The sequence below is a fragment of the Streptomyces fumanus genome, from assembly GCF_014655295.1.
In the GTDB taxonomy this organism is placed as follows: domain Bacteria; phylum Actinomycetota; class Actinomycetes; order Streptomycetales; family Streptomycetaceae; genus Streptomyces; species Streptomyces fumanus.
The window spans coordinates 1-40,507 of the sequence record NZ_BNBI01000027.1 but is presented as its reverse complement, the minus strand read 5'-3'; the positions used below and the strand labels follow the sequence as shown (position 1 = coordinate 40,507).

The 40,507-nt window shown below is 72.4% G+C and carries 16 protein-coding genes; 4 read left to right on the top strand and 12 right to left on the bottom strand.

Annotated elements, in window-relative coordinates; translation table 11 throughout:
- Window positions 1-956: 956 nt before the first annotated feature.
- On the bottom strand, window positions 957-1,241 hold the full coding sequence (locus IE316_RS35835) for a hypothetical protein (protein WP_229910706.1): 285 nt from the start codon (window positions 1,239-1,241) through the stop codon (window positions 957-959).
- Between IE316_RS35835 and IE316_RS34995 the strand changes: the two genes are divergently transcribed.
- The 3 genes from IE316_RS34995 (at window position 1,228) to IE316_RS34985 (ending at window position 10,504) form a co-directional block, all read left to right on the top strand.
- The gene (locus IE316_RS34995) at window positions 1,228-7,095 is read left to right on the top strand and encodes a lonely Cys domain-containing protein (protein ID WP_229910705.1); all 5,868 of its coding nucleotides are present in this window, start codon (window positions 1,228-1,230) and stop codon (window positions 7,093-7,095) included. The two genes, IE316_RS35835 and IE316_RS34995, sit on opposite strands and share 14 nt — an antisense overlap.
- 134 nt (window positions 7,096-7,229) lie before the next feature.
- Window positions 7,230-7,901 (top strand): type VII secretion system-associated protein, encoded by a 672-nt coding sequence (locus tag IE316_RS34990; protein WP_190208608.1) that lies wholly within the window; start codon window positions 7,230-7,232, stop codon window positions 7,899-7,901.
- 494 nt (window positions 7,902-8,395) lie between these two features.
- Window positions 8,396-10,504: an ATP-binding protein gene (locus IE316_RS34985; RefSeq protein ID WP_190208607.1), complete on the top strand. Its 2,109-nt coding sequence runs from the start codon at window positions 8,396-8,398 to the stop codon at window positions 10,502-10,504.
- On the opposite strand, the gene IE316_RS34980 is transcribed toward IE316_RS34985, so the two are convergent.
- The 10 genes from IE316_RS34980 to eccD all read right to left on the bottom strand — a co-directional run bounded on the left by IE316_RS34980 (window position 10,435) and on the right by eccD (window position 20,937).
- A complete protein-coding gene (locus IE316_RS34980; RefSeq protein ID WP_190208606.1) occupies window positions 10,435-11,121 on the bottom strand; it encodes a TetR/AcrR family transcriptional regulator in 687 nt (228 codons plus the stop codon). The genes IE316_RS34985 and IE316_RS34980 overlap by 70 nt on opposite strands.
- A complete protein-coding gene (locus tag IE316_RS34975; RefSeq protein ID WP_190208605.1) occupies window positions 11,118-12,545 on the bottom strand; it encodes an NAD(P)/FAD-dependent oxidoreductase in 1,428 nt (475 codons plus the stop codon). The genes IE316_RS34980 and IE316_RS34975 overlap by 4 nt, the downstream gene beginning before the upstream one ends.
- 107 nt (window positions 12,546-12,652) lie before the next feature.
- Window positions 12,653-13,012 carry a hypothetical protein gene (locus tag IE316_RS34970; protein ID WP_190208604.1) on the bottom strand — a complete coding sequence of 120 codons (360 nt, stop codon included), beginning with the start codon at window positions 13,010-13,012 and terminating at the stop codon, window positions 12,653-12,655.
- Entirely contained in the window at window positions 13,005-13,469 is a 465-nt protein-coding gene (locus IE316_RS34965; RefSeq protein WP_229910704.1) for a YbaB/EbfC family nucleoid-associated protein, read from the bottom strand. Before IE316_RS34965 ends, IE316_RS34970 begins: the two co-directional genes overlap by 8 nt.
- Window positions 13,470-13,509: 40 nt before the next feature.
- Entirely contained in the window at window positions 13,510-16,551 is a 3,042-nt protein-coding gene (locus IE316_RS34960) for an AAWKG family protein (protein ID WP_190208603.1), read from the bottom strand.
- A 51-nt stretch (window positions 16,552-16,602) separates the two neighbouring features.
- Complete coding sequence (locus IE316_RS34955; protein WP_190208602.1) at window positions 16,603-17,079, bottom strand: type VII secretion system-associated protein; 477 nt, start codon at window positions 17,077-17,079, stop codon at window positions 16,603-16,605.
- A gap of 83 nt (window positions 17,080-17,162) precedes the next feature.
- On the bottom strand, window positions 17,163-17,486 hold the full coding sequence (locus tag IE316_RS34950) for a WXG100 family type VII secretion target (RefSeq protein ID WP_190208601.1): 324 nt from the start codon (window positions 17,484-17,486) through the stop codon (window positions 17,163-17,165).
- 34 nt (window positions 17,487-17,520) lie between these two features.
- The gene (locus tag IE316_RS34945; RefSeq protein WP_190208600.1) at window positions 17,521-17,847 is read right to left on the bottom strand and encodes a hypothetical protein; all 327 of its coding nucleotides are present in this window, start codon (window positions 17,845-17,847) and stop codon (window positions 17,521-17,523) included.
- A gap of 190 nt (window positions 17,848-18,037) precedes the next feature.
- Entirely contained in the window at window positions 18,038-19,504 is a 1,467-nt protein-coding gene (gene eccB / locus IE316_RS34940) for a type VII secretion protein EccB (protein ID WP_190208599.1), read from the bottom strand.
- Window positions 19,505-19,536: 32 nt separating this feature from the next.
- Window positions 19,537-20,937, bottom strand: coding sequence for a type VII secretion integral membrane protein EccD (eccD, locus tag IE316_RS34935; protein WP_190208598.1), 1,401 nt, complete (start codon window positions 20,935-20,937; stop codon window positions 19,537-19,539).
- A 516-nt stretch (window positions 20,938-21,453) separates the two neighbouring features.
- Between eccD and eccCa the strand changes: the two genes are divergently transcribed.
- On the top strand, window positions 21,454-25,395 hold the full coding sequence (gene eccCa / locus IE316_RS34930; protein WP_190208597.1) for a type VII secretion protein EccCa: 3,942 nt from the start codon (window positions 21,454-21,456) through the stop codon (window positions 25,393-25,395).
- Between the two features lie 76 nt (window positions 25,396-25,471).
- On the opposite strand, the gene IE316_RS34925 is transcribed toward eccCa, so the two are convergent.
- A partial coding sequence (locus IE316_RS34925) for a toxin glutamine deamidase domain-containing protein (RefSeq protein ID WP_268257663.1) occupies window positions 25,472-40,507 on the bottom strand: 15,036 nt, incomplete at its 5' end.

Below are 40,507 nucleotides of genomic sequence, written 5' to 3'. Positions count from 1 at the left end.
ACCACCAGCCTCACCAGCACCGACCGGAACACCACCACCCCCGCCTCGGCCAACCCACGCACCGCAACACCCCACACCACCGACCTCGCCACAACCAACACCATCACCGCCGGGATCGCGGTAACTCCCCTTGCTTCCAGCACCGAAACCATCTCTGCCGCTCCCTCCGTCGGCAGCGTTCTGCCTTTCTCCGAGTCCACCGGTTCACCCACCACGAAGGCGTGGTCCGGGCCCGATCACGTGCTGCGGGCCCTGGCGCCGGACGCGCGTCCTGCAGTGCCGTTGTGGACCGCGCCTGGAACGTCCCGGGAGGGCGTGCCCGAACTGGCCCAGCAGGCCGTCGACATGCCCCACCGCGATGTCGCTTACGGCACCGTCGACAGCCGCCCGAGTGATGTGAGTGGTGGGGCGCCGTTCGTCAGCGATGTCAGTGATGCGTCCTCGTTCACCAGCGTCGGGGACGGTGCGATCTCCGTCGCGGATTCCGGACCGGGCGTTGACGTGGGGTTCGTGAACGGTGCGGTGACGCCGGTGAGCGGGGTCACCTCGGATGCCGGCACCGTCGGCAGGCCGCACACGTCCGGCCTGCCGGACGCGGGGGACCCGCACCACATCCCGCCGGGAACTGGCGAAGAGGTGACCTCGAAGCGACCAGCCGGACCAGGGACCGAGGTGCGCGGTGCCGGGTCGAGCGCGTCGCGAGGAGAGGACGACCTCCCGAAGGGGTCCGACCCGGATCCGCTCGGCGGTCCGTTCCCGCCCAGCCGGGCGCCGGGCGCCGGGCGGCTCACCGGCCCGTACACGAGCGCGGACGAACTGCTGGCGGACCTGCGCGACTCCGCGGTCGCGGCAGCGGGGACCGGCCCGGAGCCGGTGCCCGGCACCGAACTGCTGGGGCCGGACCTGTTCGGCATCCGCCGACCGGCACCGCCGCCGTGGTTCCTGGCGGGGCACGACTACTCGTCGTTGTCCGGTGAGCAGATCGTGACCTTCTTCGACCGGCTCGACATGGTCCGGCCGGCCCCGTCGGCCGACGAGATGTCGCCCGCGGCGCTGCCGCCGGCCGAGGGCTGGTCGCTGGTCACGGTGCGGTCGGGGGAGGAACGGACGGCTTGGGCGCCAGGGGCGACGGTGCCGTTGCCGCCGCTGCCCGCCAGGGCGGACATGCCGAACGTCATCCACTCGATCTGGCTCGGCGGCCCGCTGCGGGACACCGGGAAGACGGCCGTGTTCCGCGACAACGTGGCGTGGATGTCCGAGCGGTACGACGGGATGGCACGGGCGGTCGTGTGGACCGACGTTCCGCGGGCTCTGTTCGAGCGGGCCACGGCGGAGCCTGCGGCTTCGGACGGTCCGGAACTGGCGGAGGCGCGGGACATGCTCGCCTGGGCACGGGACCACAAGGTGGTCCTGCTCAACGTCGACGAGGTGTTCAACTCCGAGTCGCCCATGAGCCTGCACGACTTCTACCGGGCCGAGACCGCGAAGCAGGTGGGGCCGGGGTACGCGGCGGCCAGTGACATCCTCCGGCTGGAGATCCTGAACCGCTTCGGCGGCATCTACGTCGACGGTGACAACCTGCTGCACGACCCGAGCCACGCGGCGGCGGCCGTCACCTCCCCGTACGGGTACGCCATCGACAGCGACGGGGACACGCTCGGGAACTCCGCACTGGTCATGCCCAAGGGACATCCCTTCGCCGGGCTCTACCTGGAGCAGATCAAGCAGCTCTATACCGTCCCCCAGGCCGAGCTGATGTCCGACCTCTCGGAGGTGCCCCCCGAGGCGTTCACCACGGGCCAGGGCCGTATCCGCCGGAACTCCGTGATGATGCGTACGGGGCCCGGTGTGATCAACGTACTGGCTTGGAATCTGGGCATTGCCTCGGAAGACCTGCCCCGTTTCGGCGGAATCCAGGTCGACAGCGCGCTGAGCTGGATCGACCCACCGGATCGCCCGGCGGAGGAGACCGCCGTGCCGGGACGCGCCGACACGCTGCGGGTGGCGCAGATGGTCGTGCAGACGCTGGTGCGCGACCTGCACAACCGCCAGGGCGATCTCCACCTCACCCAGGTCGCGCCAGTGGTGAGCAGGCATCCGCAACCGGACCTGCTCTGGGAGGCGGTGCTGCGGTTCCTCGCGGACCGCCCGGAGTTCGCGTCGAGGGTGGTGGCGGTGACGGACCGGCGCGAGGAGCCGGAGGGCGAAGTGCGGGTGGAACTTCCGCCCGCGGCCCGGGAGCTGTTGCACATCGACACCGAGACAGCCGACGACCAGCAGATGCACTGGCTGGGCGAGTACCTGACCCCCGCCGCGCTGCGCCCGGCGCCCGCGCCGGAACAAGGCGCCGGCGAACCTACCGCCGCCGCGCCCGCGCAGGAACCCCCGGCGGCCGGGCTCCGGGTGCCCGAGTCCGTGACACCCTCGGCGAACGCCGTTCCGAAGGCGCTGTGGGAACACCGTCGCGCCGGGGCGGTCCCCGCCCGGCTGCGGACGGAGATCTACGACCCGAGTTCCGCTCCGGACCGGGGCGGCGACCGTCCGCACCTGCTGGCGGGGGAGGCGACGTACGTCCGGGCCGAGATCCGGCGGGTGCAGGCGGAGGACGGCCGTTGGGTACGGGACCTGACCGTGGTCCTGCCGGTGAGGCTCGGTACGGGGATGGACACCGGCGCGCTGGTCGCTCTCCAGGAGCGGATGACCAGGCTGCTGGACGACCACCTCAACACGGGCTTCGTGCTGCCCGTCTCCGGCGATCAGATGCACGTGGGGGTCGAGCTGGTGGTGGCTCCGCAGGACCAAGAGGCCGTCGAGCTGACGGTGAGCCCCCGGCCGGCCGGGTCCGACCAGTTCCACTTCAACCTCCGGGCCGAGGACGGCGGGCCGGAGGATGCTGTGAACAACGGCGTGCTGCTGCACGAGCTGCTGCACTACATCGGGGTGACCGACCGGGCATTCGATCCGACGGCGCTGTTCCGCAACCACCCGCGGAAGGCATTCGGCTCCGGTGTGATGGCGGACGTATCGGCCCCACTCGGGACGTCGCTGCCGCAGGACTATCTGGCACAGATCGAGACCGCCACCAGTTCGGGACCGGTCGTGCGCGACCACCCGTTGGGAGCACCGCCCGCACCGCCGACACCGCTTACGCCACCTGCGCCGACCCGGACGGACGCGGCACCGTACCTCACGGACGGGACCCACCGCACGGACGGGACCCCCGAGTTCCCGCCGAGCCGGGCACCGGGCGTCGGCGCCGAGCCGGGGCCGTCCGCCGATCCCGGCCCGGGCCGACCCGCCGGCAGCAGCACTGTGCCGGTACCCGGGAACGCGGACCCGGCCGCGGGGGACACCGCGATCGTCGAGAACTGGCTGGCCGAGTCGGACAGCCCGAGGGCGAGGCGTTCACCGGCGTTGCGCTCGGTGGACGCGGCGGTGCGGACGTGGGTCGAAGGCGGCCGGAACCTGCCGGGGAATCACGATCTCAACCGGCGGCAGCTCGGTGCCATCCTGCGCGCCACCGCGGAGTGGAAGGCGGCGAAGGGCGGCCGGAGCAGCCGCATGAGTGCTGTCGACCGTCTGCGGGCCCATGTCCGTGCCGTGCTCCACGCCGTCGAGGCGGACAGCCGTGCGGTCGCGGATCGGCTGGAGGCCCTGCGGCTGGGTGATCCGGAGCTGCGGGACGGCACACCGGATGCGGACGCGGTCGTTCGTCGGGTGCTGCGTCTGGACGCGGGTGCGAGCGTGTCCGAGGCGCAGCGGCAGGAACTGTTCGAGCTGACGTGGCGCGCGATGCGGGTGGACGGAGGAGGACGGGCCAACAGCCTGGCGGAGCTGTCCGTGTTCCGTCTCGGTGACGCTCCGTTCGCCCCCGGCGCGCGTCTCTGGGGCCCGCGCGGGCGGTCCGGGGGACTCAACTGGTCGGTGACGCCGGTCCGCAGTGTGGCCACGGACCGTACGCGGGTCTTCGCGCCGGACGGCCGGGGTGGGTTGATGCAGACCAGTGATGACGCGGCGCCCTGGGAAGCGCCTGGTGGTCCGGCTCCGTTCGTGGTGGTGGCCGAGGGCGGGCATGACCATGTGTGGGTGCCGGGGCCCGGTGGTCCGTGGGCTCGGTTGTCGGTTGCGGAGTTCGTGGAGTTGCTGGCGCGGGATCCGGAGTTGGCGGGGCTGCCGGCGGATGTTCCGGTGGTGCTGGTGGTGCCGGACGCGGGTGGGCAGGGTCTTGATCTGCCGCGTGCGCTGGCGGACCGGTTGGGCCGTACGGTGTGGTCGGCCAGTGGCGAGGCCCGTCTGGGGCCCGGCGGTACGCGCGACGAGGGCACCATCGCCTTGCTCGACCGTGGCCGCGAGCGGCCGCTCGGCCGGTGGATTCCCAGCCTTCCGGGTCTGCGCCCGTCGGCTGGGGGTGTGGTGACGGCGTTGGACGGGACGGTGTTCCACGACAGCGACGTGTACACCCGCACCATCGTCACTGACGGCCTCACCACCGGTCGATCCCTGATCGGAAACGACGATCAGGTCTGGGAGACCGGCGAGAGCCGGCTTCCCCAGGCGACGAAGATCTTCCACGTCGTGCCCCTTGAGCCCAAGCCGGCAGTCGCGGAGCAGGACCTGCGGCCGGACATCCGGTCCGCCGTGAGGTACTACCTCTCCATGCACGGCTTCCCGGGCCGGTCGGTCATGCCGATGAGGAGTGGCCAGTCCAAGCACGTGTCCGGCCCGGAGTTCGGGCGTTTCCTGAAGCGGCGCCCCAGCGTGGCCGCACTCCCGGCGGACGCCGTCATCCACATGATGAGTTGCTGGAGCGCGGCAGCGACGGACGCCCCCGACGGCCTTGACGGCGCAGGCAATCATGCCCCCGATCCCTTCGTGAGCGATCCGCTGGCGACCGTGGCGGTCGGACAGCACGTGGCCAACGAGACCAGGAAGCGAGTTCTCGCGTTTTCCCGGGTCAACGGATTCAGGTTGTCGCCTGCGATGCGCACCATGTACACCACGCCTGATGGGCGGCCGGGTGCGGTGGTGCTGTTCGTGCCGGAGCCGACGGCGGCGGAGCTGGACGGGCTGGCGCGGGTGGCGGGCCTGCACGGTGGTGCGGGTCCGGTGCCGGAGGAGGTGCGTGGGCGGACCTTGCGGTTGGTGCGTGCGTTGCGTCTGACGTTCGGTACGGACGTGGAGGCCGACCGGGACGTGCCGGGCGGCGCGTACCAGGAGCTGTTGCGGGGGATCGGCGCGCTGGAGGTGATGCGGGCCAATGATCCGGTTCTCGGCCCGGTGACGCCGTTCACGCTGGGGCTGCTGCGGCACGCCGTAGCCCGGGGCCGGCAGGCCGGCGGTCCGGGTGCGGGGCCGGACGCCGCGGCATACCGGGCGCTGTTGGAACGCAGCCGGGACGCTGTCGCGGCGGACCCGGGCACGACCCTGAGCGCGTTCACGCCACTGCCCTGGTTGGACAGGGCGGCCCACGAGTTGAGCCGCAGTGCCGACGTCACGTCTCTGGCGCGCGACGTGCTCCGGCTCGACCCCTCCGCCCCGGTGGGACCGGGGGAGGTCGCCCGGCTGTACTGGGCCGTGGTCCGGGCCTTCGAGGTGCTGGGCACCGCCGACGTCGCGGCGCTGGCGATCAGGGTTCTCCACCTGGACGCGTCCGCCCAGGTGGACGAAGGGATGCGCCAACGGTTGCTCTGGCGGGTGGCTGGCGCGGCTGCCGCGGGCCGTGAGGTGTCCGACCCCGCCGCGCTGGCCGCCTTCGACCTCGAAGTGAGGGGAGCGCTGGAACCGCGGACACTCGTCGTCGATGCCAAGGGAGTGGCCCAGGGCCGTACGTGGACCGGCCAACAGGTCGCGAGGGTGAATACGTCGAGGGTGGAGGAGCGCGATCCGCTGGGTGGCAGCGGTATGAAGCCTCGGCGTGTCGTCCCACCGTGGGCGGGTCCCGGCTTGCCTGTTCCCTGGATTCTGCATGCCCATACGGTCGGTGGCGCGGTGAGCATCCGCTGGCCCGATGGTTCGGCCACGGTGGTTCCGGACGACGAGGTCGTGCAACTGCTGGCCCACGACCCGGCACTGACGGCGGTCCCGCTGGAGCACCCCATCGCTCTGATCGTGCCGAACGCCGCCGACGGGAGCCTCCCGGGAGCCATCTCCACCGGCCAGGGCAGGCATGTCTGGTCTCACGACGCAGCCGTCGACCTGACCGGAAACGGTTCGCCCACGCAGCACACCATCGTCGTGAGCAGTCGGCTCGACCAGTCACCCGCGGAATTCTGGACGCAGTCCGTCCCCCGTCGCGTCCAGATCGGGCCCTTGGCTTCCGCTCCGCAGCCCCCGATGGCCGAGAGGGCACTGACGCTCGCCCCGGAAGCCACGGATCCGAGCAGTGCGGCGTTGACACCTGTGCCCTTGGCCGACCGGTCCGCGCTGCCGGGGCCGGTATCCCCTTCACCGGCGCCTACGGTGGTGACGAGGTCCACCGCCTCGCCGGCCCCGTACGAGCACGTGCTCCCCGGGGCATACCCGGACAGTGAGCCGGGTCCTGATCCGGGCCTTGCGATGGCGAGTGAGTCCGAGTCGGACGCGATGAGCGTCGGCACGGCGACCTCGCCTCCCGCGGAGCCGTCCCCCGAGCCGGCCCCGGCCGTGCCGTCCCGCGGTGAGCTGGTCTTCGCCGCGCTCACCCTGGATGCCGCTGCCGGGCCGGGCGCAGGGGACAGCGGGGGAGCGGCCGGCCGGGAGCGTGCGGGCGACCCGCGGTGGTCCCTGCTCCAAGAGCTGCTGGGGCCGGAGTTGGCTGACGACCCGGACGCCGCCCGGTACGTGCGGGCGGTCGAGGCGCTGGAGAGGGTGCGTCCGGCGACCGGCCGTACCGGGCCAGGGCCGTTGTCGGTCCCGGAACTGGACGCCCTGATGGTGCGGGTGCTGCGTCTGGACCCGGACGTCGATGTCACGGCCGAGCAGTACCGGGCCCTGCTGCATCTGGTGCTCGACGCGATGACGGCCGGGTTCGCCGGGAGTCCGGCCGCGCTGGAGGCGTTCTGCCTGTGGTCGACGGGGAGCGGCCTCCCGGACGTGGACGTTCCGGGACGCCGCTGATCGGCCGGAGCCGACAGTGAACCGGATCGGCCCGCCACGCGTGGAGAGAGCACGGGGCGAGCCGGCCGGCTCGCCCTGGCATCCGGCCTCCGGCGCAGCGGGCGCGACAGATCACGACAAATGAGGACTTCGCCATGACCGTACCGAGCGAGGTGCCAGGAACCACGCAGTCCGTGGACGGCCTTGCGGTCGGGCAACTCACCGGGTTCCGCGGCAGCGACGAGATCCCGGTACCGCCCGAGGCCGTCCTCATCGCCGCCCGCACCGCCCCCGACCACTGGTTCTATCTGACCGATCCGAGCTGGCGGGGCGCGAACCCGGCGCCGTCGTGGGCCGTGCTCGGCCGGTGGCGCTCGGACGCCGCCGGCGAGATCGTGGAGTGGGAGGAGAACGAGGCGTACCGGCCCTCTCCCGAGGCGCTCGGCTGGCCGGAACCCGCCGACGCCCTGGACACCGCGATCCGGCGGGCCGCCACCGGCTCCGGACCGGTCGAGGAGGTTCCCCGTCTCCTGGCCCGCACCGAGCTCGTGGTGCTCCTCGGACCCGAAGGCGAGCCGGCGGTCACCACCGCGCCCGACGACAGCCCGGCGGTCGCGGTCTTCACCATGTCGCCCGACCTGGCCGGCGTGGAACTGCCCGACCACGAGACGATGTCCGCTTCCGACCTCCTGTCCCGGCTGCCGGCGGACGCGTACCAGTTGCTCTGTCTCAGCCCCACCGCGCCGGTCTCCATGATCGTGACGGTCTCGGACCTGCGGGAAGCGCTCGGCGACGAGGACGCCCGGGTCCCGACGCGGAGCCGGTGAGCGATGACGTGCCCCCACCGGTCCGGCGATCCGGCGGTCCCGGGACGGATCGCGCGGACCTCTCTGATGCCGCGGGCGAGGACCAGGTGTTCCGGGAAATCTGAGGGGACCGGCCGCCCCAGGGGGAATCGGACGACTCGGTGCACCTCGACTGCCGCGTCGTCCTCCTGGGCCGCGTTCCGGCCGCGGGCCGAGGCCCGCAGTCGGTACCAGCCGGCCTCCGGCGGAGTCAGCCGTATCCGCGGGTCCTGATCGCTCTCCAGCGTCGCGCCACTCAAGTGAACACTCACCTCCGCCACCATGTCCCACGCCTGGTCGTCGGCGCCGGGTGAGGCGGTCAGCAGCTCCAGTGCCAGCCGCACCTTCGAGTGCGCGCCGCCCGTCGACAGCCACGTACGGTGCGGATCCGGTACATCGGCCAGTGGGTGAGAATGAGCCGGTGACCAGCAGGAAGATCGCCGCGGGGGAAACGGCGATGGCGGAAGGGTTCCCACATGACCAGCAGCGTTCCCAGCGGCATGGCGAGCCGGCTGCAGCGCGGACGTGACCGGATGTTCCGGGGGCGTACGGCGGAACTCGCGGTGTTCCGCGCCGCCCTGGCCGGTGACGAGGGCGCCCCTGCCGTGATCTTCGTGCACGGGCCGGGAGGCATCGGCAAGTCGATGCTGCTGCGTCGTTTCGCGGCCGAGGCGCGGATGGCCGGCCGGCCGGTGCTGGAGATCGACGGCCGGACCGTCCAGCCGACGCCGGAGGCGTTCGAGAGGGAGGCCGAGGCGGCGTGCACCGGTGACGGCACGGTCCTGCTCATCGACACCTTCGAACGCTGCCAGGGGCTGGAGGGGTGGCTGCGCGAGAAGCTGCTGCCGAGGCTGCCGGGCGACGCGGTGGCGGTGATCGCGGGACGGCAGGCACCGGATGCCGAGTGGACGTCCGACCCGGGGTGGGCGGACCTGCTGTACCCCATGGCGCTGCGCAACCTGTCCCCGGACGAGGCCACCGCCCTCCTGCACGCCCGTGGAGTGCCCCGGCACAGCCAGGCGGAGCTGCTGGCGTTCACCGGCGGGCACCCGCTCGCCCTCGCTCTCGCGGCCGCCGTGGCGGTACGGGAACCCGCCGACGCCAGCCGCTGGAAGCCCAGCCAGGACGTCGTCGGCACCCTGCTGTCCCGGCTGGTCGGGGAGGTGCCCTCGCCGCTGCACCGGCGGGCCCTGGAGGTGTGCGCCCGCGCCCAGGTGACCACGGAGACACTGCTGCGGGTCGTCCTGGGCGACGACGCCGCGGCGATGTTCGCCTGGCTGCGCGACCTGCCCTTCATCGAGTCGACCCAGGACGGGCTCTTCCCGCACGACGTGGTCCGCCAGGCCCTGGAGGAGGACCTGCGCTGGCGCGACCCGGAGGGCTACGCCGAACTGCACGGCCGTCTGAGCCGCCATCTCTTCGAACAGATCCGCACCTCGCCGGTGACCGGATCGCTGGCCGCCGTGCGGTCCTTCCTCTACCTGTACCGCGACGACCGGTACATGTCCGACTTCAACAGGTGGCGGGGGGCCGGCGAGGTCCGGCTGACCCCGTACGAACCGGCCGACCGGCCTCGGATCCACGAACTGGTGACCGAGGTCGAGGGCCCGGAGTCGGCCGCTCTCGCGCGGGCGTGGCTGGAACGCCGGCCGGACGCGTTCCGGGTGTGCCGCACCGCGCGTGAGAACGAGGCGGTGGGCTTCTCCGCCTGGCTGCGGCTCACCGAGGCGCCGAACGAGTTCCCCGACCCAGTGGCCGAGGCGGCCTGGAACCACGCGCGGGCCACCCAGCCCGTCCGGGACGGCGAGCACGTGGCGGTGGCCCGGTTCTCGGTGACGTCACCGGAGTACCCGAAGATCTCCCCGGTGGAGAACCTCCACCAGTGGCGGACCCTGGCCGAGGTCGCGAAGACCGAGGGCCGGGTGGCGTGGATGTTCATCGTGGTACGGGCGGGGGCCTTCTGGACTCCGTACATGACCAGTCTCGGCCTCCAGCCCGTCGCGGAGCGGCCGCGGGTGGGCGGTCTGACCTACACGCTGTTCGCCATCGACTGGCGGGTGCAGCCGGTGTGGGCCTGGGCCGAGGAGAAGACCCGGCTGATGCTGTCCCACGTCCGGGACGAACCGCGCACCGCCGAGGAGGCGGGCGGCGAGGAACCGCGGCGGGGCGCGGACTTCACCGTCCTGTCCCGCCCCGAGTTCGACGCCGCCCTGCGCGAGGCGCTGCGCACCTTCTTCCGGCCGCGGGAATGGGCCGCGAACCCGCTCACGCGCAGCAGACTGACCGCGGGCACGGGCCGCGCGCTGCCGGACGTCCTGAAGAACGCGGTCGAGGGACTGCGGGCGGAACGGGGCGGCGAGAAGTACTACCGGGCGGTCTCCCAGACGTACCTCACCAAGGGCATTCCCACCCAGCAGGCGGTCGCCGAGCGGCTGGGGCTGCCGTTCAGCACCTACCGCAGACACCTCACCGGAGGCATCGCCCGGCTGAGCGACGCGCTGTGGCGGGAGGAGATCTACGGCGATCCGGCGGCGGCCGACCGGTCGCGCCCGGCGGCGCGGGACCCGCACCCGGGGAGCGACTGACCGGCGCGGCCGGGACCGGCCCGCCGGCCCGCGCCGTCTTCGCCCCGACCGGTGAGAGCGGACAGCAGGTACGCCAGTCGCTCACGAGCGCGTTCCGCGTCACCGTCCAGCAGCAACTGCGCGGTCACCGCGTCGTACGCCTCCAGGACCGCGCGGACCGCCTCCTCGTGGCCGGCCGGGGCAGATGCGCGGTGCGCGGTCAGTCCGCCGGCGATCGTCTCGGCCAGCCTGCGGCGCGCGTCCCGATGCGCACGTGCCGCTTCGGGACGACGGGCCGAGTACGCCCGGAAATCCGCCTCCAGCAGCAGCCACCTCGGCTCCGACAGCAGCACCTCGGACACCCGTTCGGTCATCGCAGGTGCGGCTCCGGTCCGGGCCTCGTGGAGGACCGCGGTCACACGGCGGCACAGCACGGCCGCCCGCTCCTCGTACAGGGCGTGGAACAGCGCGCCGAGACTGCCGAAGTTCGAGTAGAAGGCGCCCCGGGTGTAACCGGCCGCCGCGCAGACGTCCTCGATCGACACCCGTCCGTAGCCTTTCGCGGCGAACACGGTGAAGGCCGCCGACAGCAGCCGGGCCGTGGTGCGGGTGCGCCGGTTCCCCGGTCCGGGCCTCATCCGGCCCCCACCGCGGCCAGCAGGTCCGCCCGGGACGGCCCGGGCACCCATGGCGCGGGTGTGCGCCGGCCGAGGGCGAGGACCCGCTCGACCAAGGCCGGGTCCCCGAACGCCGCCTCCGGTGTGACCAGCAGGGCGGCGGTGGCGGCGACGGCGCGCAGGACCTCGGGGTCGCGCAGCTTCACGACGTCCAGGGTCCTTCTGAAGTCCCAGGCCGCGTCGCCCGGTTCATAGGGGCGGGGTGGCTGACGCAACAGATGGTCGATCCCGGCCAGGCGGTGGCGGTCCCACACCCCGAGGTGCCGGCGGACCGGACTCAGGGTCCTCTCGGTGGCCTCGGCGAAGCCGAGCGCGAGCTGTCGCGGCTCGTCGGCGTCCTCGGTGCGCAGCAGGGCGCGCAGCAGCGCGGCGTGCCGCAGACCCAGCGACATGCCCAATCCGAACAGGGGGTTGGTCGTCGCCCAGGCATCACCGACACTCAGTACGCCGGTGGCCACCGGCAGACCGTCCACGACGGCGTCGCGGTGCCGGCTCTCCATGCCCGACATGGCGAGGACGCCGGTGACGGGCCGGCCCGTCCGGATCCAGCGGGCCTCGGCGGGGAACAGGCGCAGCGCCGCGTCCCACGCCTTCTCGCGGTGCAGCGCCCGCAGCGAGCGGTCGCGGCGGGAGACGACGAACGACACCGACCGGGTGCCCGCGTCCACGGCGCAGGAGATGGTGGAGACGCTCTCGTAGTGGCTGCTGGGCCAGAGCGGTACGTCGGACTCGGTCCCGTCGGCGGCCCGGAAGTAACGCGTGTACGCCAGGAAGCCCGACTCCGCGCGTTCCTCCACGGGACCCGGTGCGCCCAGATCGCGCAGCATACGGCCCACCGGCGAGTTGCGGCCGGCCGCGTCGACGACGAGATCGGCGAGCACGGCCTCGCCGTCCGCTGTGAGCACGCCCCTGACATGGGGCCGCCGCGGCACCCGCTCCCGGCCGGCCAGCAGTGCCGTGACCGCCGTACGCCGGCGCACGGTGAGCCCGGGTGTCCGGGCGGCGACCGTGTCGAGGGCGGTCTCGAACAGCGGGCGGCGCACACCCATCATCGTGAAGTGCTCGTCCCCCGGGCGGGCGCCGTCCAGGACGCCGAGACGGTGCGCGCCGTCCAGCAGATTGCCCGGCCGGAGCCCCATCCGCGCCAACTCCACGAGCACGTCCGGTACTTCCGCCCGCAGCGTCCGGAACACCGCCGGCAGCAGGAAGTGCGGGTGCCGGAACTGGCTGACCCCGGGACGCGGCCAGGAGGCCCAGGCGGCTTCGGGACCGCCCGGAGGCGGCCCGGGGTCCCGCTCCAGCACGGTCACCCGGTGCCCGTCCCCGGCCAGCATCACCGCCAAGGCCAGTCCTGTCGGGCCTGCTCCGATCACCAGCACGCGCATCGCTTCGTTTCTCCCGGTTGACGACGGGTCCACGGTGCGACGAGGTGGTGCTCACCTGACAGACCGGTCGGCTGTCCGTTCGTGGTCACTTCGTATGCGGACCGGACCTAGCGGCGGCCGGTGTCCGTGCCGCCCTCGGCGTCGAGGCCGGCGAGATTGATCTCGTCCATCGCGTAGTTCTGCGGCTGCTGGACAGCGCGCATCTCGCTGAGCTTCGCCGTGACGAGTCCCCCCACGATGTCCACCATCGTGCCCAGCACCGACAGGCAGGACTCCTTGTTCTTCTCGTACTGCGGACCGGTGGTGGTGGCGAACTCGTCGGTGGTCCCGTACCAGCCGTCGTACTGCCTGACCTCCTGCCAGAAGTCGTTCTGCAGAGCGAGGAAGTCGGCACGGATGCCCTCCAAGCGGTTCGCGCCGCTGCGCAACGCGGTGACATCACCGCGATACTGCCCGTAATCAGCCATGCTCCGGGTCCTCCACGATCTCGTCGCGGAGTTTCGCGGAGGCCGACCGGTCCTTCGCTCCCGGGTCGCCGAGATCGAGCATCGATCCGAAGACCTCCTGCCAGTCGAACTCCATTCCCGGTACGACTGCGAACTCCTCCGGCAGCGAGGGGAGGGGCTGCTGGAGCGGCTGGAACGCGTCCATGACCCGGCGCGCCATCTGGGCCCGGCCCTCACCGGCCGCTTCGAGGATGGAGGCGGCCAGGTGAGGGGCGCCCATGGTCCGGTACTTGCCGTCCAGGAACTGCAGCGCGGAGATCTCGCCCTGCGGCCCGACCGTGACCTCGACGGAGCGGTCCCGTGAGACGACGGTGACCGAGGTCCGTCTCAGTTCCTGTTCCGCTCGGGCGACGGCGGCCTTGGTGGCCTCCATCTCCGCCTTCGCCTGGGCCAGCCTCTTCAGTATCTCGTCGTCCAATGTCCTGCCCTTCGGTCGTTCGCGTGTTTCCGTCGAGGTGTCATCTGCCGATGGAAGCGGGGGCGCCTCCCTCGTCGGTCCCCCAGACGTCCTCCTCCTCCGGCTCCCAGGCGGAGCGCGCCCGGTCCTTGGTCTCCGTCTGGCCCTGTCCGGGCGCTCCGGGGCTGCCGCCCATCGGTGGCAGGTAGGGCATCCCCGACGAGGTCGCCGTGTTGTAGCCGGGAGCCGTCACCTCGTCGTACATCGGACTCCCGGTCCTGACGGCGGGAGTGGTCCGACCGCCGGCGAGGACGGTCCGTGACCGCTCTCCGTTCGAGCCGGAGGTCTGCCCGGAGAGCATGGTTCCGGTCGGCAGCATGGGGCTCATGGGACTGGTCGGACTCATCGGGTCGGCGGCGGCCGGGTTCGCCCGACCGAGCAAGGAGGACTCGTCACCGGGTTGGTCGTCGTACAACTGGTCCTCGTACGGGGAGGTGTACTCCGTACTGCCGTCGCGGTAGTCGGGCAGCGAACTCCCGGGGCTCAGCGGCGCGATCTCCGACGTACCGTCCGGATAGACGGTCTCCACCAGGCCGCGTTCGGGGTTGATGGTGACGGAGCGGCCGTCGGGGTAATCCGTGGTCACCGTTCCGTCGGGGTTGATGGTCGTCCGACTGCCGTCGGGGTTGTGCAGGGTCTTGCCGTCCGGCAGGTCCGTGATGTCGACGCTGCCGTCGGGCGCCACGGTGACCGCCGTGTGCTCCTTCGGGTCGACCGTGGTGAAGCTGCCGTCCGCGAAGTCGGTGGTGAGCGAGCCATCGGGATTCAGAACGGTCTCGCTGTCCCGGAAATCCGGGATGCCGAGCGAGGGTGTCTGCTCGTCGAGTCGCTGCTGGAACTCCTTCTCGCGCTCCTCCTGTTCGCGCTCCAACTCGGCCTGTCGGGTTTCTTGTTCCTTCTGTTGGGCTTCTTGTTTGGCTTGTTGGTCGGCTTGTTCCTTCTCCTGTTCTTCGAGGAGTTGCTGCTGTCGGGTTTCTTGTTCCTTCTGCCGGGCTTCCTGTTTGGCTTGCTGGTCGGCTTGTTCCTTCTTCTGCTCTTCGAGGAGTTGCTGCTGTCGGGTTTCCTGTTCCTTCTGCCTGGTTTCCTGCTCGGCTTGTTGCTCGGCTTGCTTCTTCTCCTGTTCCTTGAGAAGTTGTTGCTGCTTGGCCTCCTGCTCCTGCTGGAGCCGGGTCTGCCTTTCCCGTTCCTTCTCCTGCTCGGCCTTGGCGTTGGCCATAGCCAGATTCTGTGCGGCCGCGTACTCCTTCTGCTGGGCCTCTTGCTCGGCTTGCTGCCGGGCTTGCCTCTGTTCCTGTTCGGCCTGGAGTTGCTCCTGCCTTTTCTCTTGCTCGACCCGCAACGCTTCTTGCTTGCGCTCTGCTTCGGCCTGCTGTGCTTCTTGCTTGCGCTCCTGCTCCGCCCGCTGCTGCTCCTGCTGCTTCAGGTAGGCTTCCTGCTTCTTCTCCTGCTCGGCCTGCAGTTCCCCTTGCTTGCGTTCCGCTTCGGCCTGTCGTGCTTCTTGCTTGCGCTCCTGTTCGGCCCGCTCTTTCTCCTGCTTCTGCAGGTAGAGTTCCTGCTTGCGTTCTGCCTCGGCCTCTTTTTCCGCCTGCTTGCGCTCGCGTTCTTCCTGCTTCTTATCCTGTTCCTTCAGATACAGTTCCTGCTTCTTCTCCTGTTCGGCCCGCTCCTTTTCCTGCTGCTTCAGATATTCTTCCTGCTTCTTCTCCGCCTCGGCTTGTTTCTTCTCCTGCTCCTTCAGGTATTCTTCTTGCTTCTTTTCTTGCTCCTCCTGTTTCTTTTTCTGCTCGTCCTGCAGTTTCTTGTTGGTGTCCGCCATGAGGTCGTCCGCGAGGCTCTTCTCGCTTCTGGCCCTGACCCGCTCCAGCGAGATGCCGAAGGCCCGCTGCACTTCCATGATCGCGTCACGGGCGGGAACGCCGAGGTCCGTGATGACGGAGTTCTGCCATTCTCTGATGCCCTGCTCGCCGATGAGCTTCCAGGAGCCCAGGTCGTCGTAGCGGCCGTACAGGTCGTGGGACATGCGGAAGCCGGGCTCCGTGACCAGCACGGTGGCCCCCGCACGATGATCCGATTGCACCATCGTCCCGGGGGCGGTGAATGCCTGGTCGGGTTCGTCCTCCCACTTGACCTGGGTGATGTTGTTCTCCCAGATCTGTTTTGTGAGGTCGAGCAGATTGTCGTGCAGCCAGCGCAGCGGGTTCCCCCGCCAGATCTGCCACCAGTCCCACTTGTGGTGCAGTTTCAGCATCGCGTTGATGAAGGTGCGCTGCGCCTCCATCAACTGCTTCCCCTGCTTCGACCCGGCGGCGGCGACGCGCGGTATGTCCTCCTGGTAACTGCCGTACATCTTGTTCAGTTTGTGGATGAGATCGCGGAACACTCCGGCGGCCTGTCCGCGCCACACCGGGTTGTCGGGCCCCAGGCGGCTCTCCCAGGAGTCGAGGGTCTTGCTCTGGTTCTCGAAGAAGGCCGCGGCACGGGAAAAGGCGTCCGCGGCGCGCTCGAAGGTCCGGGTATCGACCGCGCTGCCGAGCGGGACCTGCAGGCCGTTCCACTCGAAGCCGGCGGTGGTGTGCTCGTCTAGCAGTTGGCGCAGCGCCATGCCACCGCCGTAGCTGTACTGCTTGAGCGCCAGATCGTCGTACGTGCCGAAGTCACCGGGCGAGGAGTCCACACCGCCCATGGGAGGGCTGGAGGCGGCCGAGCTGCCCAGCAGCCGGATCTTCGCCTGACGGAGTTTCACCCGGGTGCCGGGCGCCGGATCCTGCGAACCGTTCATCGGCGCGTAGAACGGGACGACGATGTTCTTCTCCTCGATGGACGCACCCGAGTTGCTCGACCGCCAGTAGAGGTTGCTGGTCACCTCGTAGAGGCTGTCCTCCGCGGTCGCGGACGAGTCGGTGATCTCCACTTCCATGAGGGGGATGTTGTCGTTGCCGACCAGCTTGTCGAAGAGGCTCTTCCGCTCCGGCGCCGGGTAACCGGTGAACAGGGTGATCGCCTGGTGCCAGAAGTCGTCGGTGGAATGGGCGGGTGCAACCATGGATGGTCTCCACGTATCAGGATCCGAACCGCGTGTCGGGTGGCGGCCCGGTCAGTCGTCTTCGGTGGTGCTCTTGCCGGATTCCTGCATGATCGCGTCGACGTCGGTGAGATGGTCGAGGAACTTCTCGCCGTCGATCTTCTCCAGGCTGACGTCCCGGGAGTCGAACAGTTCCTTGAGCGTGGCCTCGAGCCCCTGGATGAACTCCTCGAAGAGTTCCTCCTGCTGGTCCATCACCTCCAGGATGGACTGCGCGACCTCCTCCACCTCGGTGTTCAGGTGCGGGCCGTTGACCACGCCGCCGCCCTGGTCGTTGGTCATGAGTCCCAGGGCCAGGGGCATCGTCAGGCCGAACAGGTTCTTGTCGTCGTACTGCTCCAGTCCGAGGAGCTGGCTTATGGACGGGGTGTCCCCCTCGGCCTTCCTCAGGTCGAGGATCGCCTTGAGGAACGGTTTGACGTCCTCGGTGAGGAAGCGGTTGATCCCCTCTTTGTCCAGGGCCAGTTTGGTCCCCGATTTCTCCGGCATGATGCAGCTCCACACGTCTGGTGATCGGAAAGGGACCCGGCGCCCCGGGACAGGGCGTCCGGGTCCCCGGGTGGTGATTGCCGTCAGCGGCCGATGCGTACCGACGACCACATCTGGCTGAGGGAACGCTCGCTGTACTGGTAGTTCTGCGAGACGTCCGTCAGCAGGACGGCGTTGCGGGTGAGCATCTGCTCCATGGCCTTGACCGCGTTGTTCCAGGCCAACTGCTTCTCGTCGTACTGCTCGCGGTCCTCACCGGCCCACGACTGCTTGAGCGTGGCCAGTTCCATGTCCAGGTTGGCCAGGGTGCTCTCGATGGCCCGGGTCTGCGCGACCAGGTCATCGGCCGCATTGTTCATGTGGGCGTAGTCGACGTAGATGAATCCGTCGCTGAAGTTGTCGCTCATCAGACTTCTCCCTGCTGTGCCGGAGCCCGTTGGATCAGCCGACCAGGCTGTCGAAGACGGCCTGGGACTCCTGGTAGGTACGCTCGATGGTTTCGTTGCTCGCGCCCTGCTGCAGGCCGTTCTCCCGCAGCGTCTCGTTCAGCTTGTCGATCATGTCCTCGACGTTCTTGAGGATGACCGCCGCCTGGTCCTCCCACGCCTTGACCAGGCTCTGGAAGGAACCGCCGTCGGCGCCCTGGTAGTGGCTGGAGAGCGTCATACGGGTCGATTCGACGTCCTGGGCACAGCGGGTGATGCCGGAAAAGGCCATCTCCAGTGCCTGGATGCCGTTCCGGGTCGCGCTTTCCTCTGACTGACGCATTACGTCGTCCCACCTCGTTCCGTGGAGTGATGGCCGGCGCGGCCGCTGTCCGGTGCGGGGCGTGTACGGGGTCCGCGGACCAGGGCCGCCGCTTCTCGCGCCAGGCTAGGGACGGGGACGTGTGCGTCTCTTGCCGTCGCCTTGTCACCGCTTGCGCCCGGGTCGGCCAGGGCCCGCACCCGCCGGTCGGTCAGCCGGCCGGGTGGCCGGCACCGGCGACGGGACCGCAACGGGGGGCGGTGGTGGTGGACCGTCCCAGAGCCGCTGCCGCCGGTGACAGGTCCGGTCCCGTCGGCAGCGACGACAGCAGGGCCGAGGGCATGACCGTCACGTCCGACGAGGCGAAGCCCAGCGCCTCCAGCGCCCCGGCCGTCGGAACCCGGTACTTCATGCCCGTGTCGGTCACCAAGTAGACGGTGTCTCCCATCGCCGTGCCGCCGGCCCCGAGGGCCCGCACCAGGGCGCCACGGCCGGCCGGCACCGTGATCAGGTCGGCGGGCACGCACGCCGGGGTCATGGCCTCGGCGGGTGTCTGCGCCGCCGGGCCGAGTCGCCGGGTGTCCAGCAACGACACGCTCGACCGCATCCGGTCGGTACCGGGGGAGACCCGGACGCAGGCGCTCTGGCCGGTGGCCGCCCGGACCGGACGAGGCGGCGTGGCGGGAAGGACACCGGAGGAACTCCGCTCGCCGCGCGCCCCCGGCGCCAAGTGGCCGCTCAAGGCGTCGGTGCCCAGCACCCGCGCCCCCGTCCCGCCGCCGTCGGCCGGGGAGGACCCCAGGGTCAGCGCCGCCTCGGTGGCGGTCAGCGGCGCCAACCCGTCCTGGCGCAGCACGTAGTAGCGGGTGCCGGAGCCGGGCGCGGCCACCCGGAACACCTGGCCGAGCCGGGTCTCCCGGCCGTCGAGGCGCGGCCCCGGGCGTCCCTGCCCGGCCACGGTCACCGGCGTCAGATCGGGGCCCAGCGGCAGGGCGTTGAGGAACGCCTCGGTGACCGGGAAGGGAGCCGTGGTCTCGTAACCCAGCGCGGCCACGGCCCCGTGCTCGGTGTCCAGCCGGAGCCGGGTGCCCCGCCACACCAGGTAGAGGGACGCGTCGGGGGCGCGTACCAGCAGGGCGGACCCCGCGTCGAGGTCGGTGCCCCGAGCCTGCGTGGCCACCGCGATCGCGGTTCCGGGGCGGCTGCCGGAGCCGCCCAGGCCGGTGCGGGAACACACCAGCCAAGGGGCGGGGTCGAGCCGGTCGGGCACGGTCTGGGGGGCGCCCGTGATGCCGACCGGGGCTCCTCTGGGCACCCCGTCCAGGGAGTCGCTGTGCACGGTGGTGGTCTTCAGTTCGCCGCCCACCAGCAGCCGGGCCGAGGTGTGGTTGCGGACGGGCCGCAGCCTGCCGTCCAGGTAGAGGTAGCTCGCGCCCGTGTCCTCGTCGACGACCAGCGTCCGCGCTTCGCGCCAGGAGCCGGTGGTGCCGGGTTTGATCAGGCCGAAGACGAAGGCTCCGGCGGACACCAGCACGGCGATCAGCACGCCCATCGCCACACCTCGGTTGGTGCGTCCCTGCGGGCTCTCCGGGGCATCGGGATCGGAGCGCAGCATGCTGGTGGTCAGCCTGCTCATCAGGAACATGTGCGCCTGGACCTGGTCACGTTTGGTCTGCATGGGGATCCTCGTCCTTCGTCCGTCAGCTCCGGTCAGGCGGCGAGCGCGCGCAACGCCCCGTAGACGCCGAGCACCCACAGCGCGAGCGGCAGCAGGGCGATGGCCGCCGCCGAGTGGGCCAGCTCCGCGGCCCGGCCCCAGTAGGGGACGAGGCGGTTGCCCGGCACCGTCCAGGAGGCGACGGTCAGGACCGCGGTGACCGCCAGGAGCGCGGCGACCAGCAGCAACTGCTGACCGGGCGTGGCCCCCAGGAAGGCCGTACGGACCAGGGACACGGCACCGAGCACCCCCGGCGCCGTGAGCGACAGCCGCTGCAGGGTGTTGCCGAGCACGCGGGCGTGCAGCAGCAGAAGCAGCGACAGTACGGCGGTCGTGACGTTCTGGGCCAGGGTCGGGCGCACCGAGAGCCCGGCCACGCAGGCGGCGCAGATCGTGCCGGCGGCGGCGTACAGGCCCGTCATCCAGCCGTCGGCCAGCACGGAGCGTTCGGCGACGACGCTCGGCGCGTGCGGTTCGATGCCCTCCTGGAGTTCCTCGGCGTTGGTCGGGATCGGGGGCATCCGCAGACCGGCCAGCCGGAAGGACAGGGACGGCACGAAGGCGCCGAAGACCACGGCGGTGACGGCGAGCAGACCGGACGCGTGCTCGGGAGGCATGTCGGCGACGAGCAGCAGCACACCGGCGGCGGCCCCCGCCACGGCCACCGCGCACAGGGCGAGGAACACGGTGGCGAACGCGGCGACGGCGGCGACCGCCAGTACCGCTCCCGCGGCGGCCGAGGCGCAGGCCGCGAGCAGACGGGCGCCCAGCACCTCGTGCAGGCCGGGTCCGGTCAGGTCCCCTCCGGGCAGCACCCAGCCCGCCACGGCGAGATAGGCGGGCACCATCGCCCCGAGGGCGGTGCCCGCCCCGGCGTCGCCGATGGCGCGACTGGCCGCGGCCGCCCCGCCCAGGGTGAGCAGCGCGAAGGCGCCGGCAGCCAGCGCGGTGACCGTACCGGAGGTGTCCGAGAGGCCGAGGACGGTCAGCGCGAGAAGCTGGCAGAGCGCGCCGGCGGTGAGCAGCACCCGCTTGCCGACGACGGGCGTCCAGCCGAAGGGCCGGTCCCTCATGGTGGTGTAGATGCCGTCCACCAGGTCGTCCAGGTGCACCTCGGGCAGCGCCTCGGCGTGCGGGCGCAGATACAGCACCTCACCGTCCCGCGCGTGCTGGGCCTCCAGGGTGGCCTCGTGGTCCAGGGGCTTGCCGCCGAGGCGCTGCAGGACCCAGCCGTCGTGGTCGACACCGGCCTCGGCCAGCCCGTCGCCCGCGTAGGCCAGCAGGGCGGGCAGCAGGTCGGCCACCGGGATGTCGGCGGGCACGGACAGGTCCACCGTCTTGTCGGGGGCGCGCACGGTCAGGCGGCACAGCCCGGACAGGGCGTTGTCGGTCATGCGAGGGCTCGCTTTCCGTGAGGGCGCGGTGAGGTCCGCGCCGCGACGATCCGCACGCGTGCGGAACGGGAGACGTCCGGGGCGGGGCCCGGTGAACGGGATGCCGCAAGTGGACGTTGCGCATTTCGAGGACGCGCGAAGGAGAACGGAAAGGTACGAGAGGCGAAGAGGGCGGACACCATGTGCGCGGGCACGAACGGCCGGAGGGAAACGCACGCGGGGTCGCCGCCGAAAAGATCTTAGGACCGAGAACCCGCCCTTGGCGACCCGGTGGCCGGGACGGCCCGGCGCACGGCGCCACCACCCGGGCCGGTGCGCGGGGTGGGCGGGCACGCCCGCGCCGCCCCGGCCCGCAGGCACAGAGGCGCGAGGCCCCGGCATGTCCCGGGCCGTGTGCGCACACCACCGGGAACACCGCCTTCCCGGCGGTGCGGTCAGCCGTGTTCATCTCATTGAGGAGACTGTTCGTTGAGTGTCGTCCTGTTCCGCAGGCCCGCCCGACGCCGGGGCCCGGACATGCCCGAAGGCGAGCTCAGCCTTCAGGAGCCGCCCACGCTGCCGGAATCGGTGCCCGACAGCTCCGCCGTCTGGAACTACCTCCCCATGGCCATGATGTCGGTGTCCATGATGCTGATGTTCATGCGGCCGGGCATGGGCGGCGGCACGGGCGGAGCCTTCTTCTACCTGGCCATGGGCCTGATGATCCTCGGCTCCGCCGCCATGATCATCGGCCAGTTCATGCGCCGGGCCAGCGAGCGCAAGCAGCGTCTGAAAGGCGAACGGCGCGACTACCTGCGGTACCTGAGCCAGATACGCCAGAAGGTACGGGGTGCCGTCGTCGCCCAGCAGAAGGCGCTGGCCTGGCAGCACCCCCGCCCCGATGTGCTGTGGTCGCTGGTGGGCACCAGCCGGCTGTGGGAACGCCGGCCGGGCGACCCGGACTTCGCCGAGGTCCGGGTGGCGGTGGGCGACCAGAAACTGAACCTCCGGCTCAACCCCCTGTCCACCCAGCCCGTGGAGGACCTGGAGCCGCTGAGCGCCCATGCCCTGCGCAGCTTCATCCGCGCCTACTCCACGATTCCCCGGCAGCCCATCGCCGTCTATCTGCGCGCCTGGGCCCGCGTGCTGTTCCGCGGCGAACCCGAACAGAAGCGTGCCCTCGTGCGCGCGCTGCTGGCCCAGCTCGCGGTCTTCCACGCACCGGACGACGTATGGATCGTGCTGTGCGTCGGGGACGAACGGCGCGCGGAATGGGACTGGGTCAAGTGGCTGCCGCACGGCCTGCACCCGCAGGAGACCGACGGCGCCGGCCCGGCCCGGCTGATCGTCTCGGAGTTCAACGCACTGGAAGGACTGCTGGGCGCGGAGTTCTGGGAACGCCCCCCGTTCGCGCCGGACGCGCCGGTCGGACGCGAGGAGCCGTACACGGTGATCGTGCTGGACGGTGTCACCGTGCCGGAGGGGCACCGGCTGGACGGGGCGGGGCTGCGCAACACCGTGGTCCTGGACGTCGACGGGGCGCTGTCCTGGCGGCCCGGACGCGTCACCCTGCGCCTGGAGGTGGCGGAGCGGTCGCTGTCCCTGGTCCGTACCGACCGGGACCGCAAGGAACAGTCGACCCACCTGGGCACGCCGGACGCCCTCGGTCCCCACTCGGCCGGAGCGCTGGCCCGGCAACTGGCCCCGCACCGGATGAGCATGGGACCGGGCGCCGACACGGCCCAGCCGCTCGCCACCACCCTGGAGCTGACGTCCCTCCTGGGCATCGCCGACCTGCACCACCATGTGCCCGCCGACCTGTGGACGCGCCACACCGGCCCGGGGCGGCTGCGGGTGCCGATCGCGGTCGGGGCGGACGGCTCCCCGGTGGAGCTGGACATCAAGGAATCCGCGCAGGGCGGCAGCGGTCCGCACGGCATGCTGATCGGTGCGACGGGTTCCGGGAAGAGCGAGCTGCTGCGCACCCTGGTGCTGGCGCTCGCGCTCACCCATTCCTCCGAGACGCTCAACTTCGTCCTGGTCGACTTCAAGGGCGGCGCCACCTTCCTGGGCCTGGACGAACTGCCGCACACCTCGGCCGTCATCACCAACCTGGCCGACGAGACGGCGCTGGTGGGACGGATGCAGGACGCGCTGCACGGCGAGCTGATCCGCCGCCAGGAACTGCTGCGGTCCGCGGGCAACTACACCTCGGCCCTCGAATACGAGAAGGCGCGCGCTGCGGGAGCGCCTCTCGAACCGCTGCCGAGCCTGTTCATCGTCGTCGACGAGTTCAGCGAACTGCTCGCGGCGCAGCGGGACTTCATGGACCTCTTCGTGATGATCGGCCGGCTCGGCCGCAGCCTCGGGGTGCATCTGCTGCTGGCCTCCCAGCGGCTGGACGAGGGCCGGATGCACCAACTGGAGAGCCACCTGTCCTACCGCATCGGCCTGCGCACCTTCTCCGCCATGGAGAGCCGTGGCGTGCTGGGCGTCCCCGACGCCTACCAGTTGCCGTCGGAGCCCGGCAGCGGGTACCTGAAGACCGGCGTCGACCTGCTGACCCGGTTCCGCGCCGCGTACTCCTCCGGCCCCTACGTGCGCCGGCGCGGCGCGGTCAACCAGGCGCGAGCGGTCAGCCAGGTAGTGCCCTGGTCGGCGGAGTGGATCGTCCCCAGGGAGCCGGCCGGCGGGACGGACGGCCCCGAGGAGGAGCGGACCGACGAGAACGGGCCGTCCCTGCTGGCGGTCGCCGTGGAGCGGCTGCGCGACTCCGGCCCCCCGGCCCACCAGGTCTGGCTCCCGCCCCTGGACCTGCCCACCACGCTCGACCAGATCCTCCCGCCGCTCACCACGGACGAGCGGTACGGCCTGACCGCCACGGACTGGCCCGGACGCGGCCAGTTGGCCGTGCCGGTGGGCGTGGTGGACCGTCCCTTCGAGCAGATGCGCGACCTGCTGATGGTCGACCTCTCGGCGGCCGGCGGCCATGTGGCGATCGCCGGCGGCGCGCAGAGCGGCAAGAGCACGCTGGTACGGACTCTGATGTGTGCGCTCGCCCTCACCCACACCCCCCGTGAGGTGCAGTTCTACTGCCTGGACTTCGGCGGCGGCACCCTGGCGGGCCTGGACGGACTGCCGCATGTATCGGGGGTCGCCTCCCGGCTGGACGCGGAGCGGGTGAACCGGGTCCTGGCCGAGGTCGGCACCCTGCTGGAGGAGCGGGAACGGTTCTTCCTGAACCACGGCATCGACAACATGGCCACCTACCGCAGGCGCCGCGCGGACGGCGACTACGCCGACCAGCCGTTCGGAGACGTCTTCCTGGTGATCGACGGCTGGTCCACCGTGCGGCAGGACTACGACCGCCAGGTCCCGGAGATCAACGCCCTGGCGACCCGAGGACTGAACTACGGCATCCACCTCGTCGTCACCACGGCCCGCTGGGTCGAGCTGTCCTCCGCGGTCCGCGACCAGGCGGGCACCCAACTGGAACTGCGCATGGGCGACGCCATGGACTCGAACATCGACGTCCGGCGGGCGGCCACCGTACCCGAGATGCCCGGCCGCGGCCTGACGAAGGACAAGATGCACTACCTCACCGCGCTCCCGCGGATCGACGGTGTGGAGGACGCGGACGACCTGGCCGAAGGCGTGGCGTCACTCGTCACCGCCGTACGGGAGAGCTGGCAGGGGCCCTCCGCCCCACGGCTGCGCACCCTGCCCACCACCCTGCCGGTCACCGAACTCCCGTCCCCGCAGGGCGACTTCCGGGTACCGGTCGGTGTGGAGGAGACCCGGCTGGCTCCGGTCTGGCACGACTTCGCCGAGAACCCGCACATGATCGTGGTCGGTGACACCGAGAGCGGCAAGACCAACCTGCTGCGCCTGGTGGCGAAGGCCGTGATGGAGCGGTACACACCGGAGGAGGCCCGGCTGATGGTCGTCGACTTCCGCCGCACCCTGGTGGAGGCGGTGCCCGACGCGTACCGGCTCGGGCACGCGATCTCCATGGACTCGCTCAAGGAGCTGATCGACGGCGTGGGCCGGGCGGTGAGGACCCGGCTCCCCGGCCCCGAGATCGCGCCCTCGCGGATGCGGTCGTGCGACTGGTGGAAGGGGCCGCGGCTGTTCGTCCTCGTCGACGACTACGACCTGATCGGCGGCAGCCCGATGAACCAGCCCTTCGCCCCCCTGCTCGATCATGTGGCGATGGGCTGGGAACTCGGGGTGCACCTGATCGTCGCCCGGGCGGCGGCGGGATCCGCGCGCGGTCTGAACGACCCGCTGCTGCGCCGGCTCCAGGAGGCGAACACCCCCGGCGTCCTGCTGTCCTGCCCGCCCAGCGAGGGTTATGTCTTCGGCAACGTCAAGGGCCGCAACCTCGCGGCCGGGCGGGGCCGGCGCATCGCCCGGCGCAAGACCGTCGAGATCCAGACGGCGTGGGTGGACGGTCCCGGTGCCGAGAGCCGGGACTGAACCGCAGACAGGGGCTCGGCGCCCTGGTGTGCGCTGAGGACGGCCTCTCCGCCTGCTGAGAGGCCGTCCTCCCGGTTCAGGAGCGGTCGGCGCGCCGCGGCCCGGGGGACCCCTTGGGAACGGGGACGCCGAACAGAGGGGTCTGCCCGTCGTCCACCACCACGGCACCGGGGCCGTCGTCCTCCGGCTCCGCGCCGGTACGGCCGAACAGGTGGACGTTCCCCGTCCGGTCCACCACGGTGATCCGGATGCCCAGCAGCCGTGCCGTCAGGGCGGCCAGGAACAGCGAGAAGTGCTCCTCCGACGCATAGGAGGGAGCGAGCAGCAAGAGCCTGGCCCGCTCCACGGGAGAGAGCGGGAGATCGGCGACGGGCAGTACGTCGCCCAGCAGTACGGCCTGTGTGCGGTGTGCCGGAGTCAGGCTCACCCCAGCGTCGAGGAGCAGGCGTACCGGGATACCGGCCGGCGGTGCCAGGGCCGGCGGGGGGCTGTCCGCGAGGTCGTCCGCGGTCACCCGTGCCGCCGCCCAGGCGAGGAAGGCACCGGGCGTGTCCGCCCCGGGGACCGCCCGGGGCGCGGCGACCCGCACCGCGTGCAGGAGCGCGGTGGTGAACCCGCCCTCCGTGTCCACCGGTTCGTGCAGGGTGAGGGCGGTGCCGTGCACCTCGGCACCGAGCGGACCGGTACGCCGGAAGCCGACCGGCGGGGCGACGGTCGCCACCGGCGCGGGCACCGGTACCGGCTTGCGGCGAGGTGCCGACGGGTCGGGGACGGGTCTACGGGAGAGTGCTGCCGGGCCCGGCACGGGCTTGCGGCGGGGCACCGCCGGGTCGGGGACGGGTCTGCGGTGGGGCGTCGCCGGGCCCGGCACGGGCTGCTGGGAGCGGACCGCCGGGCCGGGGACGGGCTTGCGGCGGGGCATCGACGGGCCGGCCGGGGCGGGCTCGGGTGCCCGGCCGGTGGCTGCCGTACCGGCCGGGGCGACGAGGTCGTGGCCGTCCGGCCGGCCGACGGCACCGCTGAGCGTGCTGAGGTCGTACGCGGGCGTGGTGTCCTCTGAGGCGCCGGCCTCCGGCGTCCGGCCGGACACCTGGGCCGCCATCGCGGTCAGCGCCGGGTCGTCGAGCGCGGTGAGCGGCGGCATCCGGCGCTCGTGCAGCCGGCCCACCAGGACTTCGAGCTGGGCGAGGGTCAGCCCGTGGTGAGCGGCCAGTTCGATCAGCCACGCGCGTGCGCGACGGTCGCTCCGCTGGACGTAGTCACCCCGTACCCGGTCGGCCGCTTCCTGCGTGCCCGTCTGCAGCGTGCTGAGGCTGCCGTCCCTGGCCGCGACCGTCAGCAGACGACGGGGGTGGGCCATCATCGACGAAGCGATGAAGTACAAGTCGTGGGGGGAGAGGCCGTGCTCTCGCGCGAGGTCCTCCAGATCCGTCGGTACGCCGCCGATGGCCTCGCCCCACACCAGCAGATGGCGGGGGTCGGCCATCGCCGACGAGGCGACGGAGTACAACGCGCCGACGGACAGACCGTGTTCCCGTGCCTGGGCCGCCAAGTCCGTGGGGACGCGGTCGATGGCGTCCATCCAGCGCAGCAGGCGCTCGCCCGCCGGGCCGTCGAGGGCCCCGAGTTCGTCGCGGACGCGGTCGGCGGCGGCCTGGTCGAACCAGGTGCTGCGGGTGACCCGTTCCGCCAGTTCCCGGGAGACGCCCCACGAGGTGGCGAGGTGCGCGGCCGGTGTCACATCGGCCGACCCGATGAGCGGCAGGTGTCCGCCGTCGAGAGTGGACAGGTCGACAAGGGGTTCGCCGGTACCGGTGGCGTCGGCACCGGCGGGCGGGGTGTACGGCGGGAGTTCCTCCTTCTCCTGCGCCGCCATCTCGGTCAGTACCGGGTGGTCGAGGGGGGTGAGGGGCCGGATTCCGCGGGCGTGCAGCCGAGGCACCAGGCTTTCGAGCTGGGTGAGGGTCAGTCGGTGGTGCGCGGCCAGGGCGATCAGCCAGGCACGTGCGCGCAGATCGCTCTCCCCGACGTAGTGTTCGCGCACCGCCTCGGCCGTCCCCACCGGGTTGCCGAACGCCCGTTCGAGGCTGCCGTCGCCGGCCGCGACCGTCAGCAGATGCTCGGGGTCGGCCATCACGAGCCGCGCGCCGAGGTACAGGTGGCCGGGGGCGAGTCCGTACCGCCTCGCGAGGGAGGTCAGGTCCGTGGGTATGCGGCCGATGGCGTCCAGCCAGAGCAGCAGGCGCAGTGAGTCCGAGCCGCCGGGGACCTCGACCTCGTTGCGGAGGGCGTCCGCCCGGCCCCGGTCGAACCAGGGCTGACGGGTGAGGTGTTCCGCCACGTCCAAGGGGACGTGCCACGAGTCGGCGAGGTGCGCGGCCGGTGTGAGCCGCGCGGCGTCGGGTCTGCCGTCACCGGCCGGGGGCGGGCCGGCGCGGTCGACCGTGGAGGGGCGCACGGACGCTTCCGGACCGGGTCCCGCGCGGCCGGCGGGGACGGCGTCACCGCCGAGCGTGGACAGGTCGTACCCAGGTCGGGGGCCGTCCGGAGTGTCGTCCCGGTCGTCGGCCTCCGGCACCTCGGCGACTGTCTGGGCCACCATGTCGGTGAGGTCCGGGTCGTCCAGGTGGGTGAGGGGCGGGATGCCGCCGCGGTGCAGCCGGGGCACCAGGGTGGCGAGCTGGGGGAAGGTCAGGTGGTGATGGGCGGCGAGCTGGATCAGCCAGGCGCGTGCGCGAGAGTCGTGTTCGGGTACGTAATCGCCCCGCACGGAGTCGGCCACCGCCCGGGCGTCCGTCCGGAGTCTGTCGAGGCTGCCGTCCCCGGCCGCGACCGTGAGGAGATGGCGGGGGTCGGCCATCACCGACGAGGCGATGCGGAACAGCCCGGCGGGGGAGAGACGGCGTGGGCGGGCGAGGGCGCCGAGGTCCGTGGGAATGCGGCCGATGGCGTCCATCCAGCGCAGCAGGCGCTCGCCCGCCGGGCCGTCGAGGGCCCCGAGTTCGTCGCGGACGCGGTCGGCGGTGGCCTGGTCGAACCAGGTGTTGCGGGTGACCCGTTCCGCCAGTTGCCGGGAGACGCCCCACGAGGTGGCGAGGTGCGCGGCCGGTGGCGCGGCGGCCTGCTGGAACGGGGGCGGTCCGTCGCCGCCCACGGTGGACAGGTCGACCGCGGGGAGGCCGGCGTCGGCGGCCAGCGGGTGGTCGCGCAGGACCGGGCCGGAGGTGGTGGCGGTCTCGATCTGGGTCAGGTATCGCGTGGGGAACCGGTGGGCCGCGGCCGGGGTGGTGACATCGGCCATGACGCCGCCGGTGTCGGCCTGGTCGGGGCGACGGCGGAAGAGCGCGAGGGGGTCCTGGTAGCGGTCGGTGACACCGACGTAGTGCAGGACCTCGTGGAGCAGCACGTTGTCGTCGTACGCGGTCAGCTCGGGGTCGCCGCCGGAGTGCAGGTGGAACTGGAACTGGTCGGAGCGGTCGGGGTCGGGGCCGGTGGTGACGGTGATGGCCTCGTGGTCCGGGGCGGAGGTGACGGCGACGTGGACGTGGAGCTGGTCGCCCGAGAGGGGAAGGACGTAACCGGTGTTGACATAGGTGTCGAGCAGGCGGTTGATGCGCTGTTGCAGATGCTCGGCGGTCAGGTCGGTACCGGACCGGATGGCGACGGGCAGCGGAACGGTGACATCGCGGACCCAGCGGCCGTCGGTGGCCTGGATCCGGCGGATGCGGGCCCGGATGCAGGTGGCCCTGCCGGGCAGCAACCGCTCGGACGGATCGAACAGCCGCGGGCGGACGCGGAGTTCGGCGGCGGGCCGCACGCGCCGACGGAGTGCCGTGACATCGTTGCGGGTCATGGTCGGCGCGTCCACGGCGTACCGGTAGCGCGGGTCGAAGATCTCGGTGCGGAGGGTGGCGACGGGCGCGCCGGCGCGGCGGTGCGACCATGCGTCGAAGGGGACGGGGTCGGCAGACGGCCGGACGGTGTCGGGGAGGCGGGTGCCGGCGGAGTGCCGGGCGGAATCCGGCATCCGGCTGCCGGTCGGGCGTCTCCGTCCGACCTCGTTGACCACCTCGATCAGGGCCGGGCTGTCGAAGCCGGTGCGGTACGGGATCCGCCGCTGCCTGAGCAGGTGCGCCACCCGCCTGAGCTGGGTGACGTCCAGCCCGAAGTGGGCGGCCAGCTCGAACAGCCGGGCCCGCAAGGTGTCGTCGGGGATCGCGCCGTCGCCGTGCAGTGCGTCGACCGTTGCGCGCAGGACGGCCTCCCATCGCGCGAAGGACCGCTCCGGCCGCAGCGCCATGATCCGGGACAGGTGCAGCGGGTCGGCCAGTGCGACGCTGGACAACCGGTACATCTCGGCCTCGCCGAGCCGGAGCGACGGGGCCAGACCGGCCAGGTCGGTGGGGATCCGGCCGATGGCGCCCAGCCACCTCAGCAGTCGTCGCATGTCGTACGGGTCGCTGATGCCGAGCCGGGTGCGCAGGTCGTGCACGCGCTGGGCGTCGAACCACGGTTGCTGCACCAAGGAGCGGACCTCGCCCTCCAACAGGGACCAGGCGGCGGCGAGGGCGGGCGGATACCAGCGGTGACCGCCCCCGGCGGCCCCGGGCGGCGTCCGCTCCCCGACGGGATACGGAGGAGGGTTCTCCGTGTACGACGGCGGGCGCCCGCTCGCATACGCCGGCGGCCGGTTCGCGGTCCGGTTCACCAGGCCGGTCACACGCGGGTCGTCGGGAGCCGTACGCGGGGGAACGCCCTCGTCGCGCAGCCGGGGCACGAGCTGCCTGAGATCGGCGAGGCTCAACCGGTGGTGCGCGGCGAGCGCGATGAGCCAGGCCCGCCCCGCGAGGTCGTCGCGGGTCAGGTAGTCGCCGCCGCGCAGGTCCGCGACGACCTGCTCCAGGACACCCGTCCACGAGTCCGGCGTGCCGCCGAGCGGGTCCTGGGCCAGGACGCCGAGCAGGTGCCGCGGGTCGGCCGGCACGATGACGGCGAGACGGTACAGGTCCAGGGCATCGAGTCCGGGTGCCGGAGCCGGTGCGGTGAGTTCGGTGGGTACGCGGCCGATGGCGTCGATCCACCGGAGGAACCGCGCGGTGTCCTCCCCGCCGGCGATCCCGAGGTACCGGTGGAGGCCGTGCAGGGCCTCGGCGTCGAGCCAGGGCTGTGCCCGCAGGGCCGCCATCCGGCCGAGCCGGGTCTCCAGGTCGGACGACCGGTCGTGCCGGTCCGTCACCTCGTCGACCCGCTCGGCCACGGCAGGGTCGGCCGGCTCGGTGCCCGGACGGACCCCGGCGGCGCTCAGCAGGGGCACCAGACGCACGAGCTGGGTGAACGTCAGCCGGTGTGCGTCGGCGAGGGCCGGCAGCCACGCGCGTCCGCGGTAGTCACCGGCGTCGACGTAACCGCCGCGCAGTTCGGTGGCCAGGAGGTGCGGTTCGGTGCGCAACCGGTCCATGACACCGCCCTCGTCCCGGGCCACGGCCGCCAGCAGATGCCGTGGATCGGCCATGACCGTCCAGGAGACGCGGTAGAGCACGGAGGGCTCGAAACCGTACGTCCGGGCCAGCTCCGGCAGGTCGGAGGGGACCCGCCCGATGGCCTCGATCCAGTCCAGCAGGTGGAGGGTGTCCAGTCCCGGGCCGACGTCCAGGATCCGGCGGAGGGAATCCACGCGCGGGAGGTCCCACCACAAGGGGTCGGGGAGGACGGCCAGCCGCTCGCGGGAGACCCGCCATTCCGTGGCGTAATGGCCCGTACGGATGTCCGACACCCGTATGCCCGTGGCGCGATGGGGCAGGGGCAGCGGCACCGGGCGGCGGGCCGCGCGCGCGGCCAGCGAGGTCACGGTGTGGTCGTCGGCGGACGTCCCCACCGGCAGACCCGCCTCGCGCAGCAGGCCAGCCAGGTCGGGCAGTGTGTGGACGGGCATCTCGTGCCGGTCGGCGATCGCCGTCAGCCAGCCGAGTTCCCGGTGGTCCGTGCGCAGTTCGGCGGGCACGTAGAGCGCGAGGCGGTCGGGCCACCGGTCGGGGCTCACCTGGGGTTCCGCGTCCATGATCCGGTCCATGTGCTCCGGGGTGGCCATGATGGCGGAGGCGAGCCGGTACAGGGTGACGGCGTCGGTGCCGTGCCGCGCGGCGAGGCGGGTGAGGTCGGCGGGGACGCGACCGACGACGTCCAGCCACTGCAGGAACCGGGTGGTGTCGCCGCCGATGCCCACGCCGAGTTCGCGGCGCAGGGCCCGCACCTCGGCGAGGTCGAGGCCGCTGCCGCGCAGTTCGCGGAGCAGGCCGGCGGAGACGCCCCAGCGGAGGGCGAGGACCGTGGCGCCGGGCGTGCCGGGTGCCTGGCTCGCCGGAAAGACGGGAGGGTCGTCGGCAGGGAGGGGGGCGTCGTCGGTGCCGGAGGTGTCGGCAGGGAGGGGGGCGTCGTCGGTGCCGGAGGTGTCGGCAGGGAGGGGGGCGTCGTCGGTGCCGGAGGTGTCGGCAGGGAGGGGAGCGTCCTCGATGCCGGGACCGGCGGGCAGGGCGCCGCGCATCACGGGCGGGCCGGACAGCACCGACAGGACGCTGTCCGACGACGGTGGGACAACGGCCGGCGAGAGCTCGGGGACGGCGGCCGGCGAGGGCATGAACGTGTCCGGTTCGGCACCCGGGACGAAGCCGGTGCCGTCCGCACCGGGGAAGAAGAGCCGCCAGTGTCCGGGACTCCCGTCCGGGGCGGGACGCAGGCGCAGGACCGGCTCACCGCCGGCGGTGTCGGCCGACGGGTCGCTCACGCCCCACACCGGGTCCATGACGACCAGTCCGGTACCGCTGGCGAGCCGCTGCAGTTCGTCGGCCCGCAGGTCGGGCAGGACGGTGGCCGGGTCGGCGGGGGCGGGGCCGTCACCGGTGGAGCCGGGCCGGACGACGGTGAGCACCGTACCGCTGGGCAGCCTCAGCAGATCGGCGCGCGACCTCACGAACCCGTCGTAGTCACCATGTCCGAGCACGCGCGGCGTTCCGTCCCGGTCGGCCACCTGGGGCCGGCCGTCCGCGCGGCCGGTCACGAGGAAGAAGCGCGGACTCGACGCCAGCGGAAGCGGCCTGGCCGCGCGCTCGCCGACGCCGGGGCCGTCGGTGGTGTACGTACCCACCTCGGCGAGCCGTTCGAGCGCGGGCCGCCGGCGCTCCCACTCCTCGGGACCCAACGAGGCCACGCCGACGAGGGCGCCCCCGGCAGAGGTGACCCGCCGCAGCAGCACCTCGGAGTGCCAGGGCGCGGACGGGGCGGGACCGGGCAGCAGGGCGTGCGGGTCCGTGAGGTGCCCCGCGTCCAGCAGTTGCCGGGCCGACGGCAGGGACATCCGTACCACCACCGGGTGCGGCAGCGCCGCCTCCGCACTGCCCCCGGCGTCCCGCCGGCCCAACCGGGAACCCGCGCGGTGGTGCAGTCCGGCGGTCAGCAAGATGTCCGCGGTGAACTCCACCAGGACCGACGGCAGATGGACCTGCCGCTTCCGCGCCAGGCCGGGCGACCGGCTCTCGCCCACCTGCGCCTGCTCCCGCACCGCGGCACCCGGGAGGACGATCCCCTGGTACGCGTCGGTGGCCCGCTGGCGCGTCCAGCCGCCGCCGGCGTGCAGGTCGGTCGCCTCGGCGGAGCGCAGCACGGCACCGGAGGCGCCCTCCTGCCATACGTCCGGGTGCGCGTCCGCGTCGAACTCGAAGACCATGCGCTCGCCCGTCCCGAGCACCCTGCCGTGGCGGAGCCGGGCGTCGGCCGTCCACCGCAGATCCTCTCCCGTGAGCAGTCTCGGGACGTACGCCTCCGGCATGTCGGCACCCGTGGCGGCGAGCGCGGGCAGCGCGGAGATCAGCCACTCCGTGGACAGCGCCGCCCGCAGGGTCGTCGCCGCGGCCGTCCCGACCGTGGTGAACCCCGACGCTCCCCGCAGCGCCCGGACCAGGTCGGCGAGTGCGCCCCGGACCAGCTCGGTGCCCTGGAAGGTGTTGACCTGGGCCTCGGGAGGGACGGGCGAGCCGGACGACCGCCACCGGTCGCGTGACGGTGCCTCGTCACCCAGCAGGACCACCGGCGGCGGGGCCTGCCGCGCGGGACTCAGCCGGGACAGGGCCAGCAGGTCCGAGCGGAGCATACGGAAGTCCAGGCCGCGCTCGTCGCCCCGGGTGGGCCGGGTGGCCAGTTCCACGACGGCGGCCGGTTCCGTCCGCGTGCCGGGCGGGAGGCCGGCGGATCCGCCCGGACGGTGCAGTTCCAGGGACACCGTGACCGGGAACCGCACGTCGACGCGTGGCGCGTGGGCGGGGGTGAGGACGAGGACGCCGCCGGTCCTGTCCCGGTTCTCCTCCTGGCCGAGGACGGTGGCCGCCGTCGGGAACGCGAGGACGCCACCGGCCACCGCCCCGCGCGGGCCGTCGTGCTCGCCGGGATAACCGAGGGGAAGACCGAACACCGGGACCGCCCGCCGCGACACCGTCGTGCGGCCGGTGCTCCGCACCGCGCTCGCCGAGGTGGTGTACATCATCGACTGCCGGCTGCCCGACGGCCCAAGGTAGGCGCCCCGCGACCGGGTGACGACGACCCGGGCTTCGAAGACGACCCGGCCCGACCGGTCGTACAGGGGCACGGGGACACCGCCGTCCATGGCTCCCGACAGCAGGGAGACACCGCCGAGCGCGCCGAGCACCTGCGTCAGCCGCTGAGTGTTGCCGTACCGGTCCCGCGTCACCCGGTCGGGCAGCAGCAGGTCCGCGACGTTGCGGTCCGTCAGGTGCGCGAGCTTCTCCCGCACCAGGGGCAGGACGCGGCGCGGGGCCGGGAAGTGCTGGACGAGACCCAGTCCGAGCGGCCCGGTGCCGGCCAGGAAGGGATTGCCGTCCGCACTGTCCGCGACCGCCGGCCGGGGCAGGGCGGGCGGGACGAGCGAGCCGGTGGGGGTCTCGGCGGCCGCCAGGTGCGCGTCGAGCGCCGGACCCAGACCGGCGCGGCGGGCCTGTTCCTCACTGACCCACGCCACCACCGCACCGGGCAGCTCCAGTCCCCGGGCCACCGTGCGGGGCGGGTTGTGCTTCGCGGAGACCTCGGCGGCCATGACCACCACGAGGTCGGCCTGCACCAGCCACATCCGGCCGCCCGGCTCGGAGACGGCGGTCCTGGTGAGCGAGGCGGAGACGGCCGTGGACCGTGACTCGCCGGCGGCCCGGGCCCGGTACAGGCCGGGACCGGCCATGACCCAGGCGTCCGGCGACGTGTTCCCCGCTCCCTGGAGCAGCAGCGCCAGCACCGTGGCGAAGACGGAACTGCGTTCACCGGAGGCGGAGTGCCCGCCGGAGACGGATGCCTCCACGGCGGGACCCTCGCCCATGCCGACGACACGGGGGGAGACGGCGTGCAGCCTGGCTCCCAGCGCCCCGGACAGCGAGTCCAGCCGCCGGGTGAAGCTCAGGTCGCGCAGCGTCCACACCTGGCCGCCGCCGACCTGCAGTCCGACGGTACTTCCCTCGGGGCCGAAGGTGTCCTCGACCCTGACCGCGGGCAGCAGCCCCGGGGTGGTCAGCGCGGCGTCGTCCTCGCCGGACGCCTCGACCAGCAGCGCTCCCGCCAGGTCCGGCAGGGCCTCGGGGGCGGCGGTGCGCAGGGAGTCCAGTACCAGCCACGAGGGCAGTTCCGGGCCCTCCGGGCTCCACCAGTGCTCGTCGAAGAGGGAGTTGACCCCGAACGCCGGCGGTACGTCGAACGGCTTGGGTCTCCTGGCCGGTTCGAGCCCGGTGGACGCTTCGACCACGCGGAACCCGGTGGCGTCCTCGCGCAGGACGAACCCGGCCTTCCCCAGGCGCGCGGTGAAGTCTTCGTGCGGGGCGGGTTCGAGGAGGAGCTCGGGGAAGTCACCGAGCACAGTGGGCTCGGGAGAGCCCTCGCTGGGGGCGGGCCCGGCGAAGTCCCCGGACCCGGTGGCCCCGGTGGCTTCCTCACGCAGGGTGAACCCGGTGGGGGCGAAGAACCGGACCGGCATCGGCGCGCTCAGGCCGCGGTTCTCCTCGGTGCCGCCGGACAGCGGAACGATCACTTCCACTGGTGGCTGGTCCCGGCCGGGGCGGCCGGGAAGTACCGCACGCCGCCACAGGCGCTTGCGTTCCACGGACGTGATCTCCACGTCGAGGACCAGATGACCGTCCCAGACCGCGGTCGGGCTCTTGCCCTGGTTCTCGTAACCGCCCGCAATGGTGAGCACGGCCTGGTTGCCGCGCGCGGACTGGGCGACGGCGCCCGCCAGACCGGTGACATAGAGGTGGCCGGGGACCGGCTTGGCGCTGCCGCGCAGTACGACCAGCGCGCCGGTCGTCGTGGAGCGCCCGTGAGCCGCCGACTGGGTGACGGACGCGGAGGTGACCAGGTCGCGGTCGGCGCGGTCGCCCCGGTAGTCGGGGGCTTCGGCCAGCCGCCCCGTGACCCGGACCACGACGGTCTGGGTGACGTCCAGGTGCTTGCGCACCAGGCGGGCGATGACACCCGTGGTGAGGAGCTGCTGCTTGTGCGTCTGCAGGTAGGCGGGTGACAGCGCGGTCGTGAGGATGCAACTGTTCTGCCGCATCCTGGCGTGGTCGGTCGCGTTGACCGTCCAATCCTGACGGTCCGTCAGACGCGCGCGCCGACCGTCCTCGCGCGGAAGCAGCCCGTGCAGCCTGCGGTCCGAGGCGAAGATCTGCTCGACGTTCCTCAGCAGGGCGGTGGTGTCGACTCCGGTCATGCTCACGGTCGAGCCGGTGGGCCCGGCCGGCATGATGCGGACGAAACCGGGGTCGTCGAACAGCTTCTCTGGCGCCTCGACCCCCGGCGGCAGTGGCAGTTCCAGTTCGACCGCCTCCGCCGTGGCGAGCCGGAACCACAACAGTACGGTGATGTCCTGCGGTCGGCCGCCGTGCAGCCGCTGCGCCGGGGACAGCGGGCCGGTCCCCTCGGCACGCACGCGGACCCGCGCCAGGTAGAGGACCTCGTGCTCCCCGATGTCCACGCCGTGCTTCAGGGTGAGGGCGCGCGTGGTGGAGACCGACACCGCCTCGCTCCACTCCAGGCCCGGCTGGAGGAAGAGGCGCGCCTTCGGCCCCCCGGGGCCGGCCCCGACACCGACACCGGGACCGGCCATGGTGACGACCTCGGAGGACCGGGAGGTCGTCGTGGTGTGCGAGGTCACCGCCTTCTGCCGGGGCCTGAGCAGGTTCGACGGCTGCCCGCCGGGAGGGGGCGGCTCCTGCGGTACGTCGTCGCCCCGCACCGGCTGCTTGCCCTTGGGCCGCCCGTCCTCGGTGACCCCGCCGACCGCGCGCCGCAGCGGGAGCGGCCGCACCGAGGTGATCTCCGCGGTGAGCCGGACGGACGCCCTCGTACCGCCGTCGGCGCTGGACAGATCCTGTGACGGCAGGGGCCCGGTGAGCATCCGGCGGACGGTGCGGGTGAGGTGGTCGCCCGTGGCCATGCTGAACGCCAGGCGGCGACCGGGGCTGCCCCCGGCGGTGACGGCCGGATGGACGCGGGAGGCGATCAGGTCGAACAGGCCCCCGCCGCCCTGGTACGGGCTGCCCGGGTCGGTGGCCACCGGGCTCATCGAGGGCGACGCCGCGACCCGCCGGCTCTGCTCGGGCGTCAGCGGCGTGAACTCCGTCGTCGGCCCGGGTGCCGGCTCCGAGGGCGTCGGCGGGTCCGGCACCAGATCCCCGGTCGGCACGAGGAGGGTGCCCCGGCTCTGGGCGCGGAAGGTGCGCGCGGGACCGCCGGCCCGGCTGATCCGCACCCTCAGCTCGGTACGCCGGGGCACGGCCACGCTGCCGTCCCGCCCCGTGACCTTGTTGACGTCGACGAGACCCGTGGTCCTGGTGTCCGCCCGGCCGACCAGGCCGTATCCGACGTTGACGTTCGCGGATGCCCCCGCCAGCAGGCCGGGCTGGGGCGTCGGCACCAGCACGGTCCCCATGCCGCGCAGGACCGGCCCCCGGGTACGGGAGACCTGGTCGGCGACGCCCGTACCGTTCTCGGTCAGGGTGAAGTGCCGCGTCACGTCCTCCGGGCCGAGGTCTCCCGACGGCACGGTGGTGATCCTCGGCCGCGGCTCCGTCGGGTCGCGCCGGACGGCCACCACGACGTCGTACCAGCCGCCGCGGCCCTTGACCTGGAACGGCCGTCCCTGCCCGATGAAGGACGCGGGATCGCTGTCGAACGCCTCGATGATCTCCGTCGCGGGGCCGCCGGTGTTCACCTCGATCCGTTGTCTGAGCCAGTGCACGTCACCGGCCGGGACGTCGTGCAGGGTGGCGCGACCGCGGGCCCGCATACTCGCCAGGTAACCGGGCAGCCGCCAGCCCAGCACCTCGCGCTCCTCCGCCCGGGCCCGGGCGAGGGCACCGGCCTGCGCGGCCACGGTGTCCCGGGTGCGCCCTTCGATCCGGTCGAGCACGTCGGAGACCCCGGCGGTCAGCCGGTCCACGGCGCTCATCCGACGGCTGCGGCCCCGCTTGGCGGACTTCCACGCGTCGATCGCGGCCAGCAGGGCCCGCGACTGCCGCCGGACGAGATCGGTGTTCCCCGGCTCCTTCTCGCTGTCCGCCAGCAGGGTCCGCACGGCGTCGTCCACCGCGCCCAGGGCCTTGGACCGGCGCACCCACCAGTGCGCGGCGGAGTGGGTACGCCAGTTCTCGAACAGGGAGCGGTCCGCGTGTTCGAGCGGATCGGCCTCGGGTCCGGTAGCGGCCCCGAAGGGGTCGCCGTGCGCGGCCGCCTGCAATCCGGCCGCGTGGGCCAGGTCCCGGGGCGTGGCGAAGGAGGCGTTGTTCAGCACGGTCGAGACCGGCATCGGGCCGGGCGCCTCCGGCGGCTCCAGCCAGCGCAGTTGCGGGTCGAGTTCGATGGACTGGAACAAGCCGGCCTGGTAGAGGGGTCGCTCGCTCACCCGGCCGCGCTGCGCGTCGATCCAGTAGATACGGCCGTGGTGATTGACGGCGTTGACCGCGTGGGAGGCGGCGCCCTCGGTCTGCGACCTCCTGGGCGTGTTGAACACCACGAGGGCGGACGAGCCGTGACCACCCCTCCTGAGACGTTCGGCCACCGAGGCCCACGCCTGATCGGACCGCGACTGCCCGTTGTCGACGTACTGCGGCGATCGCCATTGGGCGCCCAGCCAGCGGGCGGTCGCGCGGGGTCCGTCGCTTTCGGTGACTCCCGCCACGACCGGCGCGGCCGCCGTGGGAATGCCGTGCCAGGACAGCAGAACGCTGCGGGTCACGTCGATGCAGTTGGCCAGCCACTCGGTGCTGTCCGTGCGCGGCCCGTTCAGGCGCTGGACCCACTCTGCGGAGCCCAGGTCGGTCGCGAGGGAGTTCCGGACGTGGCTGCGGTTGAGCGCCCGGACGGGACCGGCCAGTGCGTAGAACCGCCCGCGGGGATCGGGGAAGCGCTGGAAGGAGCCGTCCTCGTTACGGGGCCACGACCGCTCCAGTCTCGCTTGCTGAGGGGCGTTGACGTTCCGGCGCAACTGCCCCGGCGCCTCGCCGTACGGTCGTACGGTGTCCAGGTTCTGGGAAAGCTCGGTGGCCCTGTCCTGGTGGGGATCGGCGTGCTGTGTCAGCACGCTCGGCGCGGACGGCGGGGCGGTGGCGTCGGCGATGCCCGGTGCGTCCGCCGGGGTCGGGGGCGGGGCTGTCCGGCCGAGCGTGTCCTGGCCGAGGGCACCCGGCGAGGACAGTGCCGTCAGCACGCCGGTGTCCGCGGACGATTCCGTCGGGAGCCGGACCTCGCCCGACTGGGTCAGGATCGCTTCCGTCGCCCGGTCCGGTGCCGCAGAGGCCAGGTCGTCAAGGGCGTCCAGCACGGTGTCGGTGGCGGCCTCGATGTCGGCGAGCGTCTCGGCCGGCGGCGGCAGAACCTGGTCGAGGCCCGGCTTCTGGCCGTCGCGCTGGGGGGCGGGGTGGGCGAATCCGGCGCCCTGGAGGAGCTGCTGGGCGAGGGCGAGCGGACTGTCGGGGGAGACGGCGGCTTGGCCCAGGAGGAGATGAACGTCCGGTCCGGTGTCACCGGTCCGGGTCGAACCGGTGACGACGGTGGGGGTGTGAGGGGCGCTGTGGGCGGCCGGCACGAGGGTGACATCGGTGTGCAGGCGGTCCTGCGAGGCGGGGAGCCGGCTGCCGGCGTCGAAGTGGGCCGCGACCCGCTCGCGGACGGTCTGCTGGACGTGGGCGAACTGTTCCGCGGTGAGCGGCGGTTCGGCGGTGACCGGCAGGGTGAGGGTGACGTCACGGGTCCAGTCGCCACCGGCGTCGGCGGTTCTGCGGACGTGCAGGGTGACGTCCTCGGGTGCGACCGGGGCAAGGGGATCGACCGAGGGGGATTCACCCGCGAGGGCGTCGGCGGGGGGTGCGTCGGCCGTGGTGGCGCCGCGTCCCGGGGCGGCCGTCCTGGGGGTGGTGCCGCTGGAGGTGGTGTCTCCCTGAGGAACTGGGGTGTGGGGGGTGGCGGGGGATGGGGGGCCGGTGAGGGTCGAGGTGGCTGTTCCGGTGCCCGCCCCCGTGCGTGTGCTTGTGCCCGTACTGGTGGGGGGTGCCGGGGCGAGGTGGCCGGTGGGTTCGCTGTCGGGGGAGCCGAGGGTTCCGACGGTCTCGGTGTCGGGAACCTGGTGGGTTCCGGTGACGGGGGTGCCGTTGCCGGTGAAGAGGGTGGTGGTCGGGATGGTGCCGCTGGTGGGCGGGGGGATCGGGGACCCGGCTGTCGGTTCGGTGAGCGTGGGTGGCGGGGTGAACGGCGTGGTGGTGACGGGGCTGGTGAAGGGGGGCCGGGTGGTGCCGATGACGGTGATGGCGTCGGGGTCGGCGGGCGGGGGTGTGAGCGGGGCGATGGAGTCGGTGGTGGAAGGAGGACTGGTGGTGGAGCCGCCGAAGTCGGTGGTGGGCAGGGACGGACCAGCAGTGGGGTGAAGGCGGGGGGTGCCGGTGGTGCTGCCGTTGGTGGCCGTGTGGGCGCCGGTGACGTCGCTGGTGGTGGTGTGGAGCTCAGTGGTGCCGGAGTCGGTGTGGGTGTGGGTGCCGGCCCAGGTGGTGTCGTTGAGCAGAAGCGGGGTGTG

Excerpts from the sequence above, each read along its gene's own strand:
- IE316_RS34975 (WP_190208605.1), bottom strand. The coding sequence starts at position 12,545 with ATGCGCGTGCTGGTGATCGGAGCAGGCCCGACAGGACTGGCCTTGGCG.
- IE316_RS34960 (WP_190208603.1), bottom strand. The coding sequence starts at position 16,551 with ATGGTTGCACCCGCCCATTCCACCGACGACTTCTGGCACCAGGCGATC.
- IE316_RS34950 (WP_190208601.1), bottom strand. The coding sequence starts at position 17,486 with ATGAGCGACAACTTCAGCGACGGATTCATCTACGTCGACTACGCCCAC.
- IE316_RS34985 (WP_190208607.1), top strand. The coding sequence starts at position 8,396 with ATGACCAGCAGCGTTCCCAGCGGCATGGCGAGCCGGCTGCAGCGCGGA.
- eccB (WP_190208599.1), bottom strand. The coding sequence starts at position 19,504 with ATGCAGACCAAACGTGACCAGGTCCAGGCGCACATGTTCCTGATGAGC.
- IE316_RS34945 (WP_190208600.1), bottom strand. The coding sequence starts at position 17,847 with ATGCGTCAGTCAGAGGAAAGCGCGACCCGGAACGGCATCCAGGCACTG.
- eccD (WP_190208598.1), bottom strand. The coding sequence starts at position 20,937 with ATGACCGACAACGCCCTGTCCGGGCTGTGCCGCCTGACCGTGCGCGCC.
- IE316_RS34980 (WP_190208606.1), bottom strand. The coding sequence starts at position 11,121 with ATGAGGCCCGGACCGGGGAACCGGCGCACCCGCACCACGGCCCGGCTG.
- IE316_RS34990 (WP_190208608.1), top strand. The coding sequence starts at position 7,230 with ATGACCGTACCGAGCGAGGTGCCAGGAACCACGCAGTCCGTGGACGGC.
- IE316_RS34970 (WP_190208604.1), bottom strand. The coding sequence starts at position 13,012 with ATGGCTGATTACGGGCAGTATCGCGGTGATGTCACCGCGTTGCGCAGC.
- IE316_RS34955 (WP_190208602.1), bottom strand. The coding sequence starts at position 17,079 with ATGCCGGAGAAATCGGGGACCAAACTGGCCCTGGACAAAGAGGGGATC.
- eccCa (WP_190208597.1), top strand. The coding sequence starts at position 21,454 with ATGCCCGAAGGCGAGCTCAGCCTTCAGGAGCCGCCCACGCTGCCGGAA.